At 50.8% G+C, this 57,671-nt stretch carries 47 protein-coding genes (1 of these 47 cut by a window edge); 30 read left to right on the top strand and 17 right to left on the bottom strand.

The window, feature by feature from the left end:
• Positions 1–265: 265 nt before the first annotated feature.
• The 7 genes from CRO74_RS22000 (at position 266) to CRO74_RS21970 (ending at position 9,772) form a co-directional block, all read left to right on the top strand.
• On the top strand, positions 266–2,020 hold the full coding sequence (locus CRO74_RS22000) for a cell division protein ZapB (protein ID WP_317042403.1): 1,755 nt from the start codon (positions 266–268) through the stop codon (positions 2,018–2,020).
• 73 nt (positions 2,021–2,093) lie between these two features.
• The gene (locus CRO74_RS21995) at positions 2,094–2,558 is read left to right on the top strand and encodes a T9SS type A sorting domain-containing protein (protein ID WP_245877944.1); all 465 of its coding nucleotides are present in this window, start codon (positions 2,094–2,096) and stop codon (positions 2,556–2,558) included.
• Positions 2,559–2,736: 178 nt separating this feature from the next.
• A complete protein-coding gene (locus CRO74_RS21990; protein ID WP_097128987.1) occupies positions 2,737–4,278 on the top strand; it encodes a capsule assembly Wzi family protein in 1,542 nt (513 codons plus the stop codon).
• 179 nt (positions 4,279–4,457) lie between these two features.
• Positions 4,458–5,837, top strand: a complete 1,380-nt coding sequence (locus tag CRO74_RS21985; RefSeq protein ID WP_097128985.1) for a sugar transferase — start codon at positions 4,458–4,460, stop codon at positions 5,835–5,837.
• A gap of 40 nt (positions 5,838–5,877) precedes the next feature.
• Positions 5,878–7,398, top strand: coding sequence for a capsule assembly Wzi family protein (locus tag CRO74_RS21980; protein WP_097128983.1), 1,521 nt, complete (start codon positions 5,878–5,880; stop codon positions 7,396–7,398).
• Positions 7,399–7,536: 138 nt separating this feature from the next.
• Positions 7,537–8,784: a serine hydrolase domain-containing protein gene (locus tag CRO74_RS21975; RefSeq protein ID WP_097128981.1), complete on the top strand. Its 1,248-nt coding sequence runs from the start codon at positions 7,537–7,539 to the stop codon at positions 8,782–8,784.
• A gap of 70 nt (positions 8,785–8,854) precedes the next feature.
• The gene (locus tag CRO74_RS21970) at positions 8,855–9,772 is read left to right on the top strand and encodes an alpha/beta hydrolase (RefSeq protein WP_245877943.1); all 918 of its coding nucleotides are present in this window, start codon (positions 8,855–8,857) and stop codon (positions 9,770–9,772) included.
• Between the two features lie 462 nt (positions 9,773–10,234).
• Here CRO74_RS21970 and CRO74_RS21965 read toward each other — a convergent pair whose 3' ends face one another.
• Positions 10,235–11,140: a prohibitin family protein gene (locus CRO74_RS21965; RefSeq protein ID WP_097128979.1), complete on the bottom strand. Its 906-nt coding sequence runs from the start codon at positions 11,138–11,140 to the stop codon at positions 10,235–10,237.
• Positions 11,141–11,453: 313 nt separating this feature from the next.
• On the bottom strand, positions 11,454–11,909 hold the full coding sequence (locus CRO74_RS21960) for a DUF1573 domain-containing protein (protein WP_097128977.1): 456 nt from the start codon (positions 11,907–11,909) through the stop codon (positions 11,454–11,456).
• A gap of 244 nt (positions 11,910–12,153) precedes the next feature.
• Between CRO74_RS21960 and CRO74_RS21955 the strand changes: the two genes are divergently transcribed.
• From CRO74_RS21955 to CRO74_RS21925, 7 genes are all read left to right on the top strand, one after another.
• Positions 12,154–14,559 (top strand): alpha-ketoacid dehydrogenase subunit alpha/beta, encoded by a 2,406-nt coding sequence (locus CRO74_RS21955; protein WP_097128976.1) that lies wholly within the window; start codon positions 12,154–12,156, stop codon positions 14,557–14,559.
• A gap of 93 nt (positions 14,560–14,652) precedes the next feature.
• The gene (locus CRO74_RS21950) at positions 14,653–16,164 is read left to right on the top strand and encodes a 4Fe-4S dicluster domain-containing protein (protein ID WP_097128973.1); all 1,512 of its coding nucleotides are present in this window, start codon (positions 14,653–14,655) and stop codon (positions 16,162–16,164) included.
• A gap of 5 nt (positions 16,165–16,169) precedes the next feature.
• Positions 16,170–16,727 (top strand): NADH-quinone oxidoreductase subunit J family protein, encoded by a 558-nt coding sequence (locus tag CRO74_RS21945; protein WP_097128972.1) that lies wholly within the window; start codon positions 16,170–16,172, stop codon positions 16,725–16,727.
• Positions 16,714–17,025: an NADH-quinone oxidoreductase subunit NuoK gene (gene nuoK / locus CRO74_RS21940; protein ID WP_097128970.1), complete on the top strand. Its 312-nt coding sequence runs from the start codon at positions 16,714–16,716 to the stop codon at positions 17,023–17,025. The genes CRO74_RS21945 and nuoK overlap by 14 nt, the downstream gene beginning before the upstream one ends.
• Positions 17,022–17,630, top strand: a complete 609-nt coding sequence (locus tag CRO74_RS21935) for a 2OG-Fe(II) oxygenase (protein ID WP_097128968.1) — start codon at positions 17,022–17,024, stop codon at positions 17,628–17,630. The genes nuoK and CRO74_RS21935 overlap by 4 nt, the downstream gene beginning before the upstream one ends.
• A 61-nt stretch (positions 17,631–17,691) precedes the next feature.
• Positions 17,692–19,599, top strand: a complete 1,908-nt coding sequence (locus tag CRO74_RS21930; protein ID WP_097128966.1) for an NADH-quinone oxidoreductase subunit 5 family protein — start codon at positions 17,692–17,694, stop codon at positions 19,597–19,599.
• 71 nt (positions 19,600–19,670) lie between these two features.
• Positions 19,671–21,350 carry a complex I subunit 4 family protein gene (locus CRO74_RS21925; RefSeq protein WP_097128964.1) on the top strand — a complete coding sequence of 560 codons (1,680 nt, stop codon included), beginning with the start codon at positions 19,671–19,673 and terminating at the stop codon, positions 21,348–21,350.
• A 10-nt stretch (positions 21,351–21,360) separates the two neighbouring features.
• Here the strand turns inward: CRO74_RS21925 and CRO74_RS21920 are convergent, their stop codons facing one another.
• From CRO74_RS21920 to CRO74_RS21905, 5 genes are all read right to left on the bottom strand, one after another.
• Positions 21,361–21,882, bottom strand: coding sequence for a DUF6169 family protein (locus CRO74_RS21920; RefSeq protein WP_097128962.1), 522 nt, complete (start codon positions 21,880–21,882; stop codon positions 21,361–21,363).
• Positions 21,848–22,063, bottom strand: a complete 216-nt coding sequence (locus tag CRO74_RS31350; RefSeq protein ID WP_144035962.1) for a hypothetical protein — start codon at positions 22,061–22,063, stop codon at positions 21,848–21,850. The genes CRO74_RS21920 and CRO74_RS31350 overlap by 35 nt, the downstream gene beginning before the upstream one ends.
• A 69-nt stretch (positions 22,064–22,132) precedes the next feature.
• On the bottom strand, positions 22,133–23,800 hold the full coding sequence (gene gldG, locus CRO74_RS21915; protein WP_097128960.1) for a gliding motility-associated ABC transporter substrate-binding protein GldG: 1,668 nt from the start codon (positions 23,798–23,800) through the stop codon (positions 22,133–22,135).
• 70 nt (positions 23,801–23,870) lie between these two features.
• Entirely contained in the window at positions 23,871–24,119 is a 249-nt protein-coding gene (locus tag CRO74_RS21910) for a hypothetical protein (protein WP_097128958.1), read from the bottom strand.
• A gap of 158 nt (positions 24,120–24,277) precedes the next feature.
• Positions 24,278–27,913: a putative LPS assembly protein LptD gene (locus tag CRO74_RS21905; protein ID WP_097128957.1), complete on the bottom strand. Its 3,636-nt coding sequence runs from the start codon at positions 27,911–27,913 to the stop codon at positions 24,278–24,280.
• A gap of 94 nt (positions 27,914–28,007) precedes the next feature.
• Between CRO74_RS21905 and CRO74_RS21900 the strand changes: the two genes are divergently transcribed.
• Both CRO74_RS21900 and CRO74_RS21895 read left to right on the top strand, forming a co-directional pair.
• Positions 28,008–28,850 carry an N-acetylmuramoyl-L-alanine amidase family protein gene (locus CRO74_RS21900; protein WP_097128954.1) on the top strand — a complete coding sequence of 281 codons (843 nt, stop codon included), beginning with the start codon at positions 28,008–28,010 and terminating at the stop codon, positions 28,848–28,850.
• Positions 28,851–28,994: 144 nt separating this feature from the next.
• Positions 28,995–29,990, top strand: coding sequence for an MlaD family protein (locus tag CRO74_RS21895; RefSeq protein WP_097128952.1), 996 nt, complete (start codon positions 28,995–28,997; stop codon positions 29,988–29,990).
• A 220-nt stretch (positions 29,991–30,210) separates the two neighbouring features.
• Here the strand turns inward: CRO74_RS21895 and CRO74_RS21890 are convergent, their stop codons facing one another.
• Positions 30,211–33,318: a VPS10 domain-containing protein gene (locus tag CRO74_RS21890; RefSeq protein WP_097128950.1), complete on the bottom strand. Its 3,108-nt coding sequence runs from the start codon at positions 33,316–33,318 to the stop codon at positions 30,211–30,213.
• Between the two features lie 288 nt (positions 33,319–33,606).
• On the opposite strand from CRO74_RS21890, the gene CRO74_RS21885 reads away from it, so the two are divergent.
• A complete protein-coding gene (locus CRO74_RS21885; RefSeq protein ID WP_097128948.1) occupies positions 33,607–35,217 on the top strand; it encodes an acyl-CoA carboxylase subunit beta in 1,611 nt (536 codons plus the stop codon).
• Between the two features lie 102 nt (positions 35,218–35,319).
• Here the strand turns inward: CRO74_RS21885 and CRO74_RS21880 are convergent, their stop codons facing one another.
• The 7 genes from CRO74_RS21880 to CRO74_RS21850 form a co-directional block, all read right to left on the bottom strand.
• A complete protein-coding gene (locus tag CRO74_RS21880) occupies positions 35,320–35,745 on the bottom strand; it encodes a c-type cytochrome (RefSeq protein WP_097128946.1) in 426 nt (141 codons plus the stop codon).
• A gap of 69 nt (positions 35,746–35,814) precedes the next feature.
• Positions 35,815–36,402, bottom strand: coding sequence for a gliding motility lipoprotein GldD (gene gldD, locus CRO74_RS21875; RefSeq protein WP_097128943.1), 588 nt, complete (start codon positions 36,400–36,402; stop codon positions 35,815–35,817).
• A 143-nt stretch (positions 36,403–36,545) separates the two neighbouring features.
• Positions 36,546–36,836, bottom strand: coding sequence for a hypothetical protein (locus tag CRO74_RS21870; protein WP_097128941.1), 291 nt, complete (start codon positions 36,834–36,836; stop codon positions 36,546–36,548).
• 240 nt (positions 36,837–37,076) lie between these two features.
• Positions 37,077–37,856, bottom strand: a complete 780-nt coding sequence (locus tag CRO74_RS21865; RefSeq protein WP_097128939.1) for a TIGR00266 family protein — start codon at positions 37,854–37,856, stop codon at positions 37,077–37,079.
• A gap of 128 nt (positions 37,857–37,984) precedes the next feature.
• The gene (locus tag CRO74_RS21860; protein ID WP_097128937.1) at positions 37,985–38,275 is read right to left on the bottom strand and encodes a hypothetical protein; all 291 of its coding nucleotides are present in this window, start codon (positions 38,273–38,275) and stop codon (positions 37,985–37,987) included.
• 211 nt (positions 38,276–38,486) lie between these two features.
• Positions 38,487–40,016, bottom strand: coding sequence for a glutamate--tRNA ligase (gltX, locus tag CRO74_RS21855; protein ID WP_097128935.1), 1,530 nt, complete (start codon positions 40,014–40,016; stop codon positions 38,487–38,489).
• An 87-nt stretch (positions 40,017–40,103) separates the two neighbouring features.
• The gene (locus CRO74_RS21850) at positions 40,104–40,472 is read right to left on the bottom strand and encodes a Rid family detoxifying hydrolase (RefSeq protein WP_097128934.1); all 369 of its coding nucleotides are present in this window, start codon (positions 40,470–40,472) and stop codon (positions 40,104–40,106) included.
• 191 nt (positions 40,473–40,663) lie between these two features.
• Between CRO74_RS21850 and CRO74_RS21845 the strand changes: the two genes are divergently transcribed.
• The 8 genes from CRO74_RS21845 to CRO74_RS21810 all read left to right on the top strand — a co-directional run bounded on the left by CRO74_RS21845 (position 40,664) and on the right by CRO74_RS21810 (position 48,644).
• Positions 40,664–41,857, top strand: coding sequence for an App1 family protein phosphatidate phosphatase (locus CRO74_RS21845; RefSeq protein ID WP_097128933.1), 1,194 nt, complete (start codon positions 40,664–40,666; stop codon positions 41,855–41,857).
• A 99-nt stretch (positions 41,858–41,956) separates the two neighbouring features.
• Positions 41,957–42,805 carry a hypothetical protein gene (locus CRO74_RS21840; protein ID WP_097128931.1) on the top strand — a complete coding sequence of 283 codons (849 nt, stop codon included), beginning with the start codon at positions 41,957–41,959 and terminating at the stop codon, positions 42,803–42,805.
• A 120-nt stretch (positions 42,806–42,925) separates the two neighbouring features.
• On the top strand, positions 42,926–43,504 hold the full coding sequence (locus CRO74_RS21835) for an RNA polymerase sigma factor (protein ID WP_097128929.1): 579 nt from the start codon (positions 42,926–42,928) through the stop codon (positions 43,502–43,504).
• Complete coding sequence (locus CRO74_RS21830; protein WP_097128927.1) at positions 43,485–45,077, top strand: hypothetical protein; 1,593 nt, start codon at positions 43,485–43,487, stop codon at positions 45,075–45,077. Before CRO74_RS21835 ends, CRO74_RS21830 begins: the two co-directional genes overlap by 20 nt.
• 72 nt (positions 45,078–45,149) lie before the next feature.
• On the top strand, positions 45,150–45,668 hold the full coding sequence (locus CRO74_RS21825) for a QcrA and Rieske domain-containing protein (protein ID WP_097128925.1): 519 nt from the start codon (positions 45,150–45,152) through the stop codon (positions 45,666–45,668).
• An 85-nt stretch (positions 45,669–45,753) separates the two neighbouring features.
• The gene (locus CRO74_RS21820) at positions 45,754–46,440 is read left to right on the top strand and encodes a hypothetical protein (protein ID WP_097128923.1); all 687 of its coding nucleotides are present in this window, start codon (positions 45,754–45,756) and stop codon (positions 46,438–46,440) included.
• Between the two features lie 4 nt (positions 46,441–46,444).
• The gene (locus CRO74_RS21815; RefSeq protein WP_097128921.1) at positions 46,445–47,002 is read left to right on the top strand and encodes a YceI family protein; all 558 of its coding nucleotides are present in this window, start codon (positions 46,445–46,447) and stop codon (positions 47,000–47,002) included.
• 148 nt (positions 47,003–47,150) lie between these two features.
• Positions 47,151–48,644, top strand: a complete 1,494-nt coding sequence (locus CRO74_RS21810; protein WP_097129330.1) for a serine hydrolase — start codon at positions 47,151–47,153, stop codon at positions 48,642–48,644.
• A 44-nt stretch (positions 48,645–48,688) separates the two neighbouring features.
• Here CRO74_RS21810 and CRO74_RS21805 read toward each other — a convergent pair whose 3' ends face one another.
• Together CRO74_RS21805 and dnaN are read right to left on the bottom strand one after the other, a co-directional pair.
• Complete coding sequence (locus CRO74_RS21805) at positions 48,689–49,912, bottom strand: TCR/Tet family MFS transporter (protein ID WP_097128919.1); 1,224 nt, start codon at positions 49,910–49,912, stop codon at positions 48,689–48,691.
• Between the two features lie 121 nt (positions 49,913–50,033).
• Positions 50,034–51,188 (bottom strand): DNA polymerase III subunit beta, encoded by a 1,155-nt coding sequence (dnaN, locus tag CRO74_RS21800; protein WP_097128917.1) that lies wholly within the window; start codon positions 51,186–51,188, stop codon positions 50,034–50,036.
• A 145-nt stretch (positions 51,189–51,333) separates the two neighbouring features.
• On the opposite strand from dnaN, the gene CRO74_RS21795 reads away from it, so the two are divergent.
• The 5 genes from CRO74_RS21795 to CRO74_RS21775 form a co-directional block, all read left to right on the top strand.
• Positions 51,334–51,846, top strand: coding sequence for a DUF2480 family protein (locus CRO74_RS21795; protein WP_097128915.1), 513 nt, complete (start codon positions 51,334–51,336; stop codon positions 51,844–51,846).
• A gap of 238 nt (positions 51,847–52,084) precedes the next feature.
• Positions 52,085–53,566, top strand: a complete 1,482-nt coding sequence (locus CRO74_RS21790) for a M48 family metalloprotease (protein ID WP_097128913.1) — start codon at positions 52,085–52,087, stop codon at positions 53,564–53,566.
• A gap of 269 nt (positions 53,567–53,835) precedes the next feature.
• Positions 53,836–54,735 carry an ABC transporter ATP-binding protein gene (locus CRO74_RS21785; protein ID WP_097128911.1) on the top strand — a complete coding sequence of 300 codons (900 nt, stop codon included), beginning with the start codon at positions 53,836–53,838 and terminating at the stop codon, positions 54,733–54,735.
• Between the two features lie 99 nt (positions 54,736–54,834).
• A complete protein-coding gene (locus CRO74_RS21780) occupies positions 54,835–55,194 on the top strand; it encodes a four helix bundle protein (RefSeq protein WP_097128910.1) in 360 nt (119 codons plus the stop codon).
• An 82-nt stretch (positions 55,195–55,276) separates the two neighbouring features.
• Positions 55,277–57,671, top strand: partial view of a M1 family aminopeptidase gene (locus tag CRO74_RS21775; protein ID WP_097128908.1) — the 5' portion only. The gene runs 1,253 nt beyond the window's last position; 2,395 of the gene's 3,648 nt are visible here — the first part of the coding sequence; it begins with the start codon at positions 55,277–55,279; the stop codon falls past the right edge of the window.

Here is a 57,671-nt window from a genome sequence, read left to right as displayed (position 1 = left end):
GGTACCGTATGAATTCTCATTAGATTTATATTTTTCGAAATCTAATGAGCTAATGGTCTGGTGTACAAGGTTATAGATCTATTGAATAAGCTTTTCCCGCGCTTTCTGCTATAAAAAGGTGGAATGACTATGTTTAATCTGACCTTCATGTGACACACAAACTCATTGATTGTGCCTATATTACTTATAGGTATACTTATGTGTGCTAATAATCATCTGTGTGCGGCATCATTATTGTTAGAATTAATTTCAATACATTATCTATTTGATTAAGTTTTGTTTTGTAATTTCTTTGAATAGTAAAATCAAGTTGTACTTAATTGAGATAAATATGAAGAATATTGTACTTTTTTTTGTGTTGCTATTGTTGCCAAAGCTTTCAATGGCACAAATGAACTATGTATCTACGACGCCGTCGTCTGCTACACCTGGTTCTGATAACACTCTTGTAGGTGTAGGAGCTGGTAACCTGAATATGAGTGGAGCTAGTAACTTGTTTATCGGTAGGGGTACAGGTATATTAAATATGGCTGGAACCCAAAACGTTTTTCTTGGCGCTTCAGCAGGTAGTCAAAATTCATCTGGACAAAAAAACTCGTTTGTGGGATTTAGCTCAGGTTATAGTAATGCAACAGGAAATAGCAATACATTTCAGGGAGCTGAAAGTGGGTATTATAATTCTAGTGGGTTTAACAATTCGTTTATTGGTGCTAAATCGGGTTTTTTCAATACCCAAGGTAACAATAACTCATTTTTTGGCTCAGGTGCTGGATATTCCAATACGCAGGGAAATGACAATACCTTTATGGGGGCTGATGCGGGTGGAGGTAATACTACCGGAGTCGGGAATACATTTATCGGTTCATTTTCAGGCTCATCAAATGGTACAGCGGTACAGAATACGTTTTTAGGTGCTAATACAGGTACTGCAAGTACAGGTGTTGGTAACACTTTCCTAGGAGCTGAAGCTGGCAAGAACAACCAGTCTGGTGGCTATAATGTATTTATTGGTTTATCAGCAGGTCTAAATAATACAACAGGTTTAGGTAACTTGTTTTTAGGGCAACAGGCAGGTGTCAATAATAGGACGGGTAATTATAATCTGTTTATGGGTAATGGTTCTGGCAGTAATTTAACTACTGGTCTCGGCAATACGGCTGTTGGTGATGGTTCTAGCTTACTGACTACCAGTGGTGATCGTAATACTAGTATTGGTCAATATGCGGGTATAAGTAATCTTACAGGATCCTATAACGTATTCATTGGTTTTGGAGCTAATGTAAGCAATGGCGCAAGTAACCTTACGAACGCAAGTGCTATTGGAGCCAATGCGCAAGTAGCTATTTCCAACGCACTTATTCTCGGTAGTAATGCCAACGTTGGCATTGGTACATCGGCCCCTGCTGCAAAATTAGAGGTGGTGTCCAGTACTACGGGTACATCCGGATTGCGCTTAACGAACCTTACCAGTGCTGTCAGTACAACGGCCATGACAACCAAGTTTTTGACAGTAAATGCTACGGGCGATGTTATTCTGGCAACGTCTGGAGCCGCCAATGTACGAGCTGCGGCAGAGGTAGAGTCAATGTGGTCATCAGATGGGAAAAATATCCAAAATACGAATGCTGGAGGGGTTATTATCGGACCGGGGGTAGGTCAGACACCAGCCGGTTATCGGTTGTATGTCGCAGATGGCGTGTTGACGGAAAAAGTGAAAGTAGCGGTTAAAAGCTCCAACGACTGGTCGGACCGGGTATTTGAAAAAGGATATCACCTCCGGGGTTTAAATGAGGTAGAGACGTACATCAATCGCGAGAAACACCTGCCCGGCATACCGTCAGCCGAGGAAGTGGTGAAGGAAGGTGTAGATGTCGGCAAAATGCAGGCCAAACTACTTGAGAAGGTTGAAGAGCTTACCTTGTATGTTATTGAATTGAAAAAGCAGAATGAGGCTTTACAACAAAAGAGTACGCGACTGGAGAACCGGGTGAACAAATTACAGGCAAAAGCACGTAAGTAATATGAAAGTGATACTAGTAGTAGTAGGATGCTGTTTATCCTTACTTACGTTTGCCCAAACTATACCTCAATCGATGCGGGTTCTGGTAAGCTACGATAAAGGTGGTCAACATCTGGAACAGGCAGTAGAAACAATAGTTGCCGCTAACACAGTAGGTAAAACCAGTACAGTTGCTTACCAGGCAGGCCGCTCAATAACGTTGCTGCCCGGCTTTCAGGCTAGCCAGGGTAGCTTATTCACTGCTGATATTAAGCCTGTGACCAGCGGAGGTAACGAATTGTCGTTGCAGCTAAAAGCTTACCCAAATCCTTTCGATGAGTCGACAATGATTGATTATTATCTGCCGGCAGATGGGAAGGTAACAATTGTAATTACAGATGCGCAGGGAAAAGTCATTAGTCAGTTGATGAAGGATGAAAATCAGGCGGCAGGAAAACATCAGATTGAATGGAATTCTACGGCCTTAAAGGCTGGGATGTATATACCCGTTATTGAGCATAATCAAAAGAAAGCGGTAGGGAGGCTAGTGAAAAAATAGTTTTCGGCTTAATAAATCATTCAAAAAGAGACCCGTTAGTAGCAAACGGGTCTCTTTTTATGTAGGCTTCATTAGTTTTGTATTTCCGTTCCGGTAAAAAAACAAAGATCACTTCGTAGAAAGAGGCAAGCGCAATGGCCTGTTGTGCCCTTCTTCTTTACCTTATATCAACCGCTCGATGCCTATTTGCGAAAAGTCAAGCTTGTTTTACGTATTCTTTTTATTGACGATTGTTTCTTCTTCTCAGGCACAGCCGATCCGTAAGCCTACACGATACTCTGCCGAACTTGGTACGTATCTTTCTTCATCGACAGAAACGCCGTTCTGGTTACGAGCCAACCAATATGGTATTGTTCCCAATCAATCCCCTTCGGCAACGTTCCGGATGGGCCTTTACAGCGATTATGACGCAACAAGGCAAAGTACGGGCCAATGGCGTAAATCGAAGTACGACGTTGGATATGGCCTGAATGTTGTGGCAAATGCCAACCCAAACCAATTGCCGTATGAACGAAACGTATTGCTGCCCGAAGCCTACGTAAAAGTTAGACGGGGAATATGGGAAATCTACGCTGGGCGAAGACGTGAAAAGTTTGGGCTTGCCGATTCAACGTTATCGACGGGATCTTATGCCTGGTCGGGCAATGCCATGCCTGTGCCTAAAATTCAACTTTCTATTCCAACATTTGTACCAATTGGCTTTACAAAAGGATGGGTAGCTGTGCAGGGGACATTTGCACACGGCTATATGGATGGCAATGGGTACATCAAGAATGCCATGCTCCATCAGAAATCGCTGTATTTGCGTTTCGGCCGGGTGCAGGATGTGGTGCGTGTTTACGGGGGAATAAATCATCAGGCGGTGTGGGGTGGTAAAATTGCTGACCCCGCCAATATTCCGTCCAGTATTCAACATGATGGTAAATTGCCTGCGGGTTTTCGGAATTATCTATATGTTATATCAACCCTATACCCCCGGCAAACAGACACGAGTCAATACAATTACTTTGACTTAACCAACCGGGTGGGTAACCATCTTGGAACGGTGGATATGGCCGTTGAGTTTGATCTGGTGCGACATACCGTGTATTTTTACCGTCAGAATATATATGAGGATGGTTCCCTGTTTTACCTGATAAATATTGCCGATGGGCTCAATGGCCTGCGTATTCGCCGAAATAATGCAAAGGCAATTGTGCGCGATATTCTATTTGAGTTTTTAAATACGACCAGCCAGGGCGGACCGGAGTTCATTATTGATGACCCAAACAAAAGGGGTAAAGATGACTATTTTAATCATCAGCAGTTTCGTGATGGATGGGCCTATCGCCAGCATACACTAGGTACCCCTTTTATTCCGCCCGCATTGGGGCCGCAGGACCAGTACCCAACGGGTACGTTTACGGCCAATAACCGGGTATATGTGTTTCATACCGGAATCGCCGGAAGCTTCCCTTCGCACGGACGGGCGTTGTCCGGACCGCTGTCGTATCAGCTCAAGCTGTCGTTCAGCCGAAACCTGGGAACGTATAATAATCCTTTTCAAACCGTACGGGATCAGTTTTCGGGCTATGCCAGTGTGGCGGCACCTTTGTCTATTCTGGGAGGGGTACAGCTTTCGGCCAGCGTTGCAACCGACGCCGGAAGCCTGTATCAAAATAGTGTTGGAACTTACATCAGTTTACGAAAGGTATGGCAAAACAGACAGCCTGCCAATTGAGCTTAAAGTAAGTAATGGCATTTTGGATTTTTTTAAGCTGGCATTTCGCGCTAATTTGCGGTCCGGTTGGTGAACCGTAAGATAATATTCGCGTCAACACATCAACTGTATGCTTTAATTTAGCGTAGATAGTCAAAAAAGCCTTTGGGCAAAAAGAGTTGAGAGTAAATTTAGTAAGTATGAGGCACCGGTATTCCATACTATTTTTTCCGCTTCATGTAATCGTTGATTTCCTGAGCCTGAATGCAGCCTTTGTTGGGGCATACATTCTTAAATTCCAGGCCGTCGAACCGGTTGCAGAGCCCCCCTATGCGTCTCTTTGGGCAATATTTAATTTAGTGTGGTTTATTGAAATACTAATTCTCAAGCCTTATATCTTTCCCCGTCAACTCTTTAAAGCAGACCATCTAATAAAAAAATTATTAATTCTGATGGCTATTCACATGGCTGTCATTTCTATTTACTGGGTAGCAGTAAAGGGCTACTATTTTTCGCGCGAGCATCTACTCATTACCTACCTCTTATTTACCGGTCTGGCCGTGGTGTTTCGGTTGGGGGGATTGGTTTTTTTGAAAGAATACCGGGCCAGAGGGTATAATAATCGTCGGTACGTAATTGTTGGTTATGGAAAGTTAGCCGTATCCATCCAACGATTTTACGAGGCTCATCCCGAGATGGGATTTCGTTTCCATGGTTATTTTGATGAGCCATCAATCGAAAATAAGCATTTAATCAGGGGAAGTTATGACGACTTACCCGCACATATTCAGTTGGAAGGGATTGATTGTGTATACTGCTGCATGCCCTACATTGATAATAATCGGTTAAAAACGATTGTTGAAGAAGCTGAGTCGGTCGATTACCAGGTAAAGTTACTGGTCGACTTTCGGGGATTTATGGCGCGCGGTGCATCTGTCGAATACCATGATTTCCTGCCGGTACTCAATGTGTCCTCGCAGATGCTGGCCAATTTTCAGGTAAATACGCTCAAGAGGTTATTTGATATTCTGTTCTCTCTGGCTGCGCTGGGATTAGGCATGCCCATGCTACTCATTTTGGCAGCCATAACCAAGCTTACATCGTCCGGCCCGATTTTTTATGCCCAGGAGCGTATTGGGCAGGGCGGTAAACCATTTAAGATTTTTAAGTTCCGAAGTATGTATGTCGATTCGGAACGGTCGGGACCGGTGCTGTCGGGTGGTTTGCTCGATGACCGCATTACGCCCTGGGGGCGGTTTATGCGCAAGACCCGGCTCGATGAAATGCCCCAGTTTTACAATGTTCTGATTGGGGACATGTCTGTGGTAGGTCCCCGACCGGAACGCCAGTACTTTATTGATCAGATTGTCGAAATCGCCCCTGAATACCGGTCTTTACTAAAAGTGAAGCCGGGGATTACGTCTATTGGGCAGATAAAATACGGCTATGCGGCCAATATTGATGAAATGGTACAACGATTACGATACGATCTGCTGTATCCACGACGTCGCTCTTTTCTGTTCGACATGTGGATCATCGCCCAAACACTTCGGGTAATGGCCCAGGGCCGTGGTAAGTAATGGCTAGTGTTTGACCAGGAGTATAACCGGCCTGTTTTCTATGAGATTTTTCTTGGTATGGATTGCGTATGGAGCATTTGTTTGCTTTGGAAGTGAGTTAGTCTATGGACAACGTATTAATCAGTACCAGCTCGAAGTAGGTGGACTAGGTTCGTCCGATCAGACACCCTTCTGGTTGCGTGCCAATCAGTATGGTACAGTTCCATTAACGAACCCGGCTCTACGACTCAATGCTGGCATTCAGGCTGGGTACCGCCCCGCTGATAGTACGGGCCATCGGCCAAAAGTCGATTGGGGGTATGGAATCAATGTAGTCGGCAACTTAGGTTCGACAAGCCAGTTTCTTCTTCCCGAAGCGTACATTAAAGGGCGTATTGGAGCATTTGAACTCTACGCAGGTCGACGCAAAGAAATTATTGGCCTTGTCGATACGCTGCTGACGAGTGGGTCATACATCTGGTCGGGTAATGCGCTGCCTTTCCCAAAAATCCAACTGGCTATTCCCGTTTTTACTCCTATTCCCCTCACTGGAGGAGTCATTTCGGTTATGGGTACTTTCTCGCATGGCTGGTTCGAAAATGGCGATCGACTAGTAAAGGATTCTTACCTCCATCAATCTTCGTTTTATGGCCGTTTGGGTAAGCCGTCCTGGCGGGTTCGTTTGTATGGTGGCTTCAATCACCAGGTCATGTGGGCAGGCCATTCGGATTACCTGGACCCTACTGTAGCCACAAACGGCAAACTTCCCTCGAATATCAAGTACTTTCCGGCGGTCGTATTAGGCACCCGAAATCCATATCCTGACGATAAGGCCATCCAGACAATCAGTCATTTTGAAGAAAATCGGATTGGTAATCATTTGGGTTCTGTCGACTTTGCTGTTGAAGTAAATCTGAACCGCTGGAATTTGTTTGCCTATCGTCAATTCATGTACGATGATGGCTCCCTGTTTTATGGTACCAATCTGGACGATGGGCTGAACGGCTTACGCATTCGAAATAAAGATCAGCCGACGGGGGCTGCTCTTTTCGTAAGGCAAATTACTCTTGAATACATGTTTACCGGCAGTCAGGGTGGTGATTTGTTCATTCTTGAAAATCCGCAAAAACGGGGACGGGACGATTATTTCACCAACAGCCAGTACCAGGATGGCTGGACGTATTTCGGCCGTACAATTGGCACCCCGTTTATTACACCCCTAAGTGAGGTACGGCCCTCGTTACCGTCCCGCTTCGGTATTGCCAACAACCGGGTGAGTCTTTTTCACCTTGGGTTGAGTGCGTTGGTGCTGAATAAAGTGGATATCACTACCCGGTTGTCTTTCAGTCGAAATGCGGGCTCTTATCCAATACCTTATTTGACGATTCCGGCTCAGTTTTCCGGTTTACTTACCGCGTCCGTCCCTACGAATCTATTGGGAGGAACCACCCTGAATGGGTCAGTCGCAGTTGATACGGGTGAGTTATTGCCCAATAGTGTAGGGGCATATATAGCCATACGAAAGACGGGGTTGCTTGGTGGGAGTCGGCGGGCATCCGTCTCGCCCCGTAGAGCCTACTGATGGGCATTTGGTGTTTAAATGGACTGGTCGTAAACTTTCAGGCAATTTTAATCTACCGCTGAAAACGGTATAGCCGCAACGACTATTTTTGTCAGAACTTGAATTGTATAGTATAGTAGCGTAAACATGTGGGTTTGGATGGTGCGGATAAATAAATTTTTAAATTGGTTTAGCATTGTTGTCTTAGTTGGATTAGGGGTGTCCTGTGGGCAAAACCAAACTAATCTTAAGCAGTCAGCACGGGCGTTGCGGAATTGTGCCGATGAGCAAATTCTCACAGAAGCCCAACAGACGGCCATTCGACAGCAAATTAATGCCGATGAAAAGTCCCGTCAGATTGCTGAAATTTTCCGGCAGAAAGTACGGGGTGGCCTGAACGGGAATGTATTGGTGGCGCAAAAGGGCATGGTTCTCTATAAGAATTGCTTTGGTCTGGGCCATTTTGAACGAAGCCAGCGCGATACACTGGTCGAAGATTCCAAATTCCAGCTGGCATCGCTGTCAAAGACGTTTACGGCCGTTGGTACGCTAAAGCTGATCGAAGCCGGAAAGCTTACGTTTGAGGATACTATCCAGAAATTTTACCCCGATTTTCCGTATCACGGCATTTCCATTCGCGAACTGCTCAGCCACCGCAGTGGTCTGCCCAACTACCAGTACGCCTTCGACGACAGCATGAAGGTGAATTTCTACAAAAAAGAAAAACCTTATCCGACCAACGCAACGATTATGCACTGGTTTGCTACGGTTAAGCCAACTCCCAGGCCCTATAACATTCCCGGTCGAGGGTTTAGCTACAGCAATACCAACTACATGGTGCTGGCTTCCATTATCGAGAAGGTGACCGGTCAAACCTACGAGACCTTTATTCACAAGAACATATTCGAGCCACTGGGTATGCACCAGACGTTCGTGGCCACGACAAAAAACGACTCCATCAACCACCATCGAACGGCCGGTTATCAATGGAATCGGCGTATTCCCAAAGACTATTACGACGATGTTGTGGGCGACAAAGGAATTTATTCAACCACGGGCGACTTGTTCCGCTGGTACCGGGCATTGAACGCCGATTGCCTGTTACCCAAAAAGATGCTCGCCGAAGCGTTTATTCCCCGAAGTTTCGAACGGAAAGGGGCAAAGAATTACGGATATGGTTTCCGAATGATGCTGAATGATACCAAGCAGCCGGAGTATATTTATCATTCGGGCTGGTGGAAGGGTTACAATACCATGTTCTGGTTCAGCCCAAAAGATGAGTATGTAATTATTATTCTGGGTAATCGGTACAATACAACCGTATACCGGGTCAAAGAACTGATCGATGTCCTTCACGGCGGAGCCAACAGCAAGGTTTCGTCCGAAGAGAGCGAGGTAGAAATATGAGTAGAGCCGACCTAACGGTCGGCTTTTTGCGATTTATGTCTAACCCGGCTCTGGGAGCCATACCATTTTTATGCGTTTCGTACTGCTTTGTATGCTTTCGGCCACTCTACTACCCCAGCTTGTCCTGTCGCAGGATATTGTCAAACTTTGGCCCGACGGTGCCATTCCCAATGCCATAGCTGGTGCACAGCTAACCGAAAAATCAGAAACGGACGCCAATGGTATTCTCCGGATCAGTAATGTCTCGGTGCCTACATTAACGGTTTTTCTGCCACCCAAAGAGAAAGCGACCGGCGCAGCCGTCATGATTTGTCCCGGCGGTGGGTACGGAATCCTGGCAGCCAGTCATGAAGGATCAGACATTGCCAAATGGTTCAATGAAATGGGCGTTGCGGCCTTCGTACTGAAATACCGGCTTCCCAATCCGGCTATTATGACCAACCAGCAGGAGGTTCCTTTGCTCGACGCTATGCAGGGAATGACACTGATTCGGCAGAATGCATCGAAGTATAATATCGACCTGAATAAGATTGGGGTTATGGGTTTTTCGGCGGGCGGGCATTTGGCGTCTACGCTCGCCACCCATTACGACAAGGGACCTAAAGCCAGCAAACAGGCAAAGCCGAATTTCGCGATTCTGTTGTACCCGGTCATCACATTTGGCGAGAAAGCACACGCAGGTTCCCGCAATAACCTGTTAGGAAAGGCCTCGTCGCCCGAACTGATCGCCTATTACTCCAACGAGCTACAGGTGAGCAGCAAAACGCCCCCAACGTTTCTGGTTCATGCGGAAGATGATAAAGCCGTTCCTGTTGAAAACAGTATTAACTTTTACCTGGCCTGCCTGAAAAACGGCGTTCCGGCCGAAATGCATTTGTACCCAACCGGTGGTCATGGCTTTGGCATGCGCACGGCAAAATTCGGCTCACTCAATATGTGGCCCGACGCCTGCAAAGCCTGGCTGATGAATCTGGGTAGTGCGAAATAAAAAAATCAACCACAGAGCGGTACACGTTGTGTCGCAACGGCGCACCGCTCTGTGGTTGAAAAAAAATTGTTTAACGTGAATAACGGTATATTTTGTTTGGTCATCAGGCTATCAACTACCTGTTCGGTGGCTGGTGTCAGGTCAAATCGAGTGTATACATCTTTGGCCTGGGCCAAGTAGCCCTCTATAAGGGCGGCCTGTCAATAGTTAATCGAGCTTCGGCCTTAGCTGAAGCGCCGTAGGTGCGACCTGCTCTTGTTCATGGAGGGTCGCACCTACGGCGCTTTATGGAAATTTACCCTTACTTTTCTATTGACAGGTCGCCCCTAACAGGGCTTTTTGGTGAGAAAGAAGAAGTGTAGGCATTATGGGGTTATAGTTTCCACACCACACTTAACCCTGTTATTTACTTACATAGAGGGTAAATTCTGCCAAAGGCGATAGTAACAGAAAGTCCTGTTCTTACTTCTCATTAAGAATCAGCGGGACATTTCCTCGTCCGCCCATGATGACGATCTTGGCGTTTGGCGATGCCGCCAGTTCCCGTTGTGCTTTGATCTGCTCGTACTGCAATTGCTTGTCGCTTAGACCCGTAGACAGAATCTTTTGGTAGTCGGCAATGCCCTGGGCTTCTACCCGTTTCCGCTCAGCTTCCTGTTTTTCTTTTTGCAGGACGAATTGCATTTTCTGAGCGTCCTGTTCGGCATTGATTTTCGACTCGATAGATTTCTTGACAGATGCGGGCAGGTCAATATTTCGAATCAGCAATTGCTCCAGCATAAGCCCTCGTTTCTGAAAATCGGCTTCAATCGTCTTATAAATACGAGCCTGAAATTCATCGCGCCGGGTTGAGTATAGAGCAACCGCATCGTAATAAACAGCGTTGTCGCGAATACGGGTACGGGTAATGGGACGGACAACCTTGTCGGTATAATCTGTACCAATTTGACTGTAAATTTTTGGCGCATCGGCGGCTACTACTCTATACAATACGGTTAGATCAATAACCACTTCCAGGCCATCGGCTGTGAGTACACGAATGGCGTCATCGCCCTCTTTCTGACCCTCGCCATGTGAAGCCGACATAGTATAATTCTGTGTCTGTAAATTAAATTCTGTTATTGTTGCCAGCGGGTTCACGAAGTTCAGGCCAGAACTCAGCGTTCGGTCGCTTACATTACCAAAGAGCGAGATAACACCTACCTGCCCGGCGTCAATTTGGCGTATACTCGATGTAAGAAAGCCAAGTACCATTAAAATAACGCCAACTACTTTGGCGGGTCTTGAATAGCGTGAAAATGTTAATGCAGGGGTATTGATCGCAAATCCGGCGATGAGCACCAGAATGCCAAGGGTGATAAAAAACATAGCTTTAGGGTAAGACAAGGCGACGATCTGCGAAAAGAGCAGAAGAGTGGCCGGGTGAAGAGATTGTAAAAAAATACGGTGTAATTGGAGGGGCAACCTACCGGCGCTGTGGCGGAGTCATATACAGTTTGGAGTCTTAAGACGAGCCAAACGTAGGTGATAATCAGCTTGTAAAAAAGTAAAGCGGGAAGAACGGGCGGGGGATATGCCAGTCGGTTGAGAGGCAGGATGACCAATAATCAGGGACACAAAAAAAGGCATCCGGTAGACTACCAGATGCCTTTCTTAACCACACTATTAACCCTTCAGTAGATTAGCGTGAAGTTTTCGTACTTTTCTTCTTGTCTTTAGCCGCAGGTGCAGGAGCCGGTGTGGCTGCTGTTTCAGCTGCAGCGCCAGCCGCTACAACTTCGCCTTTCAGGTACAGCACCGCTTGGCCTGCTTCAGCGTTGCTTGTTACCGTTACCGATTTGTTGAATGGACCGGCAGCAGCAGCATTGTAGGTTGCGGAAATCGATCCCGTTTTGCCCGGCATGATTGGCTCACGTGAGAAACTTGGTTTCGTGCAACCGCAGGAAGCTTGAGCGTCGTTAATAACGACTGGGTCGGTACCTGTGTTTTTGAACTCAAATACGTGCGTAACCGGCTTACCTTGCTCAACTTTGCCGAAATCGTGGGTTTCTTTCGCAAATTTCAGAACCCCTTTCTGGGCGTAGCTAACTGCGACAAACACAAACAAAGCTACGAAAAGTGAAAAAATCTTTTTCATTGGACTAGACGGAATTATGGTTTGGTTTTAAAATACTAAGCCTTATAATCAGCACCTATAGCAAACTGTTTGCCAAACACGCTGTTGATTTCATTCGGTCAACAAATAAACTCAAAAAATCGTTTTTTTGAAAGCTGACTTGTTTTGCCTTACTTTTACTTTCACTTGGTAACTGGCTTATTTTTCAGGCCAGCTACTTCATCGATAAATTGATTGTTAGACGATTTCAATCCGTAGCTCTGTTGTGATAGCAAACGAACAACTCCGCTCGACTGATATTATAAGTCGCGAAAAAATCCTGTCAGATTACCTATTGGCTTGCGAAAGCCGACAGGTGAGCTTGTTGGGTCGGCGTGATGTGATGGGAGGAAGGGCTAAATTCGGCATATTTGGCGATGGGAAAGAGCTGGCACAATTGGCAGTGGCTAGTGCTTTTAATCGGGGCGATTTTCGTTCCGGCTATTACCGGGACCAAACGTTCGTGGCCGCTTTGGGAGAGCTACGCTGGACGGAGTTTTTTGCGCAACTCTATGCCCACACCGATCTGGAGGCCGAGCCCAATACCGCAGGCCGGTCAATGAATGGACACTTCGCTACCCGCTGGCTCGATGAACAGGGGTTGTGGCGGAACCAAACCGAACTCTATAATTCTGTCTGTGATATTGCACCAACAGCCGGGCAGGTGCCCCGCTCGCTTGGGCTGGCCTATGCCTCCAAACTTTTTCGTAATAATCCTGAACTAGGCGACCTGACTACTTTTTCGCACAATGGTAACGAAATCGTTTTCTCGACCATTGGCGATGCATCTACCTCCCAGGGAATGTTCTGGGAAGCCATGAATGCCGCTGGTGTGTTGCAGGTGCCGCTCCTGATGTCTGTATGGGACGATGGTTACGGTATATCTGTACCGGTTGAATACCAGACAATTAAGGGGAGTATTTCAAAAGCTCTGGCTGGTTTTCAGCGCGACAGCGATGATAAAGGCATGGAGATATTCACCGTAAAAGGGTGGGATTATCCGGCATTGCTGGAAACCTACCAGCAGGCCGCTCATATTTGCCGGACAGAGCATGTTCCCGTACTGGTTCATGTACAGGAACTTACCCAGCCACAGGGCCACTCGACCTCGGGCTCGCATGAACGGTATAAATCGAAGCAGCGCCTTGCCTGGGAAGCAGAACATGACTGCAACGTACTGTTCCGGCGGTGGATTCTGGAAAATGGGTATGCTACCAGCGAAGAACTCGAAGCCATTGAAGCGGAAGCCAAACAAACCGCCAAAAAAGCACGGATTGATGCCTGGGATGCGTATCAGGCATCTATGAAAGGGGACTTTACGGAAGCCCTCGATCTGCTTCAGCTAACGGCCCGCCACCACCCGAAAGCGGCCGAATTAATGGCGATTCGGGAAGAACTTCGGAAAACCTTCTCGCCCGTACGTCGGGATGCGGTGTCGGCCATTCGAAAAGCACTTCGCCTGTTACGGGCCGATACCGGTGCTGGGCGGCAACGCCTGAAAGCCTGGCTCGACCGGACAAATACCGAAAACGCCGATCGGTTTAGCTCTCACCTTTACAGCCAGTCGCCCGATTCGCCAATGCTGGTACAGGCCGTCCCTGCGCAGTATGACGAGGAAGGTACCGTACTCGACGGGTATCAGTTGCTTCAGCATTATTTCGACGGCTTGTTCAGCCGCGACCCGCGCGTTGTGGCGCTGGGTGAAGATGTTGGCCACATTGGCGATGTGAATCAGGGTTTTGCGGGCTTGCAGGAAAAGTTCGGCGAGATACGCATTACCGATACGGGCATTCGCGAGACTACCATTATCGGGCAGGGAATCGGCATGGCTATGCGCGGACTTCGGCCCATTGTTGAAATTCAGTATTTCGACTACGTTTATTATACGCTGGCTACCCTGACGGACGATCTGGCTACGCTGCAATACCGGACCAAAGGCGGGCAGAAAGCACCCCTTATTGTTCGGACGCGCGGCCACCGGCTGGAAGGCATCTGGCATTCGGGCTCGCCTATGGGCACGATGCTGAGTAGTTTGCGCGGCCTTCATGTGCTGGTACCCCGCAACATGACGCAGGCCGTTGGCTTTTACAACACCCTCATGAAAGGCGATGACCCCGCCCTGCTGATCGAGTCTCTGAACGGATACCGCCTGAAAGAGCAATTACCCACGAATCTGGATGAGTTCTGTGTGCCGCTGGGCGTACCGGAGGTATTACAGTCTGGTTCCGACGTGACGGTGGTTACCTATGGCTCCATGTGCCGGATTGTGCTGGAAGCCGCCGGACAACTGGCCGCTTTAGGTATCAGCGTGGAGGTGATCGACGTGCAAACCTTGTTGCCATTCGACGTGAATCACCAGATTGTCAAGTCAATTAAGAAAACAAACCGGGTTTTGTTCGCCGATGAAGACGTGCCCGGTGGCGCATCGGCCTACATGATGCAGCAGGTGATCGAAAGCCAGAATGCTTACCGCTACCTGGATTCGGCTCCGATGACCTTATCGGCCAAAGCCCACCGGCCTCCTTATGGCTCCGATGGAGATTATTTCTCTAAGCCAAACGTTGATGATGTAATCGAAACCGTTTACGCCATCATGAGCGAAGCCGAGCCAGAGCGGTTTCCAACCATTTAATTTTGAATGAGCGAATGATAGAATGAATGAATAACCCAAGTCAGGTTAACCTATTCACTCATTCTATCATTCGCTCATTCTATCATTGAGAAAATGTCATACTTCAAGGACATACAGTCGGGTATCCGGACAACGCTGAAGGGGCTGAGCCTGACGTTGAGGCACCTTCGGAACGCCACGAAACGACGAACGGCCGAAGGAATAGCCAGCGATTCGTACTTCGATTTGCAGAATGGCCTAGTTACGCTTCAGTATCCGTACGAACAATTGCCTATTCCCGACAACGGTCGCTACCGGCTTCGGAATGAAATTGAGGATTGCATCGTCTGCGATAAATGCGCCAAAGTCTGCCCCGTTGACTGCATTACCATTGATGCCATAAAAGCTACGGAAGAGGTTGGTCGGGCTTCCGATGGATCGCCGATACGCCTGTATGCGGCAAAATTTGACATTGATATGGCCAAGTGCTGCTATTGCGGCCTGTGTACGGTGGTATGCCCCACCGAGTGCCTGACAATGGACAAGAAATTCGATTACAGTGAATTCGAACTCGGTAAGCTGACCTATAATTTCTCGAACCTAACCCCCGAGCAGGCAGATGAAAAACGGACCTTGTACGAGCAGTTTCTTCGGGAGAAAGACGAGGCCAGGGCCGCTCAGGTAGCCGCCAAAGCCGCAGCCACTCCGGAAGCGGGCGCGAGTGCTCCGGCACCCAAACGGCCGGTATTCAAGCCAACGGCTAAACCCGCTGCTCCGCCAGCCGAACCGCATGAACCGGCTAATTCCGAAGGGTCATCCATTGAACATCCGCTCACCGATGCTACGCCGGATGAAATGCAGCAAATTGCCCAGGGTGGACTTGAAGCTGCGAAACGCCCTGTGTTCCGGCCTACCAAAAAGCCTGAGGTAAGCGTAACTGACGTGCCTGCCAACGACCTGCCCGCATCGCAGCCCACACTTGCCGATGTGCCGGAAACGCCGAAGCCCGCTGCCAAGCCGCCCGGTTTCCGGCCAACGATGAAGCCGCCCGTTACCAAACCGGCCGAGCCACTAGCGGAGCTTCAGCCAGAAGCTCCTGCACCGGCCGAAGCGCCCAAACCCAAACCGGCTTTCCGGCCAACGATGAAACCACCGGTTGCGAAAGCTGCCGAGCCGCAAGAAGACGTTCAGCCGGAGGCTGCTGCACCAGCGGTCGAAGCGCCGAAAAAGCCAGCTTTCCGGCCGACAATGAAACCGCCTACGGTTGCTAAAACGGAGCCGGATGCGCCACAGGCTCCTTCGCCCGAGCCCGAAGTCCCGAAGGCGAAACCGGCTTTCAAACCAACGATGAAGCCGCCTAAACCCGCCGAACCGGAATCATCGTCACCGGCAGAAACACCGAAACCGAAACCGGCCTTTCGACCAACGATGAAACCTGCGGTTGTTCCGCAGCCCCCCGTGGAGGAAAGTCCGGCCCCGTTACCAGCACCTGAACTAAAGGCGGAGGAGCCGACGATACCGGATAGCGAACCAGTCAAGCCGAAGCCAGCCGCCTTTCGACCAACGATGAAGCCCCGGCCCAAAGCCGACGACGCATCGGATACTCCTTCTCAATCAGACCAATAAAACCAGTGGTTCAACTTGCCTTTTATTTTTTTGCTGCGTTGACATTAGGCGGTGCGTTGGCTGTTTTGCTGACGCGAAATGTGCTTTACGCGGCTTTTTTTCTATTGCTCACGCTCTTTGGTGTGGCCGGGTTGTTCGTTTTGGCCAGTGCCGATTTTCTGGCCATCGCGCAGATCATGATTTATGTTGGGGGCGTATTGGTGCTGGTAATTTTTGGCGTCATGCTTACGCACAAACCGGAACGTCCGGCGGATACGAACAGCCAGCAGCCTAACCGCATCATATCGGCGAGCCGATTTGCGAAGGGAGCCGGGTGGATTATTCCCGTTCTGGTTGTGGGGGCTTTGTTTGTTGCGTTACAAACGTTGCTGGCCCGGGCGAACTTCAGCCTGCTCGATCAACCGGCTGGCTGGCAGAATACGACACCCGTTATTGGTAAACAGCTCATGACAGAGTACGTCGTTCCCTTCGAGATTGCCGGAATTTTACTGCTGGCGTCTCTCGTTGGCGCTACATACCTGGCTGCTTCTCACACTAAACCCTCCCGACATGCAACCCGTTAACAGCCATCTGTTTTTACTGGTCGGGGCTGGTCTTTTCAGCATTGGGCTGGCCGTGGTGCTGCTTAAACGCCATGCTATCGTGGTGCTGATGGGTATCGAACTGATGCTCAATGCCGTTAATATCAACCTCGTTGCGTTCAGTCAATACGACCCTAACCGCTTGCAGGGGCAGATGTTGAGCTTATTCGTCATGGTCGTGGCCGCTGCTGAGTCGGCCGTTGCGCTGGCCATTGTGATGCAGGTTTATCGCCATTTCCGCACGGCGCAGTTGGATGAATTGAACGAACTGAAGCAGTGAACGATTTATTTGAGCCGATTATCGACGGTATTCTCAACGAAGGCTACGGCCTGATCGACAACTTTCTGACGACCGACGAAGTAGCCGCCCTGGCTTCCCGACTCCGTCAACGGCGCGAAGCGGGGCAATTTAAAGTGGCTGGTATCGGCAATCAGCAGGTAACTATTGAACAGACCATTCGGGGTGACGAAATACTGTGGCTGGATGAGGCCAGCGCTACCGCCGATGAAGCCGTTTTCCTGCAACGGATTGGCTCATTTGTGGATTATGTTAATCAAACATGTTACCTCGGCCTGCGGGATTACGAATTTCACTATGCGCTCTATCCGCCCGGCACGTTCTACAAACGCCATCTGGACCAGTTTCGCAGCGATTCCCGCCGGAAGCTATCCGTCATCTGCTACCTCAATACCGACTGGCAGGAGACCGATGGCGGGCAACTGGCGCTTTATCTGCCCGACGCAGAAAACAACGCCGAGCGTCAGGTTACAGTCGCACCGATTGGGGGGCGGCTGGTGTGTTTCGAGAGCGCCCGGCTTGAACACGAGGTACTGCCCGCCATCCGCGAACGCCTGAGCGTGACGGGCTGGTTAAAAACGAATTAGTAGACGTTTGTTTCCATAGAGCAGAATCGGGATATTTGCGGCCAATTCTGACGAACGACGAATGCCCGCCAACCCCTTCCAACTGCCTCACCTCTTAACGGCTATTATACTTCTGTTACCCTTTGCCGGGTTTCTGGTGTTGACAATGGCTAGTCGCCGGGTGGCGCAGCTCATCGCGGTTTTACTGACGGGGACGGGCCTGATGCTGTCTGTTTTACTAGCCCTGAACCTGCCCGAACAGGCGGTTGTGCTCCAAAGTGATTGGGCCGTTCTGTCCGGTGTTTCCTTCCCGGTTACGTTTCGGGCTGATGCGCTGGCGGTGTTGATGCTTCTGCTGGTGCACTTCGTCGCGTTGCTGGTACAAGTTTACTCCATTTCTTACCTGCACGATGAACCGAAGCTGCGTCGTTATTTCTCGTACTTACAGGTGTTTGTAGGCGCTATGCTGGGAATCATCCTCGCCGGAAATTTGCTGGTCATGTATGGCTTCTGGGAACTGGTAGGTCTGGCCTCTTACTTGCTCATCGGGTTTTACGCCGAACGCCCTGCCGCGTCTCAGGCTGCCAAGAAGGCGTTTCTGATGAACCGCGTGGGGGATATTGGTTTCCTGATTGGTATTTTCCTGACCTATTATTACTTCGACACGCTTGATTTTACGATTCTGGCCGACAAAGGGGCAGATAGTATTACGCCCACCATCCTTGGTCTTTGCTTATTTATGGGCTGCGTCGGTAAATCAGCGCAGTTTCCGCTGCTGACCTGGCTTCCCGATGCCATGGAAGGCCCCACACCGGTATCGGCCTTGCTTCATGCGGCCACGATGGTCGCTGCGGGTATCTTCCTGCTGGCGCGTGTTCACCCGCTGCTGTCGCCCGATGCGCTGGTTGTTATTACCGTTGTTGGTACCATAACCACACTCTGGGGAGGGTATTCGGCTGTTTTTCAAACCGACATCAAGAAAGTACTTGCCTTTTCAACGGTATCACAATTGGGGCTTATGGTGGTGGGGATGGGAACGGGGAATGTTACCGGGGCCATGTTCCATTTGCTGACCCACGCCTTTTTCAAAGCAGGTTTGTTCCTTAGTGCGGGGGCTATCATTCATGCCGTTCACAGCCAGGATATGCGGCAAATGGGCGGCTTGCGTAAGGTATTGCCAACAACATTTATTGCCTATACAATTTGTGCCGCAGCCTTATCCGGTTTACCATTTTTATCCGGCTTTCTTTCGAAAGAAGCCATTTTGGGCGGAGCGTTTGGCTGGGCCGAAGCGCAGGGTTCCGGTTTGGCCCTGAGTATACCCGTACTGGTACTGCTCTCCTCGGGTCTGACGGCTTTTTATATGGCCCGGCAATGGCGGCTGGTATTCTTTGGCACGTACCGAAGCGAAACAACGCTCTTGTCAGCAGCCCATGAACCCGGCTGGCTGATGCGTGGTCCAGTGGTGATCCTGGCGGTTTTGTCATTATGGGTCTGGTTCTCCATAAATCCATTATCCGGCTCAGGTGGCTGGTTTTTCCGGCTACTACCCCTGGCCGATGAACCTCATTTTTGGTGGCTGGCTCCCGTCTCTATTGCCCTCGTTTTACTGGGTGGATGGGCTGGCTTTCGATTACAGGAACCCAATGCAGATCGCTCTTACGTACAGCTTTCGGTTAATTACGGTTTTCTGGATCTCTTTTACGACCGACTCGCTATCCGGCCAACGGTTCGGCTGGCAACATTCCTTAACCGTACCGACCAGCGTGCGATCGACGGGGTTGTCAACGGAGCTGGTGTTGCTACCGTTGTGCTAGCGCATCTGACCAGTTTGCTGGACCGGGTGGGCGTGGATGGCCTGGTGAATGGTGCCGCCTGGCTGGCTGGCCGGTTGGGGCAGTTGACCCGGTCGGTGCAGAATGGTAGGGTGCAGTCGTACATTACGGCGGCTGTAATGGGATTGCTGGTAATACTTTGGTGGTTGCTTTAATATTACAGACCAGGCCATTGCCTGATCTCTGGTAAACACGGGCCAAACAGGAAGTTGGCCCAGCTAGCTATATGATTCTTTCGTTACTCATTTTTATTCCCTTAATCGGCTCGCTTGTGGTGGCGCTGCTGCCCGAACGTCAGACCGGTCTGTTTCGATGGATTGCACTGGCCGTAACGCTGGTCGAAGTAGTGCTGGCGGGCATGGCCTGGGCAGGGTTCGACAAAGCCGAAGCCGGGTATCAATTCCTCCAACAGGTCGATTGGATTACACTGCCGTTGGGGAATCTGGGCGTCGTGTCCATTGATTACCTGGTTGGGGTAGACGGGATCAGCCTGCCGCTGGTCGTCTTGTCGGCGGTGGTGATGCTCATCGGCGTAGTATCTTCCTGGCCCATGACGCACCGGCAGAAAGCGTATTATTCGCTTTATCTGCTACTCACGGGCACTATTATGGGCTGCTTCGTGGCGCTCGATTTCTTTCTGTTCTTCCTGTTTTTTGAGTTCATGCTTCTGCCAATGTACTTCCTGATCGGCTTGTGGGGCGGGCCACGGCGGGAGTACGCGTCCATCAAGTTCTTTCTTTATACGCTGCTAGGCTCGCTACTGATCTTGCTGGTCATGATTGCGCTGTATCTGTCCGTTATGGACCCGGTGAGCACAGCGGTCGTTGCCGGACTCGTTTCGGATTCATCGGCCGTAACGGATGACGTGATCCGCAGTATCCAGTCGTTTCTTCAGAACGGTCAGTTAAATACGTCGCAGGTGGTGCATACGTTCGATATGCGGTATCTGGCTGATGGTCGTAATTACCTGCCCAATACGTTCCTGAATCCCGCTACCGAGCCAATTGTTCTGGGCCTTCCGGCGCGAATGCTGGCCTTTTGGGCCATCTTTATTGGCTTTGCAATTAAATTACCCATCGTCCCGCTGCACACCTGGCTTCCCGATGCCCACGTAGAAGCGCCCACGCCCGTATCGGTCATTCTGGCCGGGGTACTTCTCAAAATCGGTGGTTACGGGTTTATCCGGATTGCCTGGGATTTCTTTCCCGATGGAGCCGCTCAGTACGCACAGGTACTGGCCGGGCTTGGAGTGTTGTCGATCGTGTACGGCGGCCTGAGCGCGCTGGCCCAGGCTGATCTCAAGAAGATGATCGCCTATTCATCGGTGTCGCACATGGGTTTTGTACTCTTAGGCGTGGCCTCGTTAACGGCCGAGGGTATCAACGGGGCAATTTATCAGATGGTAAGCCACGGCATTCTGTCGGCCATGCTCTTCCTGATTGTGGGCGTAGTATATGACCGTACCCATGACCGCCGGATCGAGTCGTACCGGGGCCTGCTGCAATTGATGCCGCAGTATGCTACCCTCACGGCAATCGCGTTCTTTGGTTCGCTGGGATTACCCGGTTTTTCGGGCTTTGTGGGCGAGTTGTTCACCCTGATGGGCAGCTTTCAGTCGGAGTGGCTGCCCGGCTGGTTCACGGCGGTGGCTACGCTGGGTATTCTGCTGGCTGCGGCTTACTTCCTCTGGACGTTTCAGCGAATGTTTTTTGGCGCACCCTGGCTTGGGCCTTTCGAAACGAAATCCGGTATCGAGCCTGTTATCGCCGATCTGACCCTTCGGGAAAAGTTAATGTTGATTCCGCTGGGAGCTATGGCGCTTGTATTGGGTCTATTTCCTAATCTGGTCTTCAACCTGACAAATGCTACCGTAACCCAGTGGCTGGTGAAGTTTGCCGTGGAGTAAAGTGGGTTGATTACTTACCTATTCTTAGGTCTGCCATGAGATCCAGGAACGCTAAACCGACTTCCCGTAGATAAGGATTATTATTTTTGGCGATCAGAGCCCAATGATAGAGTACTTCTTCCTTTTTATCCCGTAGGGAGTCATCAATGCGAATGTAATCGCTGGCTGCGAAATGCTCGTACCAACGATTGAATTTTCGCCAGCGGGCTTCATGCCGCCTGTCGGCTGTGTCACAGATGAAAATAGTAATCGTTAAACTACTCTTTTCGTAAAAGTCCTTAATGATGGCTGCTACCGTTGGGGCAATGAGCACATCGAGCGAGGGACGTCGGTCCGTTGGATTATCGGCTACTTTAATAACCAATTCGACAATTTCATCGGACAGCACAAAGCCCTCGCCGAATAGATAAGGCGTTGGCTTAAACAGAATTTCGTAAATGATTTGTTTCTGAGTAACGAAGAGGTAACTATTTTGGATGCCGCCAGCAAAATCGAAATTATAGCGGGACAACGGCGGTTCCTCTTCGCTCATTTTCTGCCTTGAGTTTAGCCACTGCTGCCTGAATCAGCGGGTCGGTGTGAAAATTATCAACGATGTCTTTTTCGGCTTGTCGCTTATCGTCGACTAAGCGCCTTATAATCCCCCAAGCGCGTTCGTGTCGGGCAAGTTCGGAAGGGGTCAGGACAGGCGCTGGTTGCTGGTTCGTTTCCATAGTAATAGCTTGACGTTCAGGCAAAGATAACGGTAATCATCGTAAAAACGATTAGACGTCCAGGCGGGTTCATTTTCCGTACTTCCGGTGTCGGACCGCCTGCCAGATGAACCCTACCAGCCCAACCAGTGCCAGCGGACCCAGCAGGTTGAGGAGTTGCCAGCCCGTTCGGTTGGCGTCGACTTTGATCTTGTCTAACGGACGAAGGGTAATTGTCCGGGCGCGGGCTGCAATCACTCCCGCCGGGTCGACCAGGTAGTCGATAGCGTTCAGCGCAAAGTCTTTGTTGCCAAATGTGTTGCGGGTGAAACGGTCGAAACCCAGCGGATAGGGCGCATTGCGTTTGTAATCCACATCGTTGACAATCAAATCGCCATCCGAGCAAATCAACACCCGCGACGCCACGCCCTCGGGCCGAAATCCATTGGCACGGGGATCGCCGGGTAAAATCCGGTTGGCGAACAGCGACTGAAAACGCCCTTCGAGCAGACAGCCGATGATTTTGGTTCCTTCGTTATACGTTTTGGGATCGGGCTGTTGCCGGGCTTCGTTGTACGAAATCAGGGCAGGGGCCTTGAGCACCTTTGTGTAGGGCGATGTTAGTAACAACGGTGTTTTCTGAATGCCGGGTGCCCGAACGGTATCGAGTGTACTGGTAAATCGGGCTAGTACGGCATCGAGGTTGCGTACAATGGGATTCCCGGAGGTGCCGAAGTTGTTGAGCAAGGGGTAAAACCGCCAGGGGAGGAGTTGAATGTTGGGTTTGTCGCCCAGGTTGCCCACGTTGAGCGGGATGGGCGCACAGTAGAAATCCTTCACCACATCCCGATTAAGCCGAACACCCCAGCGGAAAAATAAATCGTCGAGGTTCAGGCTGATGGGCTGAGCGTAGGTGCCTTCATTGCTGACGCTGTCGACGCGCTGCCCATCCACGAAAAACAAGGCTCGTCCGCCATTGACCACGTATTGATCAATCTTGAAAATCTCCTCTTCCGTAAAGGGTTTATCGGGCTTGGGCACCAGCATAACATCGAGCCCGGCAATGGGACCGGGTTTGCTCATATCAATGAAAAACAGGTCGTAGTTCTGCTGAACCGAGGCCAGTAAGTCGGCGAAGCGGGAGGGAGGTACCTGCGTATGGTCGTAAAGTAAACCAACACGACGGCGGTTTTCAGCCGTTTGAGTTAGCCTGCGTATAGTCGATGCCAGTTGAAATTCAACCCCTTCGTACGATTGATTAAGCTGTTCCTCCGGCGATGCGGTCTTGTTGCCTTTCAGAAAGAGAGCCGCCGTTTCCTGACCTTTGTAGGAGACGATAGCTCCCGGAAAGACTAGTTTTTCGGTTCGTTTGCCCGCTTCATTTGCAAATAGGTTGGTAGGCAGTAAACCCCGCTGTTGGAGTTTGTCAATGAGTTTATTCTTTTCCTCAGGATTAGTGATCTGATCCGGATCAATGAACCGGTAGGTAACTGTCTTCCCGGCACGGGCCTGAAACTCGTCCAGCGTTTCACGAACGGCATTTTCCAGCCGTTTGAATCCCGGCGGCAAATCGCCCGTCAGGTAAACGTCAACGTGAATGTCATCGGGTAAGTCGGTGAGGAGCATTTGCGTGGCGTCCGACAGGGTAAAGCGTTTTTCCTGCGTTAGATCGACTCGAAAAAACACGAATGCCGACAAAACATTGATGCCGATTAACGCGGCAATAAGCAGGAGTGTGCGCAACGAAGGGGATTTCATACGGGACTTTAACGAACAACGAAACTGAAATGGTCTTTCGGATAATGTAAGAAAGCCGGTTTCTCAGTTTTTAATTTAAGCGTTGCTCCGGAATAGCGGTCAGGTTAATTGTTTTCGCATCGTCCTGAGCTGTTTGCGGGGTATCCAGCTTGTCCGGTGCGATACCTAATTCTTTCATCAACCGGTACTGTTTCGCTTCCAGATAGGCAAGCCGGGACAGGATCTGGTTCATCCGGGCATCCTGTTCATCCTGCCGCTGAAGCAGGTAAGCCGTTTTTACTTCCAACTCATCAAGGCGTTGTTTATCGCGCTCAGTCATAATGGTTTCCGGTGAGAATTGACAGGCAAGATACGGATTTTAGTGAGTGAATAGTTAATGGTGATTAGTGATTAGGGTAATGGTTATTTAGTGAATAGCTGATGCCCGTTATATTCAATCAATTACTAATCACCAATAACCCAATCACCATTAATCAATTAAAAACCTCCCCGGTCGTAGAAGCTCCGGCGACGGCTGAGTTTAAGCTCTTGCAAAATGGACGACCGGGCGCGCAAATCGAACGAGTAGTTGCCCGACCGGAAGTTGTTGCCCGAATAAGGCGTCCAGTTAAACGCCATTTCCCAGCAGTGCAGATCCCGGTTGATACCGATTGTCGTCAGCGTCGGGCTTTTAAAGGCAAAATCATACCCCGTATTGACCGTTATTTTCCATTTGGGTGTCAGGCTCAAGTCGCCCGTTAAGGTCAGCGCCTGAATCACCTGCGACTGTTCCGGTGTCAACTTGGTCAGGCCGAAGGTGTAACTGACGTTCATGGACCAGGGGACGTTGAAGTCGACATACAGCTCCGGGTTGTTGTTGATCGCCTTGAGCGTCGCATCGGATGCATTCGGGCTGCTTTTCTTTTTGTCGGCCTGTTTTGGCGCAAATCGGGCACTAACGTAGGCCTGTAAATTCGTCATGCGCAGCAGGCCCTGCCCCGCCTGGAACGCATACAGACTAGGTACGCGAATATATTCCTGATTCGTGTAGTCCCGTATGGTCAGGATCGAAGGCGAATAGGAGAGCGGGGTTACGGTTGTTGTTGGGAAATAATACTGGGCAGTTCCACCATAAGCCCGGTACGCGTACGGATCGAAGGTAGACGAGAGATTGAAACTAATATTCTTGAAAACCTGCGTGTTGGCGCTCAGCGAGATCGGTGACAGTTTATAATCGGGGGCCAGCAGGTTATAACTGCCGTTTATGCTAAGGTTGTCGAAAATCGGTATCTTCTTGAACTCCTGCCCGGATGAATCGCTGCGGGTCCGTACTTTCATCTCCAGCTGGTTTACGATACCAAACGTGATGAACGCCGATTGTGTACTCGATGCGCTCCCGGCACTGCCGCCCAATCCCCGGAACACGGATAGCGTCCGGCGGTAGTCCGGCAAACCGGCCAGCGTACCCACGGCGGGTAGTACCTGAAACTGCCCAAAGGCCGGGTTCGTAAAATCAGGAACGTAACTGAACGATATAGACGGTGCCACCGTGTGCCGGATAGCCTCGATACGCTTGCTCCGGATGAAGAACGTGCCATAAAAGCGTGTGTTCATGCTGGCATTGACCGAGAAATTATAGGATGGGAAAAAGCCCTTCGTCGTATCGACCCGAACTGCATTCCGGTCGGCTACGTACTCATAACTAAGTTTTTTCGTGTAAATATCCCCCTGTATGGAAAAACCGGGCGTCAGGTTAATGTACCGCAGCAGCTTGACATTGGGCAGTGAAATAGGGATGCTGTACCGCGCCTGAACCACCCGGTTGTTCCAGATTCGGTTGGCGTTTTGCATACTAAACGCAATCAGGTTCGGGTCTGCTTCCACAATGCCGAATCGAATGTTGTTTGCCCGCCGGATACTATCTTCAATGCGCTGAAGGGTACTTACCGTGGCAATGTTGGATATAACCGCAAAGCCAAGCCCGGTGGTGTCAATCTGTCGGCGAATGGTGTTGCTCACCGTAATCGACCCGCTCACATCCAGGCCCACGCGGAAACTTTCGTACCAGCGCCCACTACCTCCCTTCAGGGCGAAGGGCGAAATCTGGTTGATGCCAAAGTTAAAATCCGAGGATACGTCGGTCTTGCCGTTTTCCCGAACCCCCGTTCGCTGGTTTACCTGACCAAACTGCTGGTTAACCCGGAAGTTAGCTCCCGCCCGTGCGTACTGCCCGAAACTGCGGCTGTACTGTACCGATGAACCCGCTACATTGGAAATATACTGGCTGGTATTATACGAATTGAACTGGTTGTAACTGTTGCTGCTCACATTCACATTGGCCGAGAAGCTGCCCCGACCGCGCGGAACTGGCGAGTGCGACCAGGTAAACGAAAAATCATTCCGGGGCGTCTGCGTCGTATCAACCCGGTCGCCGGAGCGGTTGCGGTTGAATTGCAGGTTCAGACTACCGCTGTAGCGATACCGTTTGCTGTAGGCCGACGAAAGGCCCAGCCCCCAGCTACCGCGCGAATAGATCTGACCTTTGAACTGCAACCCCAGGTTTTCGCTCACCGCCCAGTAATAGCCACCATCGCGCAGGTAAAAACCCCGCCCATTGGGTTCTTCGCCATACTGCGGCACAATAATACCCGACACCCCAATCTCTTTCCGTTTCGGAAAGGGGAAGAACCCAAACGGTAGCCCAATGGGTAGCGGAATCTGATTGATGACCAGATTGAACGGCCCGGCCACCACCTGCGTGTTGTGGATTACCTTTAGCTTGCTGGCGTTGATGTGGAAGTGCGGTGTGGCCAGATTACAGGTTGTGTAAATCGCTTTACCGATGTAGAGGTTGTCTTCATTGTCTTTCTTGACCGTCTGCCCCCGGATGTTGCCTTCACCCTGCTGGGTGATGACTCCCTGAATTCTTCCTTTTCGGGATTTGAAATTATAGCGAATCTCTTTGGCATCGTATTTCCCCTCGCCATCCTGGAAAATGGGGCGCCCAATCAGTTTCTTCGCCGTTGAATCATAACGGCCTATGGCATAGACCTCATTCGTTAGGTAATTCAGCCGGATATAGTCAGCTTTGAGCGAAATATCCCCGTAAACGACGCTGGCATCACCGAACAACTCGACCGTTCGACCATCTGCTGAATAGAACGTGGAGTCTTTTGACTGGTATTTAACCGTTGTCGCAAAGGAATCGGAGCTTTGCAGAGAATCTTTGGCAATCGAATCGCGCACGGCCATTTGCAGCGAATCGGCTTTAGCGGCTACTGCGCTTATAGCTGTTTGACTCTCCGGCCGAACAACGTTGGGCGATACCAGTCCGGGCTCAACAGATACCTGCTTTACGGACGCTTTCTGTTGGGCAAGGGCATCCTGTTGGCGTTGTTTAGCCGCACGGGCCCGCTTCCGGGCCGATAAACGAACAGGTGGCTGGGGAGTGTTTGCCTTAACGGCAACAATGCCTTTGCCGATCGCAATGCCGGTAACAGGCAGTAGGCCGGATCGGGTTTGCACCAGACGGATTGGTTTAGGCTGCAAAGACCGCAGGGAGTCGAGCCGAATCGGTGTAAGTTTTGCCGGGGCCGTTGTCGTAGCTACCCGTTTTGCCGGACGTAAACGAACTGTATCCCGGCTGGCAGGGCGAGCGATGGGCGATGGCAGTGGCTTACTTAGTCGCTTTGTATCGGTACCGAGCCGGTTGGGGGCTTGATAGGTATTATTGAGCTGGCGTTCCAGATCACTTTCCTGACCGGTTGCTGCCGGGCTTGGTTGTATAGTGGCGGTACCGGATGAAGGGCCAACGATAACCCGACCAGCGGGTTTCTTCTGGCCGGAGGCCGGGGCGGGCGTGCTATCGGTGACCGTCTCGAAGGTAGCATCAGGTACCCGCTGCGCTGGTGTTCCAGCGGGTGGTAAGCCGCCTTTAGATGGCTGCCGGGGCGTTTCTTTGCTCTGTCCCAACGCGGTCAACGTCCAGAGTAGACAGATAAGAAAGCACGATGCTTTTATCCATGTTGGTCGTATCAGCGAGGGCCGCAAAATAAAGTATGCTTTTTTCAGGATTATTAAAAAAATTATATTTGCCAAAAGGCCGTTAAGTCTATGGCTTACAAAGGTATTCACGAACAGTTATTCCGCTACCGCATTGAAACGTTTTTGGTCGTTAAAAATTATTAAATCAACCGGTATCCCTATTTCGGCAACATCTCCCGGAATAATGACAACAGCGGTCTTATTGATCCTGCCCTTGCTGGCCCTCACTACACCGGGAGGATTATTGCCTGGTGTAACGCAGGACACCATCCGTCGTGCCGGATCACAGGAGCTGGAAACGGCCCCCAACGACGGCCCAAACCAGGTACGAACGGTTGTGCTCGATGCTGGCCACGGCGGGAAAGACCCCGGTACACATGGTCGTTATGTAAAGGAAAAAACCGTTAATCTGGCGCTGATTCTTCAACTAGGACGGAAAATTAAGAATAAGCATCCAAATGTTCGGGTTATTTATACCCGGTCGTCCGATCACTTCGTCGATTTGATCGAGCGAGGGGCCATCGCCAATCGCAATCGGGCCGACTTATTCATTTCTATTCACTGCAATGCCAGTCCCTCCAGCAACCAGGTGTACGGGACAGAAACCTATACCCTGGGGTTGCACAGAACCCAGCGTAATCTGGATGTGGCTCGTCGGGAGAACGCGGTTATTTTACAGGAAAAAAATTATCAGCAAACCTATAAAGGCTTCGATCCCAACTCACCGCTGGCTACCATCATGCTGGCTAACTACCAGCATGCCTTTATGGGAAGTAGTATCAATTTTGCCGAAAAAATTGAACGGAGCTTTCGACACAATGCCGATCGGAAAAGCAACGGGGTTAAACAGGCTGGTTTTATCGTTCTCTGGAAAGCGACAATGCCCAGTGTTCTGATTGAATCAGGCTATTTAACGAACCCGGCCGAAGAAGATTACCTTCGGTCGGATGAGGGGCAGGACGAAATATCGACTGCTATTTATAAGGCTTTCCTGCAATATAAACAGGAAATAGAAGCCGGAGAGTAAACAAACGACCAGCTATCACACTACTCTTGCCTTTACCTTTGGCGCTTTTTCCAGTTTTTACGGGACAAACACAGACCAAAGTTGGTTATAGGATCAATCAACCGGATAGGTCCGTGAGCACAGACCGTCCCCCTTTATACACACATGAAAGTTTCCAAGGAAGTAAGAGTAGGGTTGTTGGCTGTCATCTCGCTGATGATGCTCTACTTTGGATTTAGGTTTTTGAAAGGCTCCGATTTCTTTTCCTCAACGCATAAATACCAGGTTATTTACAGTAATATTGATGGGCTGGTTGCTTCTAATCCAGTTAGCATCAATGGTTTAACGGTAGGTCAGGTCAAAAATATCGAGATTCTGCAAGACCAGAAAAACAAGCTGTTAGTGACGCTTGAAATTAAAAAAGGCATTGTTGTTACGCAGGGAACACGGGCTGTACTGGCCGACGACGGTCTGCTGGGTGGCAAACTGATCCGGCTGGGCATCAACTACGGTAAGCCGGAGCTTGCGGACGGTGGGATGCTGGTGGCGGCTAATGAGTCGGGCCTGTCGGCGCTGATTCGCGAAAAAACCCTGCCTGTTCTGAATAACGTTGATTCGCTGACCTACCAGCTCAACCGCGTCGTGTCGCAGTTCGACCAAACGGGCATTGTGCTCAATCAGACGCTCCGTAGCGCTAATGCAGCTGTGGGTACGCTTGATTTGACAATTGCCGAAAATCGGGCGGGACTTAAGGCAACGCTGGCCAATGTGAATAAACTGTCATCGTCATTGATCGAAACAGAAAAGCAACTCAAGCCCATTCTGGCTAAAGCGGATACTTTCGCTGACTCGCTCCAGGGACTTCAATTGAAACAGACTTTGGGGAGCGTCAACAAAACGGTCGACAACCTTCAAAAGATTCTGGGGGCGATCAACAAAGGCGAGGGGTCGCTGGGCAAACTAGCGTCGGACGAAGCCCTGTACCGCAACGTAAACGCCACGACGGCCAGTCTCGAAAAACTCCTGACCGATCTTCGGGAGAACCCAAAACGTTACGTGCATTTCTCAATTTTCGGTAAGAAAGATAAGCCTGCTCCTGCCACCGAAACGGCACCCATCAGTACAACCGGTATGACCAGCCGGGTGGATTCGACAAAATAGGAACGGGAAGAAAATTAGAAGGCGTGATTTTGTCAGAATGACAAAATCACGCCTTCTTTATGCGCTTACTTCCACTAATTAACGTGAATAATGGCCGCGTAGCGGCTTAATGTTTGTAGCAAAAGTAGCCCGTTGATTCAACGGGCTACTTTTGCTACAAACATATCGTGCCTACGGCACTTAAAGTCTTGGATTTCAATTGCTAGAGCCCTCATTTAAACTAGTTTACCAGCACAACCCCTTTCTCTTTCGCCATCTGGTTGATGCGCATGAGGTTGGTTTCGATCGTCATTTTCAGCTTTCCTAACTGAGCGTCCACTTCCTGCGTTAGTTTCCCCCGCACTTCTTCGCCCTGTTTCGTTGGGCGGAAGTCGCCCTGGGCCTGCTCGCTCATAAGGTGGGCCAGCCGGTTATTGAGCTTGATGCCGTAGTTGAGCGGGTCCTGAACGCTCATATTTTTGGTCTGGTGAATGTCGTTTTCGATGGTTTTAAGCTCATCTTCAAACTTTTTGATCACGTCGTTAATGTCCTTGTTCTTCTCGTCAGACCCCATCTTGTTTTTCAGGTACGTCAGGTCTTCCTTTATCTTGCGGAGACCAATAATCCCCTCATTTGCCTCCGTTACCTTGTTGCGGACCTTCATCAGGAAATCGAACTGAGCCTGGTAGTCTTCCGGCGTGGTTTTCAGGCGCGGGTCTTTGATGATCTCGAACGGTTGGGTCTGGGATTGGCCGTTTATCGTTAGTCTGACCTGGTATTTGCCCGGTACGGCTTTGGGGCCGAGGTTGGGCGAGCCATAGAACACCATGCCGGGAAAGGTCTTGTAGCCGGGATAGCGCATATCCCACACGAAGCGGTCGCCCCCGGATTTCACTTTCAATAAGTCTGCTTTTTCTTTGGCTTTGCTGCTGAACGAGCGAATTAGTGTCCCGTTGCTTTCCAGGATTTCCAGTTTGACCTCCGTGGCCGGGTCGGCTTTTTTGATAAAGTAATGAATCATCACGCCATTGGGGTGATTTTCGCCTTCCAGAGCCGCTTCCCGTTTGTCAGAACCAGCCATGCGGTAGGTGGCCATTGGCTGGTACAGAATAACATCTTTCGAAGCGACCTCGCTTTTGAGCTGGTGAAGTGGTGTCAGGTCGTCGATCAGCCAGAAACTACGGCCGTGCGTAGCGGCAATGAGGTTATCATTTTTAATGGCTAAATCATGAATAGGTACCGGCGGCAGATTGAGCTGGAGCTTAGACCAGCTTTCGGCATCGTCGAACGATACCCACACCCCCCGTTCGGTACCGGCATAAAGTAGCCCCTTGCGCTTGGGATCGGCCCGAACGACCCGCACAAACTCATCTTTCGGGATGCCTTTGGTCATTACCGTCCAGGTTTTGCCGTAATCCAGCGTTTTGTAAATGTAGGGCGTGTAATCGCCGAACTTGTATGACGTGGCCGCCACGTAAGCGCCCCCTTTCACGAAGGGATTGACCTCCACCGAGTTCATCATATTGTACTTTGGCGACGTGGGCGGGGTAACGTTTTTCCAGTTCTTGCCGCCATCCGTGGTCACATGTACCAGCCCGTCATCGGAACCCGTCCAGATTTCGCCTTCGGTGTAGGGCGACTCGGCAGCGGCAAACACGTTGGCGTAGTATTCGGCCCCGGTGTTGTCCTGCGTGATCGGCCCACCCGACGATTTGATGGTTTCGGGCTCTCCTCTCGATAAGTCGGGGCTGATCACTTCCCAGCTTTCGCCACCCGTGTAACTCACATGCAGGTGGTTCGAGCCAGCGTAGATTTTCTTCGGGTTGTGGGGGCTGAAAAAGACCGGGTAATTCCAGTTGAAACGGTATTTCATCGCGTCGGCACCGGAACCGGCGGGCAGGTCGGGGTAAATGTTCGTAGAGCGTTCCTGCCCGGTGGCAATGTCCTGCATGGTCATATACCCTTTGTAATCGCCACCGAAGACGACCTCACTGTTCAGCGGGTCGGGAGCCAGGTGGGCACTTTCGCCAATGGCCAGGGCTACCCAATCTTTTTCGGTAACGGATGTGCTGCCCGTCCGGTGGGAGATTCGAACGCTGGTGTTGTCCTGTTGGGCTCCGTAAATACGGTACGGAAAATGGTTATCGGTCGAAACGCGGTAGAACTGGGCGGTTGGCTGGTTGTGGTAGGTAGTCCAGTTGTTGCCGCCATCGGTCGAAATCTGAGCGCCCCCGTCATCGGCAATGGCCATGCGTTTGTTGTTGTTGGGGTCGATCCAGAGGTCGTGGTGGTCGCCGTGGGGCGCATTCTTCAGCTCGAAGGTTTTGCCGCCATCTTTCGACACGCCGTAACTGACGTTCATGACATACACAATATCTTCGTTTTGCGAGTCGGCGTAAATGCGGCAGTAGTACCAGGCCCGTTGCAGCAAGGCACGGTCCTGATTGATTTTGGTCCAGCTTTTCCCGGCATCGTCGGAGCGGTAAACACCACCGGCGTCCTTGTTCTCGATAATGGCCCAAACCCGGTTGGAGTTCTTCGGCGAAACAGTCACGCCAATAATGCCGTTGGTACCCGACGGCATGCCCGACTTATCCGACAGGTTTTCCCAGGTGTCGCCCCCGTCGGTGCTTTTCCACAGCTTGGAGTCGGGACCACCGCTATCCATTCGGTAACCGTTGCGCTTCATGTTCCAGGTGCTGGCATACATGATGCGTGGGTTGTTGGGGTCGAGGACCAGATCGGCGGCACCTGCCTGATCGTTGATATAAAGCACCTTTTTCCAGGTTTGACCGCCATCGGTGCTGCGGAAGATACCCCGCATTTCGTTGGGTTTCCACAGATTACCCATAGCCGCTACATAAACTACATCGGGATTTTTGGGATGGATACGAATACGGGCAATGTGTTTCGAGTCGGTCAGGCCAATGCGTTTCCAGCTTGTACCCGCATCCGTCGAGCGCCACATACCCGTGCCCGAAGCCACGTTATTGCGTAAGGTCTGCTCGCCTTCGCCCACATAAATGACATTGGGGTCACTTTCGGCAACGGCAACGGCGCCAATCGTTCCGCCAAAGTAATTATCGGTGATGCTTCCCCAGGTCTGTCCGCCATCGGTCGTGCGCCAGACGCCCCCGCCCACGGTGCCCATGTAATACAAGTTGGGGTTGTCTTTTACGCCCGTAACGGTGCAGGAGCGCCCGCCCCGAAACGGCCCCAGTTCGCGCCAGCGTAAGCCTTCATAGGTCGCTGGTTCAACGGCTGTCGTTGCCGGGGCTTTCGGCGATTGCCCTACGACGATCTGGCTAACGAGCAGCGTAAGAAAAAAGTAAAGGAAAGACTTCTGCATAGGAGAATAGAATTTTTAGCTTATCAACTGGCTGCAACTCGGCAAACGACTGATCTCTGTAATTTTATCAAACTTAATGAATGCTTGTAATTTTGTTTCAGTTTTGGTTTTTATTTCGCTATAAAATTTTGAAAAATCTTGGAATATCCAAATATGATTGTTTCGGTATAGCTATAAATAGCTAAGCTTGTTCTAACTAGTTTTGACGATTACATTTTTGGGATGACAACAACTCGCTTACTTTAGGGTTTTTCACTTGCCTAACATTGGTACACTTCGCCCGCATTCATGCAAATCCTCCTCGACGAACTTGCCCAGCGCACCACGAAAACCCGGCTTGGTGGCGGACAAAAGAAGATAGATGACCAACACAAAAAAGGGAAACTGACTGCCCGCGAACGCATCGCTTACCTGACCGATGAAGGGAGGCCGTTTGTCGAGATCGGTCTTTTTACCGGCGAGGGCATGTATGCCGAACATGGCGGTTGTCCGTCGGGTGGGGTGGTTGTGGGTGTTGGCTATGTGTCGGGGCGGCAATGTGTTATTGTCGCCAACGATGCCACGGTGAAAGCGGGTGCCTGGTTTCCGATTACGGCTAAGAAGAACCTTCGGGCGCAGGAAATTGCTATGGAGAATCAACTCCCCATTATCTACCTGGTCGACAGCGCGGGCGTGTATCTGCCCTTGCAGGACGAGGTATTTGCCGATAAAGAGCACTTTGGCCGGACGTTTCGGAACAATGCCCACCTTTCTGCAATGGGTGTTTTACAGGTGGCGGCCGTTATGGGCAGCTGCGTAGCCGGTGGGGCTTACCTGCCCATCATGTCCGACGAAGCGCTGATCGTGGAAGGGACCGGATCGATATTTCTGGCGGGTCCGTATCTGGTCAAAGCGTCGATTGGCGAAGATGTGGATGCCGAAACGCTGGGTGGGGCGGTTACGCACACCGATATTTCCGGCGTGATCGACAACCGCTACCCGGACGATAAAAGCTGTCTGGATGCCATCAAGCGTATTTTCGATAAAACGGGCCATCAACTAACCGCTGGCTTCGACCGGGTCGAACCGGCACTGCCCACTAAAAATCCCGCCGACATTTACCAGATCCTTCCTGCCGATCGGGTAAAGCCCTACGACATGCAGGAGATTGTGGATAGACTTGTGGATAACTCGGCCTTCGATGCGTATAAACCCGGTTATGGGCAGTCGCTGATTTGTGGTTATGCACGAATTGACGGCTGGGCGGTGGGTATCGTCGCCAATCAGCGAAAGGTGGTAAAAGCTAAAGGGAGGACGGGGCAACCAACAGAAATGCAGATGGGCGGGGTTATTTACGGCGATGCCGCCGACAAAGCCGCCCGGTTCATCATGAACTGCAATCAGAAACGGATTCCGCTGGTGTTTTTGCAAGACGTGTCGGGCTTTATGGTCGGCAGCCGGGCCGAGCAGGGAGGCATCATAAAAGACGGTGCCAAGATGGTTAGCGCGATGGCAAACTCGGTCGTGCCCAAATTTACGGTGGTGGTCGGCAATAGTTACGGGGCGGGTAATTACGCCATGTGCGGCAAAGCCTATGACCCCCGGCTGATGCTGGCCTGGCCAACGGCACAAATGGCCGTGATGAGTGGCGCATCGGCCGCTAAAACGTTGCTTCAGATTCAGGTGGCGGCTCAGAAAGCCAAGGGCCAGCCCATGACACCCGAAGAAGAACAGGCGCAACTGGACAAAATAACGGATCAGTACAACGCCCAGCTGTCGCCCTATTACGCAGCCGCCCGTTTGTGGGTCGACGCGGTCATCGACCCGCTCGATACCCGCAAAATTCTATCGGAAGGTATTTCGGCAGCTAATCATGCGCCCATCACGAAGCGGTTTTCGGTGGGCGTGATTCAGACGTAGTTTATGTAGGTACCAAACAGCCTCTGGCTGTTTGAGCCGAAGGCTAATTGGGTTCAGATTGCAACTCTCAAACAGCTAGAAGCTGTTTAGTACATGTTGGCCTCACTTACCCCGCAACGCCTTCACTTCATCGGCAGTTACGGCATCGGCCTTGTTGCCGAAGTTGCTTCGGATATAGGTGAGCACATCGGCAATTTGCGTGTCGTTCAGAAAGTCATGGGCGGGCATGGCGTTGTCGTACATATCGCCTTCAATTTCCTGCCCCTCCAGTCCTTTCAGCAGCACATTGATCAGTCGGGTCTTATCGCCCAGAACCCAGTCCGTTCCTCGTAAAGGCGGATTCAGATTGGGTACGCCGGAGCCGGTAGCCTGATGGCAGGTAAGACAGTTTTGTTCGTAAATAAGCTGTCCGGGCGTTTTCGTAGCTGCAACGGCTGGTTTGGCGGCTACTTTCGTCGCTGGTTTCTTTGTTTGAGCGATGGCACCGGAAAGCGAGAGGCAGAGGAATAACGTGGTGAGTAATTTCATTAGGGCAATGTTTTCTAAATAACCGGTTGGAGTATTGAATGGTTGTAAACGGTGCCGTCAAGCAGGGGCCTATTTACGCCATTTCAGCGTATTCAGCATGTGCATAATATCCTTGCGAATGTACTGAATAACGGGTTGCAGTGAATCGTTTTCAGTTGCCGTGTTAAAGTACAAGGCCCCGCGCAGAAAATGGGTTGTTGAGTCGGTCGTAACAAACTGCACCTGGCTGGGCACCTCACCCGCTAAATCAATGACACTGGCTTCCAGACCGGATTTCAACCGGATTTTACGCTGCTCGATGGCGTACGCTTTGATATTGTGTCGGGCTGCCAGTTTGTAGGCATCCTCAAGCATGGCCCGCAGTCGGTTCACGTCGTTGTTTACCGGTTTGTACGTCAATTGAACGCTGGCCTTGAACTGAGGATAGTGAATGAAAATCCAGTGCGGCTCCGATCGGGCGAAGGTATCGGGCAGAATTTTAGCAATTGAGTTGTATTCGAACTGGTACGGGTGCGTCGGGTCGATCAGTTTATAGTTAGGCGTAGGCAGATCAAAACGGGGGTAACCCTTTGGTTTCGGTACGTAATTTTCCGAAGCGTCGTTGCCACAGGCGGCTAAAACCAGTCCGGTCAGCAGAATGAGTGCGTATTTTATCACAGAGTATAGGTAGCCCGGACGGCCACGTCCGGGTAGCTAAAATCATGACTTTCTATCCCGGACGTGGCCGTCCGGGCTACATCTAAACGCAAAAGCCCGGCGGTTTCGTGCCGGGCTGTGCATAAAGAATATACCGATGTCAATTAAGCATTCACGTCTTCCAGCTCTTCTTTCATAACCGGCTGGCTCATCAGGGTAGCAAACCGGTTGATGTTGAAGGTAGGTTCAAACCAGACTTCGCCCATGACCGGGTGTTTTACCGGCACATCGGGGTTCTTGATTTCGTTCAGTAATACGCCCGTGTCGCCAGTGGTATGGCGTTTTACCTGCCGAATGGTATACATCTGGTCGCGTTTTGGCGTCTGTATGCCAAACTCAGCATAAAAGGCCAGCACGGGTGCCGGAAAATTGTCGTTTGTGCAAATAACTTCCATAGTTGTCTGAACCGGGATTTATCAGATTCAAAGGATTTTCTTGATTGCAGCAGAAACCTCCTGAAAATCCGAACGGATTTTGGTGGTTAACACTAATTTGATGACAAATGTCCTAAAATAGAACACAGATTTTTATGATAATTATGATTGACTACTGTGGAAACGACTATATGTAGCCGACCCTACCAAACATCCACGTAATCATATAGATCATAAAAATCTGTGTTCTATTGAGATCGGTCAGCCTTCAAACAGATTTCCCAACTGACCCAGCACGGAGCCGCCTTCTTTATGGCTTTGGGCACTGCCGGTCGATAGGCGCTGGACTAGTTTAGAGATTGGCATCGACTGAATCCAGACTTTACCGGAGCCGCGCAACGTAGCCAGAAACAGGCCTTCTCCACCAAAAACCATGCTGCGCAGGCCACCCGCCCGTTGAACATCGAAGTTGATGCTTGGCTCGAAACCCACGACACACCCTGTATCGACACGCAGGACTTCGTTGTTCAATGTTCTTTCGATGACCACACCACCGGCGTGAATAAAGGCCATACCGTCGCTTTGAACTTTTTCCAGGATAAAGCCTTCGCCACCGAACAAGCCCGCGCCTATTTTTTGATTAAAGTGAATGCTTAGTTTCGTGCCCAGAGCCGCGCAGAGGAAAGCATCTTTCTGAACGATAAGGGTATTCCCATACACATTCGCCATGTTGATCGGCATGATCGTGCCGGGGTAAGGAGCCGAAAAAGCGACTTTCCGCTTGCCAATTCCCCGGTTGGTGAAGTGCGTCATGAACAGCGACTCACCCATAACCATGCGCGAACCGGCCTGAAGGAGCTTGCCCAGAAATCCCTGGTCAGGCTGCGAGCCGTCGCCCATTTTGGTTTCGAAAGTGATGCCGTCTTCCATATAGAGCATCGAACCCGCTTCGGCAATAACGGTTTCGTTTGGGTCCAGTTCTATTTCAACGATCTGGATGTCTTCGCCAATAATCTTGTAGTCGATTTCGTGAGCGTACATAGTCAGTTTTGGTTAGCCTAAACGGGTAATAATGGGCGAAAACTAATGAATGGCACGCAGTTTACTGGTAAATTTTCTGACGAACGGCCCAAAAAAAGCCCGACCGGGCGTTTTAGCGGGTCGGGTTTTTAGCGTTGGTTGATGTCGTCGGGTAAATCGTTGTCCGTCTCATCGAAGAGGTGATCATCGTCGGATTCCTCGTCTTTCTGGTCTTCATCCGGCTCACCTTTCAGATTCAGATCGGTACGGTGACGAAGCTTCTTATCATCAACCGTTTTGTTCAGGAACTGATTGATCCGGTCAATGTCAAAACTCGTCGTGATTTCGCCGAATGAGTTTATCTGAATGTCGAAACCTTCGAGTTCTTTATGAACGCGGGGCTTATCATTCTCGTCGGGATTGGTTTTTTTCTTTGCCATGAGATTCGTGGTTTATGACAAACCTATAAGGTCTCAAAGACCGAAACCCCGGTTTGGCGTATAAGTTTAAAAAATTAAATGGATGCTGGTGTAAGTTGGCGCGGGTTTGAACCCGTGCCTTTTCATTTGGCAAGCATTCGCTTGCGTCAGTGAATACTGACTTTATAAAAAGGCACGGGTTCAAACCCGCGCCAGCTTACAACCATCAGTCTTACCCCAGCGTTGCCAGTGACTTCTCCAGACGCTTCACGGTTTCGTCTTTGCCAATGATTTCCATCGTCAGCATCAGGTCGGGACCAGCTCCGGAACCGGTGAGAGCTAGCCGCATGGCCTGCATGATTTTACCCTGCTTGATACCCGCCTGCTGCATGGCATTGCCAAGGGTGTGCTTAATGTTATCGGCTATGAAGTCACCAGCAAATGATTGCAGCGCATCCCGGAAAACGGCGACAGCCTTTTTGGCATCGTCGTTCCATTTGGCAGTTACGATAGCTTCGTCGTAGGTAGTTGGCGCGTTGAAGATCGTACCGGCTTCCGTGAAGATTTCGTGTGCGAAGTTGACGCGTCCCTTGAGCAGGGCCGTAATCTTCTCGGCTTTCTCCAAAGAACAGCTAAAACCAGCGGCTTCGGCCTGTTGCTGAACGGCGGGGGCCAGGTCGGCGTCGGGTTGCAGGCGAATGTACTGGTGGTTGAACCACTGCGCTTTCTGAATGTCGAAACGCGCTCCCGCTTTATGCACCTGTGCAATATCGAAGCTGGCGATCAACTCATCCATCGTAAACAGTTCCTGTTCTGTACCGGGGTTCCAGCCCAGCAGGGCCAGGAAGTTGATGGTGGCTTCGGGCAGGTAACCGTCTTCCCGGAATCCACGCGCCGTTACACCCGTGAATGGGTCGGTCCACTGGAGCGGAAAGATTGGGAAACCGCCGAGGTCGGCGTCGCGTTTGCTGAGTTTGCCATTGCCTTCGGGCTTGAGGAGCAGCGGCAGGTGAGCAAATTGCGGCATGGTATCTTCCCAACCCAGATAGCGGTACAGCAGCACGTGCAGCGGGGCCGAGGGCAACCACTCTTCACCCCGGATCACGTGCGTGATTTCCATCAGGTGATCGTCCACGATGTTGGCGAGGTGATAGGTCGGTAAGCCGTCAGATTTCAGCAACACTTTATCGTCAATGGCCGACGAATGCACATTTACCCAACCACGAATCATGTCGTTGAGCCGAACTTCTTCTTTGCGGGGTGTTTTCAGCCGGATCACAAACGGTTCGCCCGCGTCCATGCGTGCCCTTACGTCTTCGGGCTTCATGGTCAGAGAGTTGCGCATCTGCATCCGCGTGATGGCGTTGTATTGAGCTGCCGGGGCATTGGCTTCTTCGAGCCGCTTACGCATGGCATCCAGTTCTTCGGCTGTGTCGAAGGCGTAATAGGCTTTGCCTTCATTGACTAACCGCTGGGCTTCCTTCTGGTAAATTTCCCTGCGTTCCGACTGGCGGTAGGGCGCATGGGGGCCACCGGTACCCTGGCCTTCGTCGATTTCAATACCAACCCATTTTAAGGATTCCAGAATATACTCTTCGGCACCCGGTACGAAGCGATTCTGGTCGGTATCTTCGATACGCAGGAGCATTTTTCCGCCCATTTTCCGGGCAAACAAATAATTATAAAGCGCAGTACGCACTCCGCCAATGTGTAGCGGGCCGGTAGGGCTGGGCGCGAAACGAACGCGAACGGGTCTTGACATATAAGTATGAATGAGTGAATAAGTGAATGAAGGAATGAGTGAATGGCCTATTGACAGTATTCACTCATTCTTTCATTCGCTCATTCACTATTGAACGGCTATTACTGAAATTTCAACGTTAACATCTTTTGGTAGGCGGGCTACTTCTACGGTTTCGCGGGCAGGTGGGTTTTCGGTGAAAAACCGGCCGTAGATTTCATTGATGGCCGCGAAGTTATTCATGTCTTTTACGAAAATACTACTCTTGACCACGTTCGGGTAATCCATACCGGCGGCTTTTAAAATAGCCCCAATATTTTCCATTACCTTTTGCGTTTCGGCCTGAATATCGCCCTGGATAGACAGCTCGATAGCTACCTGGCCCGATACGAAGAGGGTTCCATTAATTTTAACAGCCTGACTGTATGGGCCGATGGGAGCCGGAGCGTCGTCGGTATAAACAATTTGTTTGCTCATGGTTTTTAATGATGAGTAGTCTACGCCAGGCAAATCATGTAATTACAGGAAAAATAACTGATTGTTGGCTGTAGGCTGACAAGTAAATTGGCTGCAAGTTATCACTAAACCCCCGGATGGCCGAAAATCGGACAAGCATCTTCGCAAAAACGAACTTCGGCACCGCAAAACCCCTTGATTAAATACAAATTATGGCTTTTTGGGATGATTTTTCAGGAAATGCATCAGCTGATGCCGAAACCCAGTTCGACCGACTTAAGAACCGGCTCTTTGGTCGGCTCGACGCCCGTAAACCGTACCGAATTATTTATTACCGAGGCTTCGGTAGCCCAACGGCCGTCTGGCTCACGGGGCGCGTATTGCGCCAGCGAGATTTAAGCACTCCCAGCGACCGGGATACATTCCTGCAAAACCTTCTGGCAACCTACCAACGCTTTGGCAGTCGAGAAGTGTCTGGCGTAACCGTACGTATTGAGGCTTTCGGGCAAACACACATGGCCGTAACGGATAAGGATGGCTTTTTTGAGGTGACCATCAACCCTCCCAATGATCTGCCACCGGGACGGGCCTGGTTTCCCGTTCGCTACTCGCTGGATGGCATTGAGCAACCCGCAACTGAACTAAGTGAAAGTAACCAGCCTGATGCGGCTCAGCCTGATGTGGCCCCGCCTGGTGCGGCCCAGCCAGTCGTAAAAGAGGGGTATTTGATGATTTCGCCCCCGTACAGTCGCTTTGGGGTTATTTCCGATATTGATGATACGGTACTTTTTACGGATGCGACCAATCTACTGCAAACCGCCAAACTCACGTTTCTCGGGAACGCCTATACCCGGCTGCCGTTTGAAGGAATAGCCGCTTTTTACCGGGCGTTGCAGAGTGGGCCGGTTACGACCTTGTTCAATCCAATTTATTTTGTGTCGAGCAGCCCCTGGAATCTGTACGATCTGCTGGTCGATTTTTTTCGTATTCAGGGCATTCCAAAAGGGCCAATTCTACTTCGTGAGTTGGAACTTAGCGCCAAACTGCTATCGTCTCAGGGGCATCATACGCACAAACTGTCCATGATTCGGAAAGTGCTGGACGTAAACCCGCAGCTGCCCTTTGTGCTCATCGGCGATAGTGGACAGCAGGATCCCGAAATCTATACGCAGGTGGTACGCGAAAATCCCGGCCGCATTCTGGCCATTTACATCCGCGATGTAACTCCCGATCAGCGCGACGAATCCATCCGCGAACTCATCCGAACCACCGAGGCCAGTAAAGTACCCATGCTGCTGGTTGCCGATACCGTTGCTGCTGCCGAACATGCCGCGTCATTAGGATTAATTGACCCCGACACGATCCCCGAAATCCGTGCTGACCGGCGCGCCGATAAGGAAAGTTGATTTTTTTGGCAATCGACGCAACCTGTTTGCCAAACCACCCGTATTGACGAACGAACCGGTTCAACTGTTCTTTTTCCATCTTTAAACACAGTTGATAACATGAAACGAATCGTTTACGTCAACCCATCCCTGGTTGCAGCACTTCTGTTGATCGTGGTCCTTTTTTCCTGTAAAGAAGAAAACCCGGCGGTTGTATCACCGGCTATTTCCCTGGCAACATCCTCTGTTGGCACTGTAATGACGGGCGAAGGGGGAAAAACGCTCTATTTTTACGCTGGTGATGTGGCCGGAGACGGCACCTGTACCGGAACCTGTAAAGACAACTGGCCCATTTTTTACAAAGAAGCGACGGATCTTACGCTGGGTACCGGTTTGAAAGTGAGTGATTTTGCTACAATTACGCGGGCCGATGGTAGTAAACAAACGACGTTTAAAGGCTGGCCGCTCTACTACTTTAAAAACGATGCCAAAGCTGGTGATGTCAGCGGTGATAAAGTAGGCAATGTATGGATGGCGGCCAAAACGAATTATACCGTGATGCTGGCTTCCCGACAACTGGTTGGTAATGATGGGAAAAACTATACATTTGACACTAAAGAGGGAATTGGTAATTCACTGTTTTTAGTCGATAGCGTTGGACGTACTTTATATGCATACGCTTTCGACAAGAAAAACGTAAATAAATACACAAAGGCGGATTTAAGTAATGATGCTACCTGGCCCATATTTGTGACGCCGTCCACGATTGGCGAAATCCCCTCAGTACTGGACAGAAATGACTTTAAAACGATTACAGCAGTAGGCAAAACACAGCTAACGTATAAAGGTTGGCCGCTCTATTATTTTGGACCGGATCAGGGCATCAGAGGTAAAACCTTAGGGGTAAGTGTACCAAGGCCGGGTGTCTGGCCAGTGGTGAATACAACGTCGTCCGTTGCTCTTGATTAAATGAGTACGAGCATTGGTTGGTGAGCAGCAGTTCCACCAACCGATTGCGTGCACAAAATAAGAGCCACCAGTTTACTGATTTGCTGTGAAGTCAATAGTACTATTTTCTAACGGGTTACTTTGTCCAACGCGCCTAACATACTTGCCTTGAATGACCTTCTGGCTGGCTGCTTACGCAACCAGCGGAAAAGTCAGGAGTTGCTCTATAAGCAATTCTATGGCTATGCTATGAGTGTTTGCCTACGGTACGCCCCCACTCGGGAGGGAGCGCTGGAAGTATTGAATGATGGGTTTTTGAAGGTATTTACCCGATTGGATCAGTACGATTCTACGCAGCCGTTTAAGGGGTGGCTTCGGCGAATTTTAATTAATGCGGCCATTGATCACTACCGACAGGAGGTGCGGCATCATAACCATGAGGCTGTAGAACAGGTTGAACAGACCATGGCGACCGAATCGGCCGATGCCTTTGGGCAGTTGGCTCACGAAGAGCTGATGGGCCTCATTCAACGGCTGTCACCGGCCTATCGGCTAGTATTTAATTTGTATGTTATGGATGGATTCACGCACGAGGAAATTGCCGGTCAACTCGGCATTTCCGTAGGCGCGTCGAAGTCGAACCTGGCCCGGGCACGGGAAAACCTGCGCACGTTACTAAAGCGCTTAAACAACGATGAGTATGTCAGAGCTAACCGATGACCAATTGGACGGGCTCTTCAGAAAGTCGGCTGAAGAGTTTGATCCACCGTTTGACCCGTCTGCCTGGCAGGATATGAAAAGCCGACTGGACGAGCACGATGGGACTGTGCCCGGTAAAACACCACTTTGGAAGAGTATTATTCGATGGGGGACCGTCATTTCTCTGCTTTTATTGTTGATGTTTGGTAGTTACTATACCTATAATAGCGTTACCAATGGTCGCGATTCCTCATCGGTCGTGGCCGTTGTGCTACCGCCAATAGATACCAATGCGCCATTGACTGCACCGATTCCGCCCACTCGGCAGCCATCGGCGAAGGGAAAAATTTCAGAAATAGACTCCGTGCAAGCCAACGCCAGATCGACGAGTGTCTCGGGGCCGTCGGTTGAGAAAGATGCTCAACCCGTTGCGCCGGAAACGGCGAAAACGCCGACAGCGTCCGTAGAAGCGAATGCAACGAAAGAGGAAAAGCCTGCGTACGAAGTAAGTGCCAGACGAACCGAAGCGGATCGTATAGAAGCCACCCCTAACCGGGCCATGCCTTCTGAGCGTATTCCAGTAACGACAGTTGGTGAAAAACTGGGTAAGCAACGCACTGCAAAACCAATGACTGAGTCGGTTTTCAAGGTAAAGCGGACTAAATCTGAGCGTGTTAACAACGGTGTACGTGCTACCATTGATAATGTAAACTACCCGAAGATGAGTTTAGGAGTATCATCGGTAACGAAACGCTCATCGGAACGAAATCGAAGATCGGTATCTGTTAGTCTTACAAACACCACTGAGGCTATTAACCAACCTAATGAAGTTCAAGCAGAAGCAGCCGGATTGTCAGTTATCAACGAATTGGCAATCCGGCCTGCAAACTGGCCTAAAGCGCTGCCATTTATCGGTCGGGATCTGGTCGTAGCTTCCCCGCCAGCTCCGGCCGAGCCGAGCGTAGTGCCAACGCCACCCGTAGAACGTGGATTTAGTGTTCGATTGGCCGTAGCGCCCGATTTGAGTTCGGTAGGGTTGAAAAACTTCACCCGGCCCGGTACAAACGTAGGTTTACTCCTGGAGTACCGGCTGGCTTCCCGCTGGAGTGTGCAGGCTGGACTTATTCAAAGTACGAAAATATACCAGGCGCTAGGGTCGGAATATAGGGCTCCTCAAGGCACCTGGAATAATGGAGGCACTATTGTTAAACCGCTTAGTATTGATGGGCAGTGTAACATGTTCGATATTCCGATCAACATTCGCTATGACGTGTTACTTCGCCCCCGGATGAGTGGATTGGCACCGAGCCGATGGTTTGTGTCCGGTGGTGTAACCAGCTATTATATTAAAAAAGAGGATTATGTGTATACTTATCCGCCCCACACGTATAATGTAAGAAAAGAAGCCAGCTATAGTACTGGCGGCTACGGCTTCAGTCAATTGAACCTATCTGTTGGCTACGAGCGGACATTAACAAAACGCTTGTCCTGGCAGGTAGAACCTTTCATCAAAATGCCACTGAAGGGTGTTGGGTTTTTCAAAATCGATTTGCTGAGTACCGGTACTTTTTTCTCAATTCGCTACAAACTTTAAAAGCACATCCCCGATTAAACCGGGCTGGCTGGTAATTATTGTTACTACACGAAATAAACCAAAGCACAACCAATGAAAAGCAATCCAACAGCCGACCAAATGAATCGTGGAGAATTCATCCGCAGCCTGGGTATGAGTAGTGCCGCCCTGATGGCGTTTTACTGCATGGGAACCACCCTAAGTTCCTGCTCGTCGAAGGGCAGCGATGATCCTACACCGTCAACGACCACACCGGTACCCAGCACGGGTATAACCGGTAATTCGGAGGTATCTAAAGGAGTTATTAACTTCACATTGAGCCTGGGCGACACAAATTTCAGTAAGCTTAAAACCGCCGGGCAGTATGTGTTGGTTGGTAGCCTGATCGTGGCCAGAACAGCCGCCGGGCAGTACGTTGCCCTGTCCAAAACGTGTACCCACGAAGGAACCGACGTGCAGTATCGGTCGACTCAGAATGATTTTTTCTGCACAAGTCATGGCTCCGAGTTCAGTACCACCGGTGCGGTAGAGGTAGGTCCAGCTGCCCGCCCGCTAACGCAGTACAAAACAGCCCTGAGTGCAGACGGAAACTCACTTACCGTTACGGTGTAACCAGCCTGATCACAAACGCAGACCAACTTCTGAAAACCGGACGACCCGGTTTTCAGACTAATTATTAACTGATAAATCGGATCGGATGAGATATGTTTGTTTTGCCCTGCTGATGTGGCTCGGGATAAGTCCCCTCTGTGCTCAGGATTCGACAGCCGTTCGGCGGGATACCGTTATTGCCCCCACTGCAACGGATGCTTCGGCGGATGACCTGCTGGCAGGTTTGAGCGACTCAACACAGTCGCAACCTGAACTGCTCCCCCATAAAATGATCTTTACGCAACGGGCATTCTGGGGACCCAAAGGCTTGCTGCGGTCGATGAATGTTGCGCCCCTCACGCCCGAAGGCCGTGCCCACGAATTGAAAGTTCGGCGGACGATGCTCATCGCGCACCAGATCGGCGGTTTCGTCACGCTGGCAGGGTTCATTGCGCAGGGGATCATTGGCGCAAAGCTTTATAACGCCAAAGGGCAGGATTATGTCGATACCAAAAAGTGGCATGAACGGTCGGCTACATTTATTAATGTCACTTACGGAACAACGCTTTTGCTTTCGCTAACGGCTCCTCCGCCGGTAGTGGGAGCCCGCAAGGGATTTACGTCCATTAAACTGCATAAATACCTGGCCATCGTTCACCTGACGGGGATGGTTGCCACCAACGTTCTGGCGGGCATGATTCAGGATAATTCATCGCTTAAACCCTATCACCGGGCGGCTGCCTATACCACGTTTGGCGCATACGCGGCTTCGGTTCTTGCCCTAACTTTCTAATATCATGAACAACCTAATCAAGTATAGCTGCTGGCTGGCTATCGGGCTTCTGTGTGCCTTTGTCGGCCCGATGGCCAAACGAAAGCTGGTGGCCGATAAAGCGCTGTCGACGGTAACGTACTCGGCCAAACACCCGCTGCATAAGTGGGATGGAGTTAGCCACGATGTCAATGGTGCCGTAATCTACAACGACGAGACAAAACAGCCCGAGACAGTGGCCGTTTCCCTGAAAGTGGCTTCCTTCGACAGTGACAACAACAATCGGGATTCGCACGCTATTGAAGTTCTTGATGGCCTGAAATTTCCGAACGTGACCTTTGTGAGCTCGGATATTAAGCCCGGTGAGAACGGTACGCTGATTGCTAAAGGGACGCTCACGTTTCATGGGGTCGCCAAACCCGCTACGCTACAGGCAACGCGCAAAGATGCCGGTGGCAAACTAACGTTGACCGGCGAGTTTCCCGTAAACATGAGCGATCATAACATCGAACGTCCATCGCTGATGGGACTGAAAACCGAAGATGCCCTGCTACTTAAGTTCAATGTGGTATTCCCTTTGTGAATAGAGTGTGGGGAGTGTGCTTAACTTGTCGTTTCTCGTAATTAAGCCAAAAAGAGCGCATTTTTGTCATTCCGACGAAGGAGGAATCTTATCGTAAGACAACCTTCAAGATTCCTCCTTCGTCGGAATAACAAAAATGCTGACTCCCATGAGGAACCTACTACTCCTGCTTTTTGCCAGTACCGCGTTTACTGCTTTGGCGCAAAAGCAGATCTCTCCCCAGCAAATTCAGGCATTCGATGCCTATGTAGAGGCCGCCCGGAAAGACTGGCAGGTGCCGGGACTGTCCATCACGGTCGTCAAAGACAACAAAGTCATTTTCAAGAAAGGCTACGGCGTTCGCGAGCTGGGGAAGCCCGAGCGTGTGGATACCCAAACGCTCTTTGCCTGTGCATCGACAACCAAAGCCATGACCGTTGCGCTCATGGGTATACTGGTCGACGAAGGTAAAATCGCCTGGGACGATCCCGTTTCCCGATACCTGCCCGAACTCAAACTCTATGATCCTTACGTAACTCAGGCATTGCGTATCCGGGATTTGCTCATTCACGACACCGGCGTGGGTGGTACCGACTTTATGACCGGTGCCATGACGATTCCGGTCAATGAAATGTTCCGACGGATGGAGCTGGTAAAGCCCAGCTACCCCTTCCGGGCCGGGTTTGCCTATCAAAATACCTTCTACTCGGCCGCCGGGCGCATCATTGAACGGATCGAAGGGAAAACCTGGGCCGAAGCCATCAGGGAACGAATTTTTCTGCCGCTGGGTATGAATCGAACGGCTCCCAAACGGGGCTATATCAAAGATGGCAACCTCACCAAACCGCATTACAACATCAACGATACCATTACCGTAATCGACTACGGGGCCGATAGTGAGGTGGGTTCAGCGGGGGCGGTCTGGTCTTCGGCGGATGACATTAGCAAGTGGGTCATTTGTATGCTCGACAGTAGTAAGTATAGCGGTGGCCGTTTGCTGAAGCCCCAAACCTGGGCCGAGATTTTTACACCGCAAACTTTTTTTCCGGAAGATGAATACCCGACCATGCAACTGCTGAAACCCAACTGGCGAACGTATGGGCTGGGCTGGTATCAGCACGACTACAAAGGCCGGAAGGTGAATTTTCACACGGGTAGCCTGTCGGGACTAACGGCCATAACCGGGCAACTGCCCGACGAGAAACTGGGCGTTTTCATCTTCGGAAATTACGACCACGCTGAACTTCGCCACGCGCTCATGTACAAGGCGTTCGACTGGTTTGCGCTGGGTGGCACCCGCGACTGGAGCACCGAGTTTAAGGAGCTATACTCAAAAATTAAGCAGGAAGAGAAGCAGGCCAAAGCGAATGCAGACGCCAAACGGGTGTTGAACACGTCGCCAACGCTACCGCTGGATCAGTATGCCGGAACTTACAACAGCCCTCTTTATGGAAAGGCTAATATCAGCGTTTCGGGCAATCGGTTAGTTGCGAACATCAACGATAATACACTGATTGCCACCCTGCCACACTGGCAACACGATGTATTTTACGGGCCTTATCGAAAAGCCTGGTATGGAAAAGCGAAAGCCCGGTTCAACCTGAGTTCGTCGGGTAAGATCGAGTCGCTGATTTTTGATGGAATGGAGTTCCGGAAAGAGTAATGGGTTCTTTATTCTGTAAAAGAGGAAGGCCGTGCTTAGTGAAATTAACTAGTAGCCAGACTCCGGTTTAGCCCGCGTCGGGACAGGATTGCACTGATAACAACCAGTACCGAAGCCAGGTAAAAAGGGGCACCCGGTAGGTAAACCGGCGCAGTTGGCGAGGTAAAGAAGGAGAATAGGTTGGTCATGATGAGCGGTCCGAAAATGGATGTCGTGCTGGTCAGGCTGGTGAGTGCTCCCTGCAACTCGCCCTGTTCATTGGCGGGTACCTGATTCGAGATGATGCCCTGAATAGAGGGCCCGGCAATGCCGCCCATGGCATACACGATCATGAAGGCAAACATCATCCAGCTTTGATTGGCCAGCCCAAACAAGGCAAATCCAACGGCACTGAACGTAAGGCCAACATAAACCGAACGCTGCGGCCCTAGTTTAGGGATGATGATTCGACTTAGCCCACCCTGTACGATGGCAAAGGAGAGCCCAATGGCCGCCAGCGAAAGGCCAACGGTTTTTTCGTCCCACTTAAACTTCTCCATCGAATAGAACGTCCAGGTGCCCTGCACGGCAAACCCGGCAATGTATACCAGCACTAGCGAAGCCACCAGACCGAGGATAACAGGATACTTACCCAGCCGCATGAGTGAGCCAATGGGGTTGGCGCGTCGCCAGTTGAAAGGTCGCCGGTTTTCGGGGGCGAGCGATTCGGGCAGGATAAAGAAGCCGTAGAGGAAGTTGACCATAGTTAGGCCAGCCGCCACAAAGAAGGGTACACGAGGACCGTACTGCCCTAAAAAGCCACCGGCGGCCGGTCCGAGAATAAAGCCAACACCAAAAGCGGCCCCAATCATCCCGAAGTTCTGCGCTCGTTTTTCGGGAGTGCTGATGTCGGCAATGTAAGCGGTGGCGGTGGTGAAACTGGCTCCGGTAACGCCCGCCAGCAACCGCCCGACAAAGAGCCATTCGATGGTTGGCGCAAATCCCTGAAGAATGTAATCGAGTCCAAAGCCAAACAACGAGAATAACAGCACTGGCCTTCGCCCGAAGCGGTCGCTCAGCCCGCCCAGAATAGGCGAGAAAAGAAACTGCATGGCGGCATACGAAAAGGATAGCCAGCCGCCCCAGCTTGCCGCCTGACTAATGTTGCCGTGAATGAGTTGTTCAATCAGTTTTGGAAAAACCGGGATGATAATGCCCAGCCCCGTAACATCAATGAGGAGCGTGATGAAAATGAAAACTAAGGCCGGAGCCGTACGTTTGGAGGACATAAGGTTGTTAGGAGTGAGGAGCGAGGAGCGAGGAGTGAGGAGTTGCTGACGCATGCGGATAAACAGACGCGTCAGCAACTCCTCACTCCTCGCTCCTCGCTCCTCACTCCTTCAAAAAGAACTAAGCGTATGTATTCAACATCACTGGCATTACCAGCATCAGGATGTCTTCGTTTTCTTCTTTGTCGGCCGGGATGAGCAGACCGGCGCGGTTCGGTGCCGACATTTCGAGCGATATCATTTTAGCGCTCAGGTTGCTCAGCACTTCGGCCATCAGCTTGGCGTTAAAACCGATTTCCATGGCATCGCCTTCGTAGTCGCAGAGGAGTTTCTCGTTGGCTTCGTTGGAGTAGTCGAGGTCTTCGGCCGAAATGGTCAGCGAATTCGTTTTTAACGACAACCGGATCTGGTGCGTGGTGCGGTTGGCATAGATCATGATCCGCTTCAGCGAGTTGAGTAAGTCGGTCCGGCCAATGGTCATTACGTTCGGGTTGTTGGTCGGAATGGCGTTTTCGTAGTCGGGGAAACGCTCGTCGATCAGGCGGCAGATCAACTGCGTGGTCGGACGGCCGTTGCCGCCGAAGGTGAACGACGCATTTGCCTGGCTGAACTCGGCGGTAACGGGTACGTTTTCGGGCAGCGACGCCTTCAGCAGTTGCAGGGCCTTCCGGGGAATAATGATCGACGTGCTGGCCGACGCGTTCAGGTCGGTCCGGCGGTAGCGAATGAGCCGGTGGCCGTCGGTGGCTACAAACGTGGCGTTATCGTCATTCAGTTGCAGGAGTACACCCGTCATAGCCGGACGCAGATCATCGGTGCTGGTGGCAAAAACGGTGTTGTTAATGGCGCTGAGCAATACATCCGACGTCATATCGACCGACATGTTTTTGTTCACCGTCGGCAGTTTCGGGAAGTCGATGGGGTTTTCGCCGGAGAGCTTGTAGCGGCCGTTGTCGGTCAGGATTTCGGTACCGAAGGTCTCGGTGTCGATGTTCACGGTAACAGGTTGCTCGGGCAGGCTGCGGAGCGTGTCGAGCAGTAATTTAGCTGGAATGGCAATGGAGCCGCTCTCGCTGGCTTCAACCGGAATCTGCGTCGTCATGGTCGTTTGCAGATCCGACGCCGTTACGGTGAGTGTACCGCCCGTTAAACCATCCCCAACGTCGATTCGGAAGAGGAAATTTTCAAGGATAGGGACAATCGGATTCGTTGCCACGACGCCGTTTATATTCTGCAGGTTTTTTAGCAGGACAGACGAGGAAACTATAAATTTCATGTACGAAATGTCTAAAGGATGTGTTGTCTATATGAGAACAAAAGTAGCAAAAATAAACGACTCATAAGGTGGTTATTTTCAAACGGTAGGTGGTGCGGAACGGCTGGCCGCGAACGGCTGTTTAGGGGGTATTATCGGTAGAACTATGGAAGCTGAAATTGTTAATCGCGTCGCCAATAGCGGCCTTGTTACGCTCGATTTAGAGGAATATTACCACCCCGGCGAGCGGGTTGTGTACGACCTGAAAGACAACCTGTACATGGGGTTAATTCTGAAAGAGAAAGACTTTCGGGCTTTCCTGAAGGAACATGACTGGAGCCAGTATGCGGGCAGAAACGTGGCTATTACCTGCACGGAAGATGCCATTGTACCTACCTGGGCTTACATGCTGCTAACGTTACAGTTGCAGCCGTTCGCCCATACCATCGTGTTCGGCACTCTATCTGATCTGGAAGAGAAACTCTACTACGACGCCATTGCCGGAATCAACCCCGACGATTATCGGGATGCGCGTGTGGTGGTGAAAGGTTGCTCAAAAGTACCCGTGCCCACGGCGGCTTATGTGGAGATTACGCGTGTACTCCGTCCTGTTGTGCAAAGTCTGTTATTTGGCGAGCCCTGTAGCACAGTGCCGTTATACAAACGGCCGAAGGCATAGGGTCTTGGAGCTGGCGCGGGTAAATACCCGCGCCTTTCATATGGCAAGCCGGTCCGACGTCCCGGTTCGCTGGCGTCAGTGAATACTGACCTTATTAAAAGGCACGGGTAAATACCCGCGCCAGCGTGTGCATTAAAACAAACCAGACCCTCTTCGTAGTTTATGGGAAGTATACTATCAATTCGCATAGTATTACTGTTTGAATTGGTAGACCATCTTCACCTAAATTTCACTACGAATGAATTCGTTATCTTTATCGTATCGTTTTTACCTTCTCATTGCATTACTCACAGCTTCGGGCTGTGCACGGAATCCCGTTACCGGAAAGCGCGAAATAAGCCTGATGTCGACCGAGCAGGAGATTGCTCTTGGTAAAGAATCCCACCCCTCGGTTGTGGCAACGATGGGGCTGTATGAAAACAAGAGCCTTCAGGCGTTTATGAACGAGAAGGGTAAAGCCATGGCCCGGATTTCGCACCGGCCCGATTTGCCTTACCAGTTCTACATTGTTGATTCGCCCATTGTTAATGCCTTTGCAGTGCCGGGCGGGTATGTTTATTTTACGCGGGGTATCCTGGCGCACTTCAACAATGAAGCCGAATTTGCCGGGGTATTGGGACATGAAATTGGCCACATTACGGCCAAGCATGCCGCCCGTTCGCAGAAGAGCCAGTTGCTGAGTACCCTTGCCCTTATTGGCGGGGCTGTTCTGGCTCCTCAGGTCGTTGGTCAGAATATGGAAGCCCTTCAGCAGGGGCTGGGCCTGTTATCCCTTAAGTACAGCCGCGACCATGAGTCGGAGTCCGATAAGCTTGGCGTTGAATACTCCAGCAAGATTGGCTACGACGCTAACCAGATGGCTGATTTCTTTAACACACTGAAACGCATTTCGGAGAGTTCGGGACAGGCCGTGCCGCAGTTCATGTCGACTCACCCTGACCCCGGCAACCGCTATACGCGGGTTCACGAATTGGCAAAAGACTATCAAGTCAAAAATCCGGCTACGTATCAGGTAGATCGTGATCAGTACCTACGGCTAATCGACGGGATTATGTATGGAGAAGATCCGAAGCAGGGCTTTGTCGAGAATGGGCAGTTTTACCATCCCGAGCTACGGTTTCAGTTTCCGGTACCGAGTGGCTGGCAGTCGCAGAACTCGCCGAGCCAGTTTCAAATGGCCGCAAAGGACGGAAAATCAGCCATGATCCTGATGCTGGCGAATGGAAAATCGCTGGACGAAGCGGCTCAGAATCTGGTGAAAGAGTTAAGTTTGAATGTGCTTGAGAACAGTAAAACGACCATCAATGGCAACCCGGCTTACGTGCTTATCTCCCGTCAGCAGCAACAACAGCAACAGCAGGGCCAGCCGCAGCAACAGCAGGACCCCAAAACGGCCCTCCAGATCGGTACCTGGCTAATTCAGTACAACAACGCCGTTTATGCGCTGCACGGGTTGTCCAGCGGGGCCGACTTTAACAATGCTTTCGGCACCTTTAAGCAGGTGGCCGGAAATTTTAGGTCGCTTACCGATTCAGATAAGCTCAATCGGAAACCGGAACGGGTTTTTGTCAAAGCAGCTCCGCGCGACGGTTCATTCCGGGATGTGGTGACCGCCTTGGGGGCCCCTGCCAGTCGGGTAGAGGAGTTAGGTGTTCTCAATGGCCTTAAAGCAGATGATCGCATAACGCGTGGTGCTTTAGTTAAGATTATCGGTCGGTAAATCCCCTGTTTAAGTTATACGTACCTACGGGTTTCAACCCGTAATCTAGTCTACTTTTATAAGCTGGCGAAACTTACGGGTTGAAACCCGTAGGTACGTAAGTACAACCAGCACATCCGCACAGAAAATGGCTCTACGCATAGTGGAGCTTTTTTTATGCCTTTTGTAAATAATATCAACCATCTGCACAAGTTTGGTTTTGGCTTTCGATTGCTTTTAACTTATTTGTCCATTATTCCTTTATGCCAAACAGTTAGTCCATCTTCTATATGCAACTCGAAATTAAAGATCTTACCAAAACATATTCCAACGGGGTTCGGGCTTTGAAAGGCGTTAACCTGACTATCTCGCAAGGCATGTTCGGCTTGCTGGGCCCGAACGGTGCCGGTAAATCGAGTTTGATGCGTACCATCGCGACCTTACAGGAAGCCGACAGCGGGTCTGTCCGGCTAACGGGCCTGGCGGGTGAAGACCTGAATGTACTGACCCAAAAAGATGACGTGCGCCGGGTATTGGGCTATCTGCCGCAGGAGTTCGGCGTATATCCGCGCGTTACGGCCGAAACCATGCTCGACCATATTGCCACGCTGAAAGGGATTGCCAACGGCCGCGAACGTAAAGCTATTGTAGAAGGGCTGCTGCAAAAAGTGAACCTGTATCAGGTGCGCAAGAAGAATCTCGGCACGTTTTCGGGTGGTATGAAACAGCGTTTCGGTATTGCCCAGGCCCTGGTCGGTAATCCCCGGCTCATCATTGTCGATGAACCCACCGCCGGACTGGACCCCGCCGAGCGCAACCGCTTTCACAACCTGCTGTCGGAAATTGGTGAAAATACCATCGTAATCCTGTCGACGCACATCGTGGAAGATGTCACGAACCTGTGTTCCGATATGGCCATTATCTGCCTCGGCGAAGTGGTTGCCGCCGGGAATCCCAACGATCTGGTCCGTGACCTGAACGGCAAAATCTGGCAGACGTTCGTGGAGAAATCCGAGATCGAAACCTACCGCCAGAGCCACCGGGTCATCTCCACTCAGTTGAAAGGCGGCAAAACCCGGCTACATGCGTATAGTGATCTGCCGTTATCCGGCTTCGACCCCGTCACGCCCGATCTGGAAGATGTCTACTTCGCCAAGATTACCGAAAAGATGGAAGTGGTTACTGTTTAGGAGTTGGGAGTTAGGAGCGAGGAGGTAGGAGTGGAGTGATAGTCTTTCACTTTTATGTCAGGTAACTACGTATTAACCACCTTTAGAACTTGTAGGTAAATGGAAAAAACAAAGCATTTTAAAGAGCTGGTCGTTTGGCAAAAATCGCACCGATTTGTTCTGGATATATACAAGTTAACAAAGCAGTTTCCAAAAGAGGAACTGTTCGGATTGACTTCCCAGCTCAGGCGTAGTGCCGTATCAGTGCCTGGAAATATTGCTGAAGGCTACCGTAAACGCACCATTCCGGATAAGGCCAAATTTTTAAATACGGCGCAGGGATCGCTGGACGAGTCGCTCTATTATCTGATTCTGGCTGGTGACCTGGAGTACGCTGATACTAAGGCTCTTCAAACTGATCTGGAAGAAATAGCACGTATGCTAAACGCCTATTACACGACTATAAATAACCAGCGTTAGATGCCGAAGAGACAACCCCTCTCTTCTCACCGCCGGATGGCTCCTAACTTCTAACTCCTCGCTCCTAACTCCTTAAAAAGACATGTTCCCCGCAATCTTCAAATTCGAACTGGCTTACCGGCTCAAGCGGCCCGCTACGTACCTGTATGCCCTAATCCTGTTTCTGTTCACGTTTCTCTTCGTCATTTACGGCACCGGACCCGCGTCGGAGAAAACGAACATCAACTCACCCTACGCCATCAGCCAGTTTGTGGTCGTCATGACCATTATCGGAATGTTGGTGGCCTCCGCCGTAATGGGCGTGCCGGTCTACCGCGACATCGAGCACAACACGAAAAATTACTTCTTTACCTTTCCCATTACCGAAAAAGGCTACGTCCTGGGCCGTTACATGGGCTCCTTTGTAGTGCTGCTCGGCATTATGGCCGTCGGGATGCTGGGTATCGTGATCGGGTCGCTGCTCGGGCCGATCTTTAACCTGGCCGACAATACCGAACGCTTCGGCCCGATTCGTTTCCGCGATTATGCCTACCCATTCCTGCTGTTCGTCGTGCCGAACATGTTTCTGGTGGGTAGTATCTTTTTTGGTCTCGTAGCCTTCTCGCGGCAGGTATTTGCGACCTATGCGGGCAGTATTCTGCTCTTTATCGCCTATTTGCTGGGGTCAACACTGTCGCAGGATATAGAGAACAAACAACTGGTCAACCTCCTCGACCCCTTCGGGTCTTTTGCGTATGATGCCGCCACCAAATACTGGTCGCCGGTGGAGCAGAATGTGTTGCTGGCTCCGCTGGAAGGCGATTTGCTGACTAACCGGCTCATCTGGTTCGGCGTGGCGCTGCTCGTCTTTTTCGTGACCCTGTTCCGTTTCGACTTCTCCCGTTTTCTGGCCGTTAAACTGGGGAAAGCACAGAAAGACGATGTGGCGGGTAAAGGCGTTCCATCGCTGGCAAGTCTGCCCGTGACTACGCCTGTTTTCCAGACCAGCACCTATATCCGGCAGATGATCCGGCAGGCACGCATCGAGTTCGTGAACATCATCCGCGACCCGTATTTTATCGCTATCCTGCTCGGGGCCGTGCTATTCCTGTTTCTCGACGGCTGGTTTGGTATCGAAACCTATGGAACGCCCTCGCTGCCAACGACCTACGTCATGCTCGAAGCCCGCAACGGCACGTTCTTTTTCTTCGTGCTCATCGTGCTCATCTTCTACACGGGCGAAGTGGTTCACCGGGATAAGGTCGTTCACTACGATACCATTGCCGATGCACTGCCCGTACCCGACTGGATGAACTACGGAGCCAAACTGCTGTCGATGACCTACATCTGTTTGTTGCTTTGCGGACTCATTCTGCTGTCGGGTATACTGAACCAGACCGTAAAAGGGTACTTTAATTACGAGTTTTCGCTCTACTTCCGCGACCTGCTGGGTATTGCTTTTACGCAGTATTTTCAGCTGGTCATGCTATCGTTCTTCGTGCATACGATGGTCAATCAGAAGTTTGTGGGGCACATCGTGACGTTGGCGGTTTATATCGTTATCTGGGCGGTACCGCAGTTCGCCGATTTCAATTACAAGCTGGCGATTCCGTTTTCGGGTGGGGGCGTTCAGATTTCGGATATGAACGGATTTGGGCATTATCTGGCCAGTATCGCATCTTTCCGGTTGTACTGGTACGCGTTTGGGGGCATCTTGCTGGTGCTGGCCTTGTGGTTCTGGAACCGGGGAGCCGATACGAGTTTCAACGCCCGCTGGCAACTGGCCCGGCAGCGGATGGGGCGCGGCTCAATGGCGTTGTTTGCGGTGCTGCTGCTGGCATTTGTCAGCATGGGCGCCTGGATTTATACGAATGTCAGCGTGAAGAATCGCTACTATTCCATCGATGAACAACGCGAACTGCAGGCGTCATTCGAAAAAACGTACCGAAAATACGCCAACGTCCTGCAACCAAAAATCACCAGTGCCAAAGTGAACGTCGATATCTATCCGGATGAGTTTAAGGCCGTGGCCGTAGGTAAATTTATGATGGTCAACAAAGGTGATCGGCCTATCGACTCCCTGCACCTGACCATCCCGACGGATAACTTTCATCGGCAACTAACGAAACTGCTGGTGGATGGAAAAGCGCCGAATCGGATTCTGAACGACACCGAAAACGGGTATTATATCTATCGCTTACCGAAACGGCTGAACCCCGGCGATACCGCCCGGCTGGATATGGACATGCTGGGCCAGTACATCGGCTTTACCAACGGTGGCGACAGTCGGGATGTGGTAGCCAACGGTACGTTCTTCAACGTGGGCATATTTCCGGGCTTCGGCTACAATGAGAGTGGGGAGTTAAGCAGCGATAAATACCGGAAGAAATACGGCCTGCCCATAAAAGAATGGACCGCACCCGCGCAAACTGACCCGGCTGGCCTGCGCGATTTCCTGTTTACCGACGATGCCGACTGGGTTACCTTCGAAGGCACCA

It is taken from the genome of Spirosoma fluviale (genome assembly GCF_900230225.1).
In the GTDB taxonomy this organism is placed as follows: Bacteria; Bacteroidota; Bacteroidia; order Cytophagales; family Spirosomataceae; genus Spirosoma; species Spirosoma fluviale.
Note: the sequence above shows the minus strand (reverse complement) of the source record. Positions and strands in the feature narration are given on the sequence as shown.

Excerpts from the sequence above, each read along its gene's own strand:
- CRO74_RS21995 (WP_245877944.1), top strand. The coding sequence starts at position 2,094 with ATGCGGGTTCTGGTAAGCTACGATAAAGGTGGTCAACATCTGGAACAG.
- CRO74_RS21990 (WP_097128987.1), top strand. The coding sequence starts at position 2,737 with ATGCCTATTTGCGAAAAGTCAAGCTTGTTTTACGTATTCTTTTTATTG.
- CRO74_RS21985 (WP_097128985.1), top strand. The coding sequence starts at position 4,458 with ATGAGGCACCGGTATTCCATACTATTTTTTCCGCTTCATGTAATCGTT.
- CRO74_RS21980 (WP_097128983.1), top strand. The coding sequence starts at position 5,878 with ATGAGATTTTTCTTGGTATGGATTGCGTATGGAGCATTTGTTTGCTTT.
- CRO74_RS21975 (WP_097128981.1), top strand. The coding sequence starts at position 7,537 with ATGGTGCGGATAAATAAATTTTTAAATTGGTTTAGCATTGTTGTCTTA.
- CRO74_RS21970 (WP_245877943.1), top strand. The coding sequence starts at position 8,855 with ATGCGTTTCGTACTGCTTTGTATGCTTTCGGCCACTCTACTACCCCAG.
- CRO74_RS21965 (WP_097128979.1), bottom strand. The coding sequence starts at position 11,140 with ATGTTTTTTATCACCCTTGGCATTCTGGTGCTCATCGCCGGATTTGCG.
- CRO74_RS21960 (WP_097128977.1), bottom strand. The coding sequence starts at position 11,909 with ATGAAAAAGATTTTTTCACTTTTCGTAGCTTTGTTTGTGTTTGTCGCA.
- CRO74_RS21950 (WP_097128973.1), top strand. The coding sequence starts at position 14,653 with ATGTCATACTTCAAGGACATACAGTCGGGTATCCGGACAACGCTGAAG.
- nuoK (WP_097128970.1), top strand. The coding sequence starts at position 16,714 with ATGCAACCCGTTAACAGCCATCTGTTTTTACTGGTCGGGGCTGGTCTT.
- CRO74_RS21930 (WP_097128966.1), top strand. The coding sequence starts at position 17,692 with ATGCCCGCCAACCCCTTCCAACTGCCTCACCTCTTAACGGCTATTATA.
- CRO74_RS21925 (WP_097128964.1), top strand. The coding sequence starts at position 19,671 with ATGATTCTTTCGTTACTCATTTTTATTCCCTTAATCGGCTCGCTTGTG.
- CRO74_RS21920 (WP_097128962.1), bottom strand. The coding sequence starts at position 21,882 with ATGAGCGAAGAGGAACCGCCGTTGTCCCGCTATAATTTCGATTTTGCT.
- CRO74_RS31350 (WP_144035962.1), bottom strand. The coding sequence starts at position 22,063 with ATGGAAACGAACCAGCAACCAGCGCCTGTCCTGACCCCTTCCGAACTT.
- gldG (WP_097128960.1), bottom strand. The coding sequence starts at position 23,800 with ATGAAATCCCCTTCGTTGCGCACACTCCTGCTTATTGCCGCGTTAATC.
- CRO74_RS21910 (WP_097128958.1), bottom strand. The coding sequence starts at position 24,119 with ATGACTGAGCGCGATAAACAACGCCTTGATGAGTTGGAAGTAAAAACG.
- CRO74_RS21900 (WP_097128954.1), top strand. The coding sequence starts at position 28,008 with ATGACAACAGCGGTCTTATTGATCCTGCCCTTGCTGGCCCTCACTACA.
- CRO74_RS21895 (WP_097128952.1), top strand. The coding sequence starts at position 28,995 with ATGAAAGTTTCCAAGGAAGTAAGAGTAGGGTTGTTGGCTGTCATCTCG.
- CRO74_RS21890 (WP_097128950.1), bottom strand. The coding sequence starts at position 33,318 with ATGCAGAAGTCTTTCCTTTACTTTTTTCTTACGCTGCTCGTTAGCCAG.
- CRO74_RS21885 (WP_097128948.1), top strand. The coding sequence starts at position 33,607 with ATGCAAATCCTCCTCGACGAACTTGCCCAGCGCACCACGAAAACCCGG.
- CRO74_RS21880 (WP_097128946.1), bottom strand. The coding sequence starts at position 35,745 with ATGAAATTACTCACCACGTTATTCCTCTGCCTCTCGCTTTCCGGTGCC.
- CRO74_RS21870 (WP_097128941.1), bottom strand. The coding sequence starts at position 36,836 with ATGGAAGTTATTTGCACAAACGACAATTTTCCGGCACCCGTGCTGGCC.
- CRO74_RS21865 (WP_097128939.1), bottom strand. The coding sequence starts at position 37,856 with ATGTACGCTCACGAAATCGACTACAAGATTATTGGCGAAGACATCCAG.
- CRO74_RS21860 (WP_097128937.1), bottom strand. The coding sequence starts at position 38,275 with ATGGCAAAGAAAAAAACCAATCCCGACGAGAATGATAAGCCCCGCGTT.
- gltX (WP_097128935.1), bottom strand. The coding sequence starts at position 40,016 with ATGTCAAGACCCGTTCGCGTTCGTTTCGCGCCCAGCCCTACCGGCCCG.
- CRO74_RS21850 (WP_097128934.1), bottom strand. The coding sequence starts at position 40,472 with ATGAGCAAACAAATTGTTTATACCGACGACGCTCCGGCTCCCATCGGC.
- CRO74_RS21845 (WP_097128933.1), top strand. The coding sequence starts at position 40,664 with ATGGCTTTTTGGGATGATTTTTCAGGAAATGCATCAGCTGATGCCGAA.
- CRO74_RS21840 (WP_097128931.1), top strand. The coding sequence starts at position 41,957 with ATGAAACGAATCGTTTACGTCAACCCATCCCTGGTTGCAGCACTTCTG.
- CRO74_RS21830 (WP_097128927.1), top strand. The coding sequence starts at position 43,485 with ATGTCAGAGCTAACCGATGACCAATTGGACGGGCTCTTCAGAAAGTCG.
- CRO74_RS21825 (WP_097128925.1), top strand. The coding sequence starts at position 45,150 with ATGAAAAGCAATCCAACAGCCGACCAAATGAATCGTGGAGAATTCATC.
- CRO74_RS21820 (WP_097128923.1), top strand. The coding sequence starts at position 45,754 with ATGAGATATGTTTGTTTTGCCCTGCTGATGTGGCTCGGGATAAGTCCC.
- CRO74_RS21815 (WP_097128921.1), top strand. The coding sequence starts at position 46,445 with ATGAACAACCTAATCAAGTATAGCTGCTGGCTGGCTATCGGGCTTCTG.
- CRO74_RS21810 (WP_097129330.1), top strand. The coding sequence starts at position 47,151 with ATGAGGAACCTACTACTCCTGCTTTTTGCCAGTACCGCGTTTACTGCT.
- CRO74_RS21805 (WP_097128919.1), bottom strand. The coding sequence starts at position 49,912 with ATGTCCTCCAAACGTACGGCTCCGGCCTTAGTTTTCATTTTCATCACG.
- dnaN (WP_097128917.1), bottom strand. The coding sequence starts at position 51,188 with ATGAAATTTATAGTTTCCTCGTCTGTCCTGCTAAAAAACCTGCAGAAT.
- CRO74_RS21795 (WP_097128915.1), top strand. The coding sequence starts at position 51,334 with ATGGAAGCTGAAATTGTTAATCGCGTCGCCAATAGCGGCCTTGTTACG.
- CRO74_RS21790 (WP_097128913.1), top strand. The coding sequence starts at position 52,085 with ATGAATTCGTTATCTTTATCGTATCGTTTTTACCTTCTCATTGCATTA.
- CRO74_RS21785 (WP_097128911.1), top strand. The coding sequence starts at position 53,836 with ATGCAACTCGAAATTAAAGATCTTACCAAAACATATTCCAACGGGGTT.
- CRO74_RS21780 (WP_097128910.1), top strand. The coding sequence starts at position 54,835 with ATGGAAAAAACAAAGCATTTTAAAGAGCTGGTCGTTTGGCAAAAATCG.